Origin of the sequence: Achromobacter sp. AONIH1, assembly GCF_002902905.1 — a bacterium.
Classification (GTDB): domain Bacteria; phylum Pseudomonadota; class Gammaproteobacteria; order Burkholderiales; family Burkholderiaceae_B; genus Achromobacter.
This window is the reverse complement of the sequence record NZ_CP026124.1, coordinates 3,444,737-3,501,506: the sequence shown is the minus strand read 5'-3', so window position 1 is coordinate 3,501,506 and position 56,770 is coordinate 3,444,737. Positions and strand designations below refer to the sequence as shown.

Here is a 56,770-nt window from a genome sequence, read left to right as displayed (position 1 = left end):
GCTCGGCGGGGAACTCGCGGATGTCGGCGCCGGCGGCGAAGTTGCCGCCCTCGCCGCGCACGATCACGCAGCGCAGCGCATTGTCGGCCGCCAGCTGGTCGAACACCGCGCGCAGCTCGCCCCACATGCCCACGGTGATGGCGTTGAGCCGCCCCGGATGGGACAGCGTGACCCAGGCCAGATGGCCGTCGATTTCCAGCCGCACGCGGCCGCCCTGCCCTGCGCTCATGTCCGTCCGCCCCTCATGTCCGCTCCGTCCTGGAGCTTGCCTCTTGTTCTTGCACGGTCGTGCTTGCCTGGTCGCCCCGGCGTCACCGCTGTCGCCGCGCCGCCTCAGCCCGCGCGGCTGACGCCCCGGCTGACCTGCGGCTTGCCCTCGCCCAGCCGCGCCAGGTTGTCATCCAGCTCGTCCAGCTCGTACAGGTAGTTCACCATCAGCCCGCAGGACTGCTTCAGGCCCTTGGCCGAGGTGTCCGCGGCCCAGTTCAGGCGCTCGATGCGAGCGCCATTGCCCAGGTGGAAACGCGCCACCGCGTCCAGCGGCGCGCCGTTCTTCATGGATTGCAGGTAGTGCGCCGCCAGTCGGAAGCCGGCGCGCCGCAGCGCCTCCGGCGCCTTGCCCGCGGCCGCGCGCGACAGGTGCGCGACCCAGCGCTGGCCGTCATGGCCGCCGTCGCGCTCGCGTCCCTTGCCATCGCGCAGGATGCCCTGCACCGCCTTGGCGTCCAGCTTGCCCAGCCAGTCCGAGAAACCGGGGATCGGCGACAGCGTGGCGAAGGACTTGAGCTTGGGCAATTCCTGCAGCAGTTGCTCGACCACGCGCTTGAGCAGGAAATTGCCGAAGCTGATGCCTTTCAGGCCGGGCTGCGTGTTGGAGATGGAATAGAAGATCGCCCAGCGCGCCTTGTCCAGGTCCTGCGGCGGCGCGGAGCTGTCCAGCAGCGCCTGCACATTGCCGGCCATCTGCCCGGCGAAGGCCACTTCGACGAAGATCAGCGGCACGCCCGGCATCTGCGGATGGAAATAGGCATAGCAGCGGCGGTCGGGCGCGACGCGGTGGCGCAGGTCGTCCCACGAGGTGATCTCGTGGACGGCTTCGTAAAGAATCAGTTTCTCCAGCAGCGAGGCGGGCGAGTCCCAGGTCAGCGGACGCAACTCCAGCAGGCCCACGTCGAACCAGGCCGACAGCAGCCCTTCCAGTTCCTTGTCCAGCCCCTGCAGGCCCGCCACCTGCTTGCGCCAGCGCAGCATGTCAGCGCGCAGGTCCACCAGGAAGCGCAAGCCCTGCGACTGGGCGTTCAGGCGCTTGAAGAAGCGCACGCCCTCACCGCCGTCGCCGGCATAGGTGGCGCGCACCTGGGCCAGCGCCGACAGCATCAGGCGGCGTTCCTTGCCGGCCGCGGCGGTGTAAAGCTCGACCCAGCGCCGCGCCAGCTTGTTGGCCGCCACGTCGGTGAGCCGCGCCTCGAACAGGCGGCGGACTTCGGATTCGCTGGGCAACCGGCCGCGTTCCCACAGGCGGCCCAGGCGCGCGATCAGGCCATCGGCGGCGTCATTGGCGGCCTCTTCGTGCAATCCGGTATCGGACTCAGGCGTGCGCGCGACGCGCGCGAGCGATTCGGGTGCGGACATGGGCAGGTTCCTCCATGACGATGGGGCCGGACGGATCGGAGGCGCCGGCGGTCTCGGCCAGCGCCAGGGCGCGCAGCACTTCCAGCTGGCGCATCAAATGATTGCGGGCAAGCGCCTCGGCGCCCTGGGCATCGCGCGCCTTGAGCGCCGCGTAGATGGCCAGGTGCTCGGCGCAGGATTCCTCGATGCGCCCCGGCCAGGACAGGCTGCGATGGCGCGACAGGCTCAGCACCTTGCGCAGTTGTCCCACCATGTCCACCAGCCATTGATTGCCGGCCAGGGCCTGCACGGCTTCGTGGATCAGGTAGTTGGTGTGGTAGTACTCGTCGATGCGGCCGGCCTTGGCATGTCCGGCCAGATCGTCGTGCAAGGGCTGCAACGCGGCCAGTTCGGCATCGTCGGCCTTGCGCGCGGCCTCGAAGGCGCAGCGCCCTTCCAGCATGGCCATGAGCGGGAAGATGTCTTCCAGGTCTTGCGCCGACAGCTCGTTGACGAAGCAGCCCCGGCGCGGCTCCAGCCGCACCAGCCCTTCGGTGGCCAGCACCTTGAGGGCCTCGCGCAGCGGCGTGCGGGAAATGCCCATTTCGCCGGCCAGCCGAAGCTCGTCGATCCATTCGCCGTTGCGCAGGGCGCGCACGCGGATCATGTCGCGCAGGCGATCCGCGACTTCCAGGTACAAGGCTTGCCGGACGATGGGAGCGGTCATGGTCGGACGGCCTGGACTGCGCCGTAATTCATAATTATGAACACGGACATAGTAGACCCCGACGCGGGACCGGTAAAGCCCCGCCCGCCCCCGGGACTACCCTGAATGAACGGAAACGATGTGCCCTCGCGGCCTGGCCCGAGGCGCGCGCCGCGCCGGCCAGACCGGGGCCGGCAGGATGCCGACTCGGACGCGTCCTACAGGTGCAGAACCCCGTCCACGGCGTGCGCCGTCAACGCCCGCGCCCAGCGGCGCGCCGGCAGGCCGTAGCGCGCCTCGACGATGGCCGCGCGGCCCAGCAGCTCGGCCGGAGTGACGGCCAGGCGCGGCCCCGAGAAGGCCAGCACGATCTGGTTGCCCGCGTCGATCTCGGGCAGCAGTATCACGCGGTCGTCGAAGGCCTTGGACAGGTTGTCGATGTTCTTGCCGAAACTCTCGTGGCGGCCGAACAGGTTGACCGCCAGCACGCCGACCTCGCCCAGCACACGCCGGCAGTCGCGGTAAAACTTGACGCTGTCACGCACCGGCCCCTGGGCCTGGGCGTCGTACAGGTCCACCATCAGCACCGGGCAGCGCCCGGCGTTCAGCGGATCGGCCACCCAGGCGCCGGCGTCGGCATGCTCGACCTGCAGCCGGTTCTGGCCGGGCAGGCGGAAGAACATGTGGCCGGCGGCGGTGACGGCCGGGTTCCATTCCACCGCCAGCAGCGGGCTGCGCGTGTGCTTGGCGCAGAAGCGCGCCAGCGAGCCGGCGCCCAGGCCCAGCATGCCGATGGCATCTTCCTTGGGCGGTTCCAGGAACAGCAGCCAGGCCATCATCTGGCCGGTGTATTCCAGCACCAGCTCGGCCGGGTTCTTGACGCGCATGGCGCCCTGCACCCATTCGGTATTGAAATGGAGGTAGCGCACGCCATCCGATTCGGAAAGCGTGGGCTGGTCGAATTCTGAGGGAGAAGAAGATCTGCGCATGGCCGCGATTGTAGAGGGTGGAGCCCCCCCGAAGCGCTGCGCGCCTCCCCCAGGGGCATGCCTACGGACCGGAGAGATGGCCCACCCCCGAGGCGCTTGCGCGCCTCCCCCTCAAGGGGGCACGCCTGCGGACCGGCGGAGCCGGATCCGCGGCGTCCCGATGAGGGGCACCCGTTTTCATAGGGGCCCTCCGCTTGTCGGACGCGTTCCTTTCCCGCCTGGTGGGCCGCGTCCGTTCAACGGTTGGTGCGCAGTGGGGGGCTCAGATGCGTTCGAAGATCGCGGCGATGCCCTGGCCGCCGCCGATGCACATGGTCACCAGCGCGTAGCGGCCGCCCACGCGTTGCAGTTCGTGCAGCGCCTTGACGGTGATGATGGCGCCGGTGGCGCCGATAGGGTGGCCCAGGCCGATGCCGCTGCCGTTGGGGTTGACCTTGGCCGGGTCCAGCTTCAGCTCGCGCGACACGGCGCAGGCCTGAGCCGCGAAGGCCTCGTTGGCCTCGATCACGTCCAGCTGGTCCACCGTCAGGCCGGCGCGCTTGAGCGCGGCCTGCGTGGCCGGCACGGGGCCGATGCCCATGATGTTGGGATCGACGCCGGCATGGGCGTAGGCCACCAGCCGGGCCAGCGGCTTGACGCCGCGCTTGGCGGCGACCGAGGCGTTCATCAGGATGACCGCGCCGGCGCCGTCGTTCAGGCCCGAGGCGTTGCCGGCCGTGACGGTGCCGTTTTCCTTCTGGAACACCGGCTTCAGGCCGGCCAGACTGTCGGCCGTGACGTCGCGGCGCACGTGTTCGTCGGTGTCGAAGACGATGTCGCCCTTGCGCGACTTCAGCGTCACCGGCACGATCTGGTCGCGGAAATGGCCGGCCTCGATCGCGGCGGCCGCGCGGCGGTGCGATTCGGCGGCCAGTGCATCCTGGTCCTGGCGGCTGATGCCGAACTTGGCCGCCACGTTCTCGGCGGTGACGCCCATGTGCATGCGGCCGAAGGGATCGGACAGCGCGCCGGTCATCATGTCCAGCATGACGCTGTCGCCCATGCGCGCGCCCCAGCGCTGCGCCGGCGCGATGTACGGCGCGCGGCTCATGCTCTCGGCGCCGGCGCCCACCGCGATCTCGGCGTCGCCCAGCATGATGGTCTGCGCCGCCGAGACGATGGCCTGCAGGCCCGAGCCGCACAGGCGGTTGACGTTGAAGGCCGGGGTTTCCTTGGCGATGCCGGCGTTGATGGCGGCCACGCGCGACAGATACATGTCGCGCGGCTCGGTATTGATGACGTGGCCCACGGCCACATGGCCGACTTCGTCGCCCTTGACCGCCGCGCGCTCCAGCGCGGCCTTGATGACGGTGGCGCCCAGGTCGCAGGGCGGCACGTCCTTGAGCGCGCCGCCGAAATCGCCGATGGCGGTGCGGACGGCGGACGCGACGATGACTTCATTCATGGTGATTCCTCCTGGTTGTTCCGGCCATCATACCCGCGCGGCCGGCTCGCTTGCCGACGCGCCGGCGGCCGATATCCGTTCCAGATCAAGGGACGGAAAGAATGCCGGCCGGCCCGCGCCAGGCGGGCCGGGACAGCCCCACACGCTAGCGGCCGGCCGCCTTGGCGGAAAGGCCGTTGGCCACGCCCATGTCGGTCTTGGGCACGTCGCGGATCAGCACCCGCACGTCTTCGCCGGAAATGCCGATGGCGCCGCACACCGCCTGGTTCAGCGCCGCGATCAGCGCCGCCTTCTTGGCCTCGTCGCGGCCCTCGATCAGCGCCACGTCCACCTGCGCCATGCGCTTGCCGATCTCGCCGGCCACGATCACGTGCCCGGCGGGCACCTCATGCAGCACGATACGCACGCTGGACAGCGGCGCGGCGATGCTCTGGACGACGGCCTCGGAGGCCGCGCGCAGCAGCCCGGATTTTTCGGCGGCCGCGTGGCCTTGCAGGATCTGAATGTTCAGGATGGGCATGACGAAGTTCCACAGCGGACGGGATGAATGAGAAGGTGGTCGCCGCGCGTCGCTGGGTTGCGCGGCGACAGCCATCATAGCCATGGCGCGCCCGCATGCAAAAGGCCCTGGCCCATCATGGATGGAGCCAGGGCCTTGCCCGGACTGACCGTCGCGCCGGCTCGCGCAGCGTGGAAGGCTGGCCGGATGGCGCGCCGGAGGGGCGTCAGGCAGCCTCGTCGCGCCGCTCCGGGCCGGCCTGGACCTCTGCGCCGCCCTCCGGCTGCGGCAGGTCCGGCGCGGCCTCGGCGCCTTCCGCCGGCGCCGTCTCGGACAGGGCCGGCGTCACCAGCTCCACCACCTTCTTGCGCGACAGCATGCCGATGAACTCGTCGTCCTCGCCGGTCACGGCCACCGGCTGGTCGCTGTGCACCAGCTGCGCCAGCACCTCGCCCAGGCCCGCGGTCGCGGGCACCGACGCCAGTTCCTCGACGTAGCGCGACACGTCGCGCGCGCCCTCCTGGCCCGCGCGCAACGCCGCCTCGGCGGTCAGCACGCCGGCCAGGCGCTTGCCGTCCAGCACCGGCGCGTATTCATAGTTCATGGCGCGCATCCGTTCCAGCGCGTGCGCCGGACGCGAACGCATGGTCAAGGTCAGCCGGGCCGGGTTGACCGCGTGCGTGGCGTTGAGCACCTTGGTGCGGTTCACGTCCTGCAGGAAGGACTGCACATAGTCGTTGGCCGGGTTCAGCAGGATGTCTTCCGGCGTGCCCTCCTGCACCAGCTCGCCGTCCTTGAGGATGGCGATGCGATTGCCCAGGCGCAGCGCCTCGTCCAGGTCATGCGTGATGAACACGATGGTCTTGTTCAGCTTGGCCTGCAATTGCAGCAGCTGGTCCTGCATCTCGCGGCGGATCAACGGATCCAGCGCGGAAAAGGCCTCGTCCATCAGCAGGATCTCGGCGTCGGTGGCCAGCGCGCGCGCCAGGCCCACGCGCTGCTGCATGCCGCCGGACAGCTGGTGCGGATACTGCTGTTCGAAACCCGACAGGCCAACCTGTTCCAGCCAGTCGCGCGCCCGGCGCTCGCGCTCGGCGCGGCCCACGCCCTGCACCGCCAGGCCATAGGCGGCGTTCTCCAGCACCGTGCGGTGCGGGAACAGGCCGAAGCGCTGGAACACCATGCTCATCTTCTTCTGACGGAAGGTCTCCAGGTCGCGCTTGTTCAGGCTGACCACGTCCACGCCGTCGACCAGGATCTGGCCGGCGCTGGGCTCGATCAGGCGGTTGAAGTGGCGGATCAGCGTGGATTTACCCGAGCCGGACAGGCCCATGATGACGTAGATGCTGCCTTCGTCGATGGACAGGCTGATGTCGCGCAGGCCCAGCGTGTGGCCGCTCTTGGCCAGCAGCTCCTCCTTGCTCATGCCGCCCTGGGCGGCCTGCAGCCATTTAGCGGGATGCGGCCCGAATACCTTGTAGATGCTCTTGACTTCGATCTTGCTCATCGCTGGCCTCCCTTGCGCATGCGCTGTCCATAGGATTGGGTGATGCGGTCGAACAGCACGGCCAGCACCACGATGCCCAGACCGGCCAGCAGGCCACGGCCGACTTCCAGGCGGTTGATGCCGAGCAGCACCTCATAGCCCAGCCCGCGCGCGCCGATCATCGACGCGATGACCACCATCGACAGGGCCATCATCGTGGTCTGGTTGATGCCGGCCATGATGTTGGGCAAGGCCAGCGGCAATTGCACGCCGAAGAGCTGCTGGCGCGGATTGGCGCCGAAGGCGCGCGAGGCTTCCAGCACCTCGCGGTCGACCAGGCGGATGCCCAGGTCGGTCAGGCGGATCAGCGGCGGCACGGCGTAGATGACGGTGGCGATGATGGCGGGGATCTTGCCCAGGCCGAACAGCATCACCACGGGAATCAGGTAGACGAAGCTGGGCATGGTCTGCATCACGTCCAGCACCGGCAGCATGACCGAGCGCAGCCAGTTCACGCGCGCCATCAGCACGCCCAGCGGAATGCCGATCAGCACCGACAGGCCGGCGGCCATGATCATCAGCGCCAGCGTCTGCATGCCGGCGTCCCACATGCCCAGCACGCCGATCACGCACAGCAGCGCGCCCATGGCCAGGCTCAGCCCGATGAGGCGGCTGACCAACCAGGCAAGGACCACCGTCGCCGCCACCACCGCCCACCAGGGCGAATTGCGCAGCAGTTGCTCCAGCCACACCAGCGCGTGCAGCACGGGTTGCGCCAGGCTTTCCAGCGTATCGGCGTAATTGGTCACCAGGTGATCGACAAAACCGTCGATCGCCGCCCGCACCTGTCGGGCGGGAATGATTTCAGGAAACATGTTCTAGGCTCCGTTTCGGCGCTTGCGCCTCGGGCGCGGCCTGGCGGACCAGACCGCGCCGCAGGCGGCGATGCGCGTACAGCTTGGCGCGGGACAGGCCCGCGCCCTGCCCGCGTTGCGGGCCGGGATCTGCCGGCGGGGCCTTTTCCCCTTGGGGACGTCCCAAGGGGAAAAAGTCCGACCGGGCTGGCCGTCCGGCCGGGGCAGCGCCCGGGAACGGCATTGAGGGGACAACACAAAGCGCGGCGGCGCCGCCATGGACGCCGCCGCGATCGCGGGATGGCTAGAGCGCGCTCTGCACGCGTCCGGCGACGTCGGCGGGGACCCACTTGGCCCAGACGTCGCGATGGTTCTTCAGGAACCACTTGGCCACGGCGGCGGATTCGTCGCCGGATTCTTCCATGTGGGCCAGGGTTTCATTCATGACCGGCAGCGGCACCGACACCTTCGACAGGAACTCGGTCAGCGTGGGCGCCTGCTCCGCGAACTTGGCGTTCACGGCGGTGAAGACGGGATTGTCGGGATAGGCGCTGGGCTCGGGCTTGGCGCACTTGGGCGACGTCAGGCACTTGTGCTTTTCCGCGTCGTAAGGCGGCATGTCGAGCTTGACCAGGTCCATCGCGCCGACCAGCGGCGTGGGCGACCAGTAGTAGAAGACCACGTTCTGCTTGCGCTTGTAGGCCGACATCAGGGCCGCCTTCTGCGCCGCGCCCGTGCCGGGCGAGTACAGAGTGTAGGAATCATCCAGCTTGAGCGCGTGGAACAGGTTGGTGCTGGTCACTTCGCAGCCCCAGCCCGCCGGGCAGCCGTAGAAGCGGCCCTTGCCGGGCTCTTCGGGATCCTTGAACTGGTCCTTGAACTTGGGCAGGTCGGCCGCCGACTTCAGCTCGGGCAGGCGCTCGGCCGTGTAACGCGGGATATACCAGGCTTCGCCGCCCATGTAGAGCTCGCCCACGCGCTTGACCTTGCCGGTCTTTTCGGCGCGCTCCCAGGGATCGGCCACGCTGTTCAGCCAGATCTCGGTGTTGATGTCGAGGTCGCCGCGCTCCAGCGCGGCCAGGGCGGGCAGGGTTTCGGTGGGCAGGGTCTCGGTCTTGCAACCGTAGCCCTTTTCCATGATGAATCGTTCGACATCGACCAGGACCAGATTGGATTCCCAGTTCATGGCGCCGAAATTGACAGGACGCTTGAGTTCGCACTGCGGCGCATCGGCGGCTTGGGCCGTGCCGGCGAAGGCGCACAAGACGGCCACGGCGGCCAGGGTCTTGACGGGGGTGAAACGCATTGGCTTTTGCCTCCATAGGTTCAGGGACACGCGCCGGGCTTGCGGCCTGACGATGCCGTGTAGCTAAGGGGGTTGTGCGGAAGACGGGCAGAACCGCCAATACAAACCGACACTAGCGGCAAGACGGTCCGCAGGGGCGCGGCGTCTTGCAAGACAGGGGGCTCGAACAAGGATTCGAGAACCCGCAGAAAGAGAACAAACTGAATGAAGAAGCCAGCATCTTAAACGAAATAGACGCTTGACCCAAGCCTGATTCGGAAAAATGCCGAAACATTTCCGAGAAAAATACTCCGGGATAACCCGGAATTCTCAGAAGAAAATTGCCGCGTTGCCCAGGGAAATCGGTGTTCCATTTTTTAGAAATATTTAGTTAATATTTTTCTTGCATGCGTACAAAACTGCCCCCGATCCGGCCGCTGCGCCGCGTCTTCGGATCGTATTTTCCGCAGGCCAAATTGGGAATTTTGGGTAAAATAGCCCCAGATATTCCCGTGCAATCAAGGAGCACACCATGTCCGCCCCCGCCCGGCTCGCCGCCCCCCTGGACCAACTGCCCGTGGCGCCCGCCTCGTCCGTCAAGAAGGACGGCTGGCGCGGCATGATGCGCGCCCTCTCGGCCGAAGGCAGGCTGCTGATCACCAACCACAACCAGCCCGAGGCTGTGATCCTGTCCACCGCCGAATACGCCCGCCTGCTGGAGGCCGCCCGGGCCGCCAACCAGGCCATGCCCGACCCGCTGGCCGAATTGCGCCGCCGCTTCGACGAACGGCTGGCGGCGCTGGACGATGAACAGGCCGGCGACCGCCTGCGCGACCTGATGCGCTCGCCCGGCCGGCTGGACGGCAAGGTCAAGGCGGGATCCACCTACTGATGGCGGGGCCCGGCGACGTCCAGGCTGAAGCAGCCCGAGCTGACGCGGCGCGGCCTGACGCGGCCCGCCCCGTGCTCTTCGTCCTGGCGGGCGTGAACGGCGCGGGCAAGAGCTCCATCGGCGGCCATCTGCTCACCCAGGCGGGCCTGGCCTGGTTCAATCCCGACACCTGCGCGCGCGAGCTGGTCCGGGAACACGGCTATGGACAGGAAGACGCGAACATCGCGGCCTGGAACGAAGGCGTGCGGCGCCTGGACCTGGCCGTGCGGACGCGCAAGACCTACGCCTTCGAAACCACGCTGGGCGGCGACACCATCACGCAGAAGCTGATGGCCGCGTCGGCTTCGCATGACGTGCTGGTCTGGTTCTGCGGCCTGCGCGATGCCGCGCAGCATATCCAGCGGGTGCGCCTGCGCGTGGCGCGCGGCGGACACGACATCCCCGAGGACCGCATCCGCCAGCGCTGCCGCACCTCGCTGCTCAACCTCATCATCCTGATGCCGCGCCTGGCGCAGCTGCGCGCCTACGACAACAGCGTCGACGTGGCCGTGGGCACGGCGGTGCCGGAGCCGCGCCTGGTGCTGGGAATGGACCAGGGCCGGCTGACGTTCCCGATCACGCCCGACGACATCCGCGCCACGCCCGACTGGGCCAAGGCGCTGGTCGCGGCCGCCGGATAAGTCCCCCCTGACGCTGCGCGACCCGATGAATCGGAAAACACGCACCAACTTCCTGTAAGGCCACGCGTGATACATTTGCCCGCTTGGCGCCAGACACGCAACGGTCGGCAACCGCGCCCTCATGTCCCGCGACCGTTGCTCTCCGTATACCTTCATGTCCCCTACGCACACCTCCCGCGGCCTGCCCGGCTGGCTCATCCTCATGGGCGCGCTGACGGCGATCGGCCCCTTCGCCATCGACATGTACCTGCCGGCGTTCCCGACGATCGCGGCCAATCTGGGCGTGCCGCGCGGCGACGTGGAGCGCACGCTGGCGTCCTACCTGATCGGGCTGGCGCTGGCGCAGGTGTTCTACGGCCCGATGGCAGACCGCTACGGCCGCAAGCCGCCGCTGCTGGTGGGCCTGGCGCTGTTCATGCTGGGTTCGCTGGGTTGCGCGCTGGCCGGCTCGGCGCAGGCCCTGACCGGCTGGCGCGTGCTGCAGGCCATGGGCGGGGCGGCCGGCATCGTGATCCCGCGCGCCGTCATCCGCGACCACTACGAAACCCAGGAAGCGGCGCGCGCCATGTCGCTGCTGATGCTGATCATGGGACTGGCGCCGATCCTGGCTCCGCTGGCCGGCGGGCAGTTGCTGACGATCGCCAGCTGGCGCAGCCTGTTCTGGGTGATGGTGGCCGGCGGCGCCATGCTGATGACCGCCGTGATCCTGATCATGAAGGAATCGCTGGCGCCCGAGCGCGTAGTGCCGCTGCGCTGGCAGACCATCCTGCACAATTACCGCGCCCTGTTCGCCCATCGCGGCTTCATGGCGCACAGCCTGGCCGGCGGCTTTGGCCAGGCCGGCATGTTCGCGTACATCATCGGTTCGCCGCGCGTGTTCATCGAACTCTACGGCGTGCCGCCGCAGTATTTCGGCCTGCTGTTCGGCGCCAACGCGCTGTCGCTGATCGTGTGCTCGCAGATCAGCGCGCGCCTGCTGCGTACCCATCCGCCGCGCCTGTTGCAGCGCCGCGCGCTGACCGCGCTGGCCTGCGCCAGCCTGGCCGCCGTGGCGCTGACCGTGGCCGGCTGGATGAGCCTGCCGCTGCTGATGCTCTGCCTGATCGGCTACATGGGCAGCCAGGGCTTCGTGAATCCCAACTCGGCGGCGCTGGCGCTGGCCGAGCAAGGAAAGCGCCTGGGCGCCGCCTCGGCCTTGCTGGGGACGGTTCAACTGTCCTGCGGCGCGCTGGCCGGATTCGCCGTCAGCGCCTGGCAGACCGGCAGCGCCCTGCCCCTGACGACCACGCTGGCGACCTGCGCCTGCCTGTCCTGGATCTCTGGCCGCGTGGCGCAATCGCACACTCGATAGCGCTTTCGCTTGATTTACTTGGCTTTTTCGTATTAGAATCGCAGTCTTCACATGAAGTTTCCCGTGCAGGACTACTATGCTTTGTAGTTCGGCACTCTGACCCCCAACCGCGCATAGCGGGTTTTTCTTGGCTCAGAGTCCTTTGAAAAGGCCTTTGGCTCATGAAAACTCCGGCGGATCCGGCAGGTCTGGCGAAATCCCTGGCACCAGCGTCCCTGGCGCCAGCCTGGACGAGCCGGCATGCAGAATCAGCCAGCGGGCGGCAGGCAGCGGGTATAAGCACTGGGCGGATACGCTTGGGCGCCGTTGAAAAGCGGCACTGAACGCGTAGCCCCCTCATCCACTAAGACTGGGTGGCCGGCATGAACGGCGCAAGGCTGGAACATCCAGCAGATGCGCAGGTTCCACAGCCCGGCGGCTGACACCCTGTCCACCTCCCGGCGATGCGCGCAAGAACGACACAAAGAGGTGCATCCATGGCACGCGTATGCCAAGTGACCGGCAAAGGCCCGATGGTGGGCAACAATGTTTCGCACGCGAACAACAAGACCAAGCGTCGCTTCCTGCCCAACCTGCAATCGCGCCGGTTCTGGGTTGAAAGCGAAAACCGCTGGGTCCGCCTGCGTGTTTCGGCCAAGGCCATCCGCACGATCGACAAGAACGGCATCGACGCCGTGCTGGCCGACATGCGTGCCCGCGGCGAACTGGCCTAATCGGCCTCCCGCCAATCTGACATACTAGGAGCACGACATGGCCAAAGGTATCCGCGAAAAGATCAAGCTCGAGTCGACCGCCGGCACGGGTCATTTCTACACGACCACCAAGAACAAGCGCAACATGCCCGAGAAGATGCTGATCAAGAAGTTTGATCCCGTCGCTCGCAAGCACGTTGACTACAAGGAAACCAAGCTGAAGTAATTCAGCCGGATTTCCCGAAAATAGCCCCGCCCGCGCGGGGCTATTTTTTTGCCGTGAATTTTTGCCGTGAATGATGGCGCATCGCGCCCGGCGCGCGCCCGCGCAGGCCACGGGACGGCATTTGCTTTGCCTGGACGCCGGCCCCATGTTTCAATTGGGCCGCCAGCGACGGGCGACAGGCGCCCGCCGTCCGCTTGAATCCCACACGATCCCGATTCCCGCCATGCTACGTCCCTGCCTTTCCCTGCTGCGCCGCGCGCTCGCGCCCACGCTCCTGGCCCTGGCGCTGACCCCGGCCGCCCAGGCCAAGGACAAGGAACCGCCGATCCGCATCGGCGAGATCAACAGCTACAAGGCCATCCCCGCCTTCCTGGGACCGTACAAGAAAGGCTGGCAGCTGGCGCTGGAGCAGGTCAACGCCGAAGGCGGCGTGCTCGGCCGCAAGCTGGAGGTGATCTCGCGCGACGACAACGGCAACCCCGGCGACTCGGTGCGCGCCGCGCAGGAGCTGCTGGCGCGCGAAAAGGTCGAGCTGCTGTTCGGCGGCTTCCTGTCCAACACCGGGCTGGCGCTGACCGACTTCGCCAAGCAGCAGCAGGTGTTCTTCCTGGCCGCCGAGCCGTTGACGGACAAGATCACCTGGCAGGAAGGCAACCGCTACACCTACCGGCTGCGTCCGTCCACCTGGATGCACGTGGCCGCGCTGGCGCCCAAGGCGCTGGCCCTGCGCAAGAAGCGCTGGGCCATCGTCTACCCCAACTATGAATACGGCCAATCGGCGGTGGCGACCTTCAAGGCCATGATGAAGTCGTTCCAGTCGGACGTGGAGTTCGTCGCCGAGCAGGCCGTGCCGCTGGGCAAGGTCGACGCCGGCGCCGTGGTCCAGGCCCTGGCCGACGCCAAGCCTGACGCCATCTTCAACGTGCTGTTCGCCGCCGACCTGACGCGCTTCGTGCGCGAAGGTAACACGCGCGGCCTGTTCGAGAACATGCCGGTGGTGTCGGTGCTGTCCGGCGAGCCCGAATACCTGGAACCGCTGGGCGCCGACGCGCCCACGGGATGGATCGTCACCGGCTACCCCTGGTATGCCATCGACACGCCCGCGAACAAGAACTTCGTCGAGGCCTACCGCAAGCGCTACAACGAGACGCCCAAGGTCGGCTCGGTGGTGGGCTACGCCTCGCTAATGTCCATCGCCCAGGGCCTGAAGGCCGCCGGCGCGGTCGACACCGAGAAACTCGTCGACGCCTTCGCCGGGCTGAAGGTCGATACGCCCTACGGCCAGATCCAGTACCGCAAGATCGACCATCAATCCACCATGGGCGTGTACGTGGGCGTGACCGCGGTCGAGGACGGCAAGGGCATCATGAAGGACTTCGCCTACATGGACGGCGCCCGCCTGCAGCCGCCGGACGAGCAAGTGCGCAAGATGCGTCCGGCCCAGTGATGAGCGGTTCCGGGCTGCTGTTGCAGCTGCTCAACGGCCTGGCGGACGCCAGCGCGCTGTTCCTGGTGGCCGCGGGCCTGTCGCTGATCTTCGGCGTCACGCGCGTGGTCAACTTCGCGCACGGCTCGTTCTACATGCTGGGCATCTACCTGGCCTGGACCTTCACCGGCTATTTTGGCGGCGGCGCCGGCTATTGGGCCGGCCTGCTGCTGGCGGCGCTGGCCACCGGCCTCATCGGCGCGACGGCCGAGCGCCTGGTGCTCAGCCGCCTCTACGGCGCGCCCGAGCTGTTCCAGCTGCTGGCCACCTTCGCGCTGCTGCTCATCATCGGCGACGCCACGCTGGCCCTGTGGGGCCCGGAAGACCTGTTCTCCGCCCGCGCCCCCGGCCTCGCGGGCGCGGTCGAGATCCTGGGCCGACGCTACCCGCAATACGACCTGCTGCTCATCGCCGCCGGCCCGAGCGTGCTGGGCCTGCTGTGGCTGCTGCTGATGCGCACGCGCTGGGGCCGGCTGCTGCGCGCCGCCTCGGAGAACCGCAGCATGCTGGCCGCGCTGGGCGTGAACCAGGCCTGGCTATTCACGTCGGCCTTCACGCTGGGCGCCTTCCTGGCGGGCCTGGGCGGCGCGCTGGCCGCGCCGCGCACGCCGGCCACGCTGGGGCTGGACCTGGAAGTCATCGCCAGCGCCTTCGTGGTGGTGGTGGTGGGCGGCCTGGGTTCGATCCCCGGCGCCTTCCTGGCCGCGCTGCTGATCAGCCTGGCCAAGTCCCTGTTCGTGTTCCTGGGCCAGGTGCAGATCGGCCCCTGGGTCTTCAATCTGTCCAAGCTGACGCTGCTGGCCGAATTCGCGGTCATGGCCGTGGTGCTGGTGGCGCGGCCCTGGGGCCTGATGGGCAAGCCGCCCGCGCCGGCCGGCCACGCGACCAAGCCGGAACGCCCGATAGCCCCCGCCGGCAAGCGCCTGCGGCTGGCATATGGCGCGCTGCTGGCGCTGTTGATCGCGGCGCCGCTGTTGGGCCAGCAATGGCCGTACCTGGCCATCCTGCTGACCGAGATCCTGATTGCCGCGCTGTTCGCGGCCAGCCTGCATTTCCTGACCGGGCTGGCCGGCATGACCAGTTTCGGCCACGCCGCCTGGTTCGGCCTGGGCGCCTACGGCGCGGCGCTGCTGCTCAAGCTCGGCGCGCTGCCGATGGAGGCCGCGCTGCTGCTGGGGCCGCTGGCCGCGGCGCTGGGCGCGCTGGTGTTCGGCTGGTTCTGCGTGCGCCTGTCCGGCGTCTACCTGGCCATGCTGACGCTGGCCGTGGCGCAGATCCTGTGGGCCACCGCCTTCCAGTGGGACGACGTCACCGGCGGCAGCAACGGACTCACCGGCCTGTGGCCCGCCGCCTGGCTGAGCAGCGGTCCCGGCTACTACTACCTGACGCTGGCGCTGTGCGCGCTGGGCGTCTGGTGGCTGCGACGGCTCGCGTTCGCGCCGCTGGGCTACGCGCTGCGCGGCGTGCGCGACTCGGCCCTGCGCGCCGAAGCGCTGGGCATGGACACGCGCCGCGTGCAATGGGCGGGCTTCGTGGCCGCCTCGCTGGCCGCCGGCATGGCCGGTTCGCTGTACGCCTTTTCCAAGGGCAGCATCGCGCCCGACGCGATGGCCGTCGGCCGCTCGGTCGACGGGCTGGTCATGGTGCTGCTCGGCGGGCTGCAATCGCTGGCCGGTCCGCTGGCCGGCGCGGCGGCCTATACCTGGCTGCAGGACGCGGCCGCGCGCAGCACCGAATACTGGCACGCGCTGCTGGGGCTGGCCATCCTGGCCCTGGTCATGGCGTTTCCCGACGGGCTCGCCGGCGCGGCGGCGCGCTGGACCCGCCGGCTGTCGCTTCGGAGCGCCGCGAAATGAGCGCCCCCGCCCTGCTCCTGGTCCGCGACCTGCGCAAGTCCTTCGGCGGCATCGACGCGCTGGCCGGCGTGTCGTTCACGCTCCAGGCCGGACAGATGCTGGCCCTGATCGGACCTAACGGCGCCGGCAAATCCACCTGCTTCAACGCGCTGGGCGGGCAGGTCCGGCCCGACACGGGTTCGGTGCGCCTGGACGGCCGCGAACTGGTCGGCCTGTCCGCCGCGCGTATCTGCCGCCTCGGCGTGGGCCGCACGTTCCAGACCGCCGCCGTGTTCCGCTCCATGACCGTAATGGAGAACGTGCAGACCGCGCTGCTGTCGCGCGACCGCCTGGTCTTCCATCCCTGGCGCCGGGCTGGCCGCCACGCGGTGGACGAAGCGATGGCGCTGCTGGAACAGACACAGATGGCCGGCAAGGCCGGGCAGGCCTGCGGCGAGCTGGCCTATGGCGACGTCAAGCGCGTGGAGCTGGCCATGGCGCTGGCGCACCGCCCGCGCCTCTTGCTGATGGACGAACCCACGGCGGGCATGGCCACCAATGAACGCCACGCGCTGATGCAGCTGACGCGGCAATTGGCCGACACGCGCGGCATCGCGGTGCTGTTCACCGAGCACAGCCTGGACGTGGTCTTCAAGCACGCCGACCGCATCGCCGTGCTGGTGCGCGGCAGTCTGCTGGCGGAAGGCGAACCGGCCGCGATCGCCGCCGATCCGCGAGTCCAGGCGGCCTATCTGGGCACGGAAGCGCCCGCCGCGTGATCGACCCGGCACAGCCCTCGGTCGGGGCCCGGCTGGGCGGGCAGCGCTCTTGCTGAGCCCTGTTCCTCAGCCCTGTTCCAGCCTCACTCTCCAACGCCCTTTTGCGGCTCCCGCTTCCGCCCGCCCCCATCCTGCACGCGCGTCCTCTTCAGCCGCCCGCTTGCGGGCTGTCCGGCTGACACTCCCAGAAGATCCGGGCCTGACAGCCCGCGCACACCGCGCGGTCCAACCTGGCGTAGATCGCGTGCAGCGCTGTCGCCTTGTCGGGAAAGATGTGGTCTTCGCCCAGCCGTTGCAGGAATCCGGTGCGCCGCCACATCGCCATGACCTCGGGACGGGGCCGGTGGAAATACAGATCGCCGCCCATCGCGCGCCGCGCGGCCAGCTCATCTTCCCAGACCTCGGCGCCGGCCAGGTCAATGAAGTTCATGCTCTTGGCCATGACCAGCAGATGACGCGGCGCGTCCGGCGCGGCGCGCAGTTCGTGCAGCCGCTGCGCCACGTGCGCGGCCGCGCCGAAATACACCGAGCCCTCCATGCGCAGCAGCTTGAGCTGCGGGCATTCGGGCAGGGCCTCGGGCTGCGGCGGCTGCGCCATCACGACGAAGCGGCGGTCCAGCCCGCGCCCATCGAAGCCCATGATGCGCATGGCGGGCCGCGACGTGCGGTGCAGATAGGCCATCAGCGACAGCACCGTGCCCAGCAGGATCGCCACTTCCATCCGTATCGTCACGGTGGCCGCCAGGGTCGCCGCCGCGATCGCCGCCTCGCCGCGCTGCGTGGCCAGCAGGCGTCGCCAGCGGGGCGCATCCAGCAGCGTCCAGGCTACCAGCAGCAGCAGGCCCGCGATGGCGGCATGCGGAATCAACGCCAGCAGCGGCGCCGACAGAGCCACCAGCGCCACCAGCAGCAAGGCCGAGAACACCGCCGCCAGCGGCGTCCTGGCGCCGGCCTCGAAGTTGGGCACGGAGCGGTTCAGCGAACCGCAGGACAGGTAGCACGAGAAGAAGCCGCCGACGATGTTGGACAGGCCCTGCCCCATGAATTCGCGGTTCGCGTCGATGCGCTGGCCCGAGCGCGCCGCCACGGCCTTGGCGATGGAGATGGACTGCGCCAGCGCCACGATGGTCAGCGCGAAGGCCAGGCTGAGCAGGTCGGGCAGCGCGCGCCAGTCCACGCTGGGCACGTGGAACGGCGGCCAGGGCTGGGCGATGGCGCCCAGCACCGGCACGCCGGCGCCGCCCCACGCATTCCAGGCCGCCGCCGCCATCGTGCCGGCGGCCAGGCCGGCCAGCATATAGGGCTTGCGCTTGTCCAGCCGGCGCACCAGCAGCGCCGCGCCCAGCGTCGCCAGCGTCACGATGATGGAACCGGCCTGCGCCTGGCCGGCATGCGAGGCCAGATTGAGCAGCAACGAGCCCGCGCCATGCGAATCCGGGGCGGGCAGGCCCAGCGCATCCTTCAGCGCATGCACGGCGATCAGCACCGCCGCGCCGCTGGTGAAGCCGAACAGCGCCGACGGCGAAATGAAATGCGCCAGCGAACCCAACCGCAGCGCGCCCACCAGCCACTGCATCAGGCCGACCAGCACGGTCACGGCCAGCGCCAGCTGGATATAGGCGGGACTGCCGGCCGCGGCCAGCGGCGCCAGCACGGCGAACAGCGCCAGCGAATTGGCGTTGGTCGGCCCCGACATCACATGGCGGCTGGACCCGGCCAGGGCCGCCACCGCACAGGGAATGATGGCCGAGTACAGGCCGTACTCCGGCGGCAGGCCCGCCAGCGTGGCGAAAGCCACGCCCTGCGGCAGCACCAGCAGCGCCCCCAGCAGCCCGGCCGCCAGATCGGCGCGCAGCGTGGCCGGACCGACATCCGCCACCCAATCGCCAAACAGCCGGCCAAGCCAGGCCCGCCCTTGAAACGCCATGCTTCCCCCGGTCTTTCTTGTCTTGCGGCCTGCCGACAGGCGCCGGCGGCCCGCGCCCCAAAGGCGCTAGCGCAGGAACCTGCGCTCCAGTTCTCGCATGGCAGCATCGCCCTGCAGCGCCATGATATCGCCTACGGTCGGCAACATCGCATTCACTTCGTGAACGCCGCCGTCGCGCCGGATGCGGGCGAACACGTCGCGCATGGCGCCCACGGCCGCGCGGATGGCATGGTTGCCATAGATCACCAGCCCGACCTTGCCCAGCGCCTGGATATCGCGCTCGCGCAGCTGCGGATAGGCGGTGGGCACCAGCACCAGCGGCGCGCGGCCCTGCCAGGCGGCGACGAAAGCCAGTACCTCGTCTGGCGCGGTCTGCTTGGAATGAATCAGGATGGCGTCGGCGCCCGCTTCTTCATACGCCGCCGCGCGCGCCAGCGCCTCGGCCTGCCCCAGCCCGGCGATCAGCGCCTCGCAGCGGGCGATGACACAGAAGTCCGGATCGCGCCGCGCGGCCAGCGCGGCCTCGATCTTGCCCTGGAATTCAGGCACACGCGCCAGTTCCTGGCGGCCGCCGGCGCGCAGGCTGGTGTCCTTGGGGAAGGTCTTGTCTTCCATCACCACCGCCGACACGCCCGCGGCCTCGTACTGCGGCAGCAGGTAGGCGACGTTGATGGCGTTGCCGAAACCCGTGTCGATATCCGCGATCACCGGCGCCGGCGAGGCGGCGGCCATGGCCCGCATCATGTCCAGGTGCTGCACCGGCGACAGGATGCTCGCGTCCGGCACCGCATGGCTGGCCGACAGTTCGAAACCGCTGCCCCAGACCGCGTCGAAGCCGGCCTCGGCGGCCAACAGGGCCGACAGCGGGTTGTGCGCCGACATGGCATGAGCCAGCACGGGGTCGGTCAGCAGACGACGGAAACGGGCGTTGCGGCTGGGAACGGGATCGGTCATGGCGCGGATAGCCTCCGTGATCCGGCGCGGTGCGCGCCGGCTGTCCCGCATCGTAGCGCCTGGCGACTGGCGGCGCAGCGGCTCAGGCGGCGCCGCCGCCTCGGCGCGCGCGCATGGCCCGGCCGATATCGGCCAGCACATCATCGGCGATGAGCCGCGCCGCCAGCGGCAGCAGCTCGTCTTCCTCGCGGCGGATATGGCCGGCATAGGCCTCGGCGAATTCCCGCGCCTGCGCGGGCGTCAGGCTGGCGGGCATGCCCGCCGCGATCTCGGCCAGCGCGCCGCGCAGCGGCTCCCACAGCGCGGCCAGCCGGCGGTGGTCGGCCTTCAGTCCCTGCACCAACGCGTGCAGGCAGACCGCGTCGGAACCGGCCATGGCCTCGATCAGCGCCGGGAACAGGTCATCTTCCTCGTCCTCGTGGTGATGGACTGCAGCCGTCTCGAAATAGCGCAGCAGGCTGGCCGCCGCGCTCTGCGCGCTGGCGTCGCTGCCATGCTCGGGCAGATGCCCGGCCAGCCGGCTGAGCGTGGCGCACTGACGGGCGATGCGGCCATGACAGGCCGACAGCAGGGCCAGGGGCTGGTCGGGTCCGGGCGCGGGCGCCGGCCCGCCGGGAAAACTCACGGCCATGGCGATCTCACAATCATGCGGGCCTCCTTTGCTCAGCCCGTGGTTTCACGCCACCACAGGCGGATCGAATCCCAGGCGCGGCCGGCGAATCCGGCCTGTTCGACGGGTTCCAGCGCCAGCACCGGAAACTGCCGCGCCGGCTTGCCGTCCACCATGACGCGCAACTCGCCGACTTCGGCCTGCGCCGCGATCGGCGCGACCAGCGGCTCGCGCGGCGCCCACACCGGTTCGACCTTGGCGCCGGCCGGCACGGTCACATACAGATCGCGCGCGAAGCCGGCCTTCAGGCTGTCGGCCTGGCCTTTCCAGACTTCGGGCATGGCCACGGGCTGGCCCTTGGCGTAGAGCTTGACGGTATTGAACCCCTGGAAGCCCCATTCCAGCAACTCGCGGCTTTCCTTGGTGCGCTGTTTTTCCGATTCCACGCCCACCACCACCGTGATCAGGCGACGCTGGTCGGCGCCATTGGGCCGGCGCGCGGTGGCCACCAGGCAGTAGCCGGCGGCATCGGTATGGCCGGTCTTCAGGCCGTCCACGCTCGGATCCAGCCACAGCAGGCGATTGCGGTTGGACTGGGTGATGTTGTTGTAGGTGAACTGCTTGGCCGAATCGTAGGTCCGGTACAGCTCGGGGTAATCGCGGATGAAGCGCGTGGCCAGCACCGACAGATCGCTGACGGTGGAGTACGTGGCCGGATCGGACAGGCCGTGCGGACTGGCGAAATGCGTGCCGTGCAGCCCCAGCGCCACGGCGGTCTGATTCATGCGCTCGACGAAGGCCTCCACGCTGCCGGACACGGCTTCGGCCAGCGCCACGGCGGCGTCATTGCCCGACTGCACCATCAGCCCGCGCAACAGATTGTCCACCGTGACCAGCGAGCCGGGCTCCAGGAACATCTTCGAGCTGCCCGCCGGCACCTTCCAGGCCCGCGTGGACACGCGCACCTTCTGCTCCGGTTTCAGCGTACCGTCCTGCAGCGCGCCGAACACGATATAGGCCGTCATGATCTTGGTCAGCGAAGCCGGCTCGATGCGCGCGGTGGCGGCGTGCGAGGCGATCACCTGGCCGCTGGTTTCGTCCAGCAGCAGCCACGCCTTGGCCGACAGCTCCGGCGCCGGCAACGCCTGCGCCCATGCGCCGGACGCGAAGGCCGAGGCGGCCAGCATGGCGACCGCAAACTTTTGCACGACCCGGCCGCCTCGCTGGAAAAGGCTTGAAAGACGCCCCCGCCGGGCCCGCGGGTTCACGTCCCGATCATGCCGCGGGGGAACATACTTATTCATCGACAACATAGACAGCTCTGCTTCCTTGCATGCTTGCGTGAGTGCCGGCGCAACGCGCGGCGCAGGCATTTGAACATGCTCGCGGCGCTTGGTTCAGCGCGCCGCATCCCGTCATTCACGCTGCTTGCGACGCCGGGCAAATGTCACGACATCTTGCAAGACCCCTTGTTTTAAGAGGTTTGCTGCGTGGAAAACAACAAAGATTGATCGAAACCCCTTCGGAAAGCCGCATAAACAGCGACTCTTCCGCTATCATCGGGCGCGTGGCGTTCGTTGCCGATACCCGGCTCGCGCTGCTCTAGTCCTCAACATACGGATTTTGACCATGGCCACGAAAGCTAAAGCTCCTGCCAAGAAAGTCACCAAGCCCGCCGCCAAGGCGCCCGCGAAGAAGGCTACCGCCGCCAAGCCCGCTGTGAAGCCCGCAGCGAAGAAGGTCGTCGCCGCCAAGAAGGTCGCTGCCGCCCCCAAGGCCATCAAGGCCGCCCTGAACAAGACCCAGCTCATCGCCTATCTGGTCGAGCAATCGGGCGTTGAAGCCAAGTCGGTCAAGGCCGTCCTGGCCAGCCTGGAAACCTCGGTGCTGGGCTCGGTGGACAAGAAGGGCGCCGGCGAATTCACGCTGCCCGGCCTGTTCAAGGTCTCCGTGCAGAAGGTTCCCGCCAAGGCCAAGCGCTTCGGCAAGGATCCGTTCACCGGTGAAGAGCGCTGGTTCCCCGCCAAGCCGGCTTCGGTGAAGGTGAAGGTTCGCCCGCTCAAGAAGCTGAAGGACGCCGCGCAGTAATTTCCGCGCAGTATCCGGTCAAGCCGGGAAAGGCCCGCCTCGCAAGAGGCGGGCCTTTCTCTTTTGCGCGACGGCCTTTGCATGAAGCCCGCCGGCTTGTTAGAATTTATCTTCATATAAAGATACTTTACTTGAAGACAAGTCGGGCGCATCATTCATCGCCCGCCGAACCACGGCCCAGCCCGGCGCGAACCGCCGCGCCGACCGGCCGCAAGGAGCCTCGCCAACCATGCCGCAAACCGATTTCGTCGATCTCGTGCTGTCCCAATGGACCGCCGAATGCCCCGGCCAGGACTTCTCGTCCATGGCGGTGATCACCCGTCTGTTCCGGCTCAATGCCTTCGCCACGCGCAACGTCAACTGCGGCTTCCGCCAGCATCAGCTGAACCAGGGCGAGTTCGACGTGCTGGCCACGCTGTACCGCTGCGGCCCGCCGTATGCGATGAATCCGCAGAAGCTGGTGGCGGCCCTGTTGCTGACCTCGGGCGCCATGACCAACCGGCTCGACCGTCTGGAACAGGCCGGCCTGCTGGCCCGCAACCCCAACCCCGAAGACCGGCGCGGCACCATCGTGTCGCTCACGGCCGACGGCCTGCGCACGATCCGGGCCGTGCTCAAGGACTACCTGAAGAACCTCGAACAGCTGCTCGAGCCGCTGGGCGCGGCGGAACGCCGCCAGCTCGCCGGCCTGCTGAAGAAACTGCTGATCAACCACGACCTGGAAGCGCCCGGCGGCGTGGACGCCTGAGCGCCGCCGCCCGCGACCGATCCGATTTTTCCCCTGCCGCACTCCGCCATGACCTCCCCTGCTTCGCACACGCCGCCGCTGACCGCCCCGATGATCCTGCTGATGTCCCTGGCCACCGGCCTGGCCGTCGCCAGCAACTACTACGCCCAGCCGCTGCTGCACACCATCGGCGAGCAGTTCTCGCTGTCCAACGCCGCCGCTGGCGGCATCGTCACGACCGCCCAGCTGAGCTATGCCGCCGGGCTGATGCTGCTGGTGCCCCTGGGCGATATGTACGAACGGCGCGGCCTGATCGTGCTGATGACGCTGCTGTCCTCGGCCAGCCTGCTGGTTTCCGCCTTCGCGCCCAACATCACGGTGCTGATGCTGGGCACGGCGCTGACCGGCATGCTGTCGGTGGTCGCCCAGATCCTGGTGCCCTTCGCCGCCACGCTGGCCCTGCCTCATGAGCGCGGCAAGGCGGTGGGCACGGTCATGAGCGGCCTGCTGCTGGGCATCCTGCTGGCGCGGACCTTCGCCGGCGTGCTGGCCGACCTGGGCAGCTGGCGCACCGTCTATTGGGTGGCGTCCCTGCTGATGCTGGCCATGTCCGCCGTGCTGTGGCGCGTGCTGCCGCGCCACCAGAGCCAGGCGGGACTGAGCTATCCGCGCCTGCTGGGCTCTATCCTGCGCATGTTCGTCGATGAGCCGCTGTTCCGGGCCCGCTCGATCCTGGGCGCCTTGCTGTTCGCCGCATTCAGCATGCTGTGGACGCCGCTGACCTTCCTGCTGTCCAGCCCGCCCTATTCCTACAACACCACCACGATCGGCCTGTTCGGCCTGGCCGGCGCGGCCGGCGCCTTCGCCGCCAACCGCTTCGGCCGGCTGGCGGACCGCGGACTGGCCAACCTCGCGACCCGCGTCGGGCTGCTCCTCCTGCTGGGTTCCTGGGGCCTGATGGCCTTCGGCCAGGCATCGGTGCTGGCGCTGCTGGCCGGCATCCTGTTGCAGGACCTGGCCATCCAGGGCGTGCATGTCACCAATACCAGCTGCATCTATCCGCTGCGGCCGGAAGCCCGCAGCCGCCTGACGGCCGGCTACATGACCAGCTATTTCATTGGCGGCGCGTCCGGCTCGCTGGTATCGTCCTGGCTCTATTCGCATTTCGGCTGGACCGGCGTGGTGGCCGCCGGGGCGGCGCTGGGCGTGATCACGCTGGCCTACGGGACCCTGTCCCCCAGCGCGCGCGTGCCGGAAACCGCCCTGTCCCCTATCCGCGCCTAGCACCTCCTATAATCAGGGGTTTTGACCGCCACCGAACCGGGCCGCGCCAGCGCCGCCAGGTCGGGGCGGCCTTCCCTTTTTCGCCAACGCGCACGAGCTCATGCAGGAACGTTACCTTCCCACTACCGTCGAAGCGGCCGCCCAGCAAGACTGGCAGGCCCGCGACGCCTATCTGGTCCACGAACACGCGAAGAACGCCGACGGCTCCGAAAAGCCCAAGTTCTACGCCTGCTCCATGCTGCCCTACCCCAGCGGCAAGCTGCACATGGGTCACGTGCGCAACTACACCATCAACGACATGATGGCGCGCCAGCTGCGCATGCGCGGCTACAACGTGCTGATGCCCATGGGCTGGGACGCCTTCGGCATGCCGGCCGAGAACGCCGCCATCAAGTCCAAGGTGCCGCCGGCTAAGTGGACCTACGACAACATCGCCTATATGAAGAAGCAGATGAAGGCGATGGGTCTGGCGATCGACTGGTCGCGCGAAATGTGCGCCTGCGATCCGCAGTACTACAAATGGAACCAGTGGCTGTTCCTGAAGATGCTCGAAAAGGGCGTGGCCTACCGCAAGACCCAGATCGTCAACTGGGACCCGGTGGACCAGACCGTGCTGGCCAACGAACAGGTCATCGACGGCCGCGGCTGGCGTTCCGGCGCGCCCGTTGAAAAGCGCGAGATCCCGGGCTACTACCTGCGCATCACCGACTACGCCGACGAACTGCTGGGCGCGGTGCAGAACGACCTGCCCGGCTGGCCCGAGCGCGTGCGCCTGATGCAGGAAAACTGGATCGGCAAGTCCGAGGGCCTGCGCTTCGCCTTCCCGCACAAGATCGCGCGCGCCGACGGCCAGCTGATCCAGGACGGCAAACTGTACGTCTTCACCACCCGCGCCGACACCATCATGGGCGTCACCTTCTGCGCGGTCGCCCCCGAGCACCCGCTGGCCACGCACGCCGCTGCTTCCAATCCGCGGCTGGCCGCCTTCATCGAGCAATGCAAGCTCGGCGGCACGACCGAGGCCGAAATGGCCACGCGCGAGAAGGAAGGCATGCCCACCGGCCTGTACGTCACGCACCCGATCACGGGCGCCGAGGTCGAGGTCTGGGTCGGCAACTACGTGCTCATGACCTACGGCGACGGCGCCGTGATGGGCGTGCCGGCGCACGACGAGCGCGATTTCGCCTTCGCGCGCAAGTACCAGCTGCCGATCCGCCAGGTCGTGGCGGTGGCCGGCAAGGAATACTCCGACCAGGCCTGGCAGGAATGGTACGGCGACAAGCAGTCCGGCCTGACGATCAATTCCGGCAAGTACGACGGCCTGTCGCACAAGGAAGCCGTGGACGCCATCGCCGCCGACCTGGGCGCGCAAGGCCTGGGCGAGAAGCAGACCACCTGGCGCCTGCGCGACTGGGGCATCTCGCGCCAGCGCTACTGGGGCACCCCGATCCCCATCATCCACTGCCCGGATTGCGGCCCGGTGCCGGTCCCCGAGAAGGACCTGCCGGTGGTGCTGCCCGACGACCTGATCCCCGACGGCAGCGGCAACCCGCTGGCCAAGAACGAAGCCTTCCTGTCCTGCGCCTGCCCCAGCTGCGGCAAGCCGGCGCGCCGTGAAACCGACACCATGGACACCTTCGTGGACTCGTCCTGGTACTTCATGCGCTACACCTCGCCGGGCAACGACCAGGCCATGGTGGACGGACGCAACGACTACTGGATGCCGATGGACCAGTACATCGGCGGGATCGAGCACGCGGTGCTGCACCTGCTGTACGCCCGGTTCTGGACCAAGGTCATGCGCGACATGGGCATGCTCAACTTCGACGAGCCCTTCACCAAGCTGCTGTGCCAGGGCATGGTGCTGAACCACATCTACTCGCGCAAGAACGCCCAGGGCGGCATCGAATACTTCTGGCCCGAGGAAGTCGAGAACGTCTACGACGCGCGCGGCGCCATCACCGGCGCCAAGCTCAAGTCCGACGGCTCCGACATCACCTACGGCGGCGTGGGCACCATGTCCAAGTCGAAGAACAACGGCGTCGACCCGCAATCGCTGATCGATACGCTGGGCGCCGACACCGCGCGCCTGTTCGTCATGTTCGCCAGCCCGCCCGAGCAGACGCTGGAATGGTCGGATTCGGGCGTGGAAGGCTCGAACCGCTTCCTGCGCCGCCTGTGGTCCATCAGCTACGCGCAGCGCGAAGCCGTGGCGCGCGGCCTGGCCCAGGGCGCCGACTGGGCCGGCGCGCCGGCCCCGGTCAAGGACCTGCGTCGCGAGGTCTACGGCCTGCTCAAGCAAGCCGACTACGACTATCAGCGCATTCAGTACAACACCGTGGTGTCGGCCTGCATGAAGATGCTGAACGCCATCGACGACGCCAAGCTGCCGGACGGCCCGCACGCCGACGCCGCCCGCGCCGAGACGCTGGGCGTCCTGCTGCGCGTGCTGTATCCGGTGGTGCCGCACGTCACCTGGCATCTGTGGCAGGACCTGGGCTACGCCAAGGAGCTGGGCGACCTGCTCGACGCCCCCTGGCCGCACGTGGACGAAGCCGCGCTGATCGCCGACGAGATCGAGCTGATGCTGCAGGTCAACGGCAAGCTGCGCGGCTCGATCCGCGTCGCCGCGCAGGCGGCCCGCGAGGACATCGAGAAGCTCGCGGCCGAACAGGAAGAGGTCGCCCGCTACCTGGAGGGCCGCCCGCCCAAGCGCGTCATCGTGGTTCCGGGCAAACTGGTCAACGTCGTAGGCTGATGAGGTCAAGCATGCACTTCGCCGGGCAACACACGCACTCCCCCCGCCAATCCTGGCTGCTGCGCGGCGCCTGCCTGGCGCTGTTCATGCTGCTCTCCGCCTGCGGCTTCGCGCTGCGGGGCGTCACGCCGATGCCGTTCGAAACGCTGTATGTGGGTATTCCCGACACCACGCAGTTCGGCGCCGACGTGCGCCGCTCGCTGCGTGCGGCTTCGCCCAATACCAAGCTCGTCAACACGCCCAAGGAAGCGCAGGCCATCCTTCAACAGGTCGGCGACGTCCGCAGCTTGCGCGAAGTCTCGCTCAACGCTCAGGGCCGCGTCGAATCGTATGAACTCGGCATCAACTTCACCTTCCGCCTGATCGATGCCAAGGGCAACGCGCTGATCCCGGACACCACGCTGTCGATCTACCGCGAAATGCCGTATGACGACCAGATCGTGCAGGCCAAGCAAGGCCAGATCGAAACGCTGTACAAGGCCATGCAACGCGACCTGGTGTCGCGCCTGCTGCGCCGCATGACCGCGCCCGACGTGCGCAAGGCGTTCGAGAATCCTGGCAAGAACGAGGACGGCGTGGACGCGCCGGTGTACGACCCGAACGCGGCCCAGCCGGTCAACACTCCCGCCCCCTGGCAGACGCCGTCCACCACCGACGCGCCGCTGTCGCGCTAGGCGTCCATGGCACAACCCCTGGACGCGGATCGCCTGGCGGAACACCTGCAGCGGGCCGGCAACCGGCTCGCGCCGATGTATACGGTGTCCGGCGACGAACCGCTGCTCGTCACCGAGGCCGTGGACGCGCTGCGCGCTTCGGCGCGCGGCGCCGGCTACACCGAGCGGCTGTCCATGGTGATGGACGCCCGCAGCGACTGGAGTTCGGTGCTGGCGGCCACGCAAAGCGTGTCGCTGTTCGGCGACCGCCGCATCCTCGAAATCAAGATCCCCACGGGCAAGCCCGGCAAGGCGGGCGCCGACACGCTGGCCCGCCTGGCCGAGCAGGCCGAGGGCCAGTCCGATGCCGACACGCTGGTGCTGATTTCCCTGCCACGGCTGGACAAGGCCACGCGCGAAAGCCGCTGGGTCCAGGCGCTGGCCCGGGGCGGCATGATGGTGGACATCGCCAGCATCGAGCGCGGGCGGCTGCCCGCCTGGGTGGGCATGCGGCTGGCGCGCCAGAACCAGCGCGCCGACAACGCCACCCTGCAATGGATGGCCGACAAGGTCGAGGGCAACCTGCTGGCCGCCCACCAGGAAATCCAGAAGCTGGGCCTGCTCTATCCCGAAGGCCAGCTGGCCGCCGAGGACGTGGAGCGCGCCGTGCTGAACGTGGCCCGCTACGATGTCTTCGGCCTGCGCGACGCCATGCTGGCCGGCGATATTGCCCGCACCATCCGCATGATCGACGGCCTGCGCGCCGAGGGCGAAGCGCTGCCCCTGGTGCTGTGGGCGGTCGGCGAGGAAATCCGCCTGCTCGCGCGCATCGCCGAGGCCCGCGCGCTGGGCCAGGACGCCAACGGCCTGATGCGCCGGCTGCGCATCTTCGGCGCCCACGAACGCCTGGCGCTGCAGGCGCTGTCGCGCGTGCAGCCCGCGGTCTGGCCGGCCGCCGTGCAGCATGCGCATGAAGTCGACCGGCTCATCAAGGGCCTGTCCGTGCCCGGACGCCTGTCCGATCCCTGGGAAGAAATGACGCGGCTGGCGCTGCGCGTGGCCGCCGCCGGCGCCCGACCGTGAAGGCGGCACGGCCGCCTGTCCCTTCCCTGCCCCCGATTTCGCCCGGCCCCTGCCGGCTACACTAACGCCATCCCCCGGCCGCGCCCGCGCCGCCCTATTTCATGATCGACGCCGCCATGTCCTCGTCCACCATCGAACACGCCATGCTCACCCTGGGCGAAAATGCCCGCCGCGCCTCGCGCGCCATGATGCGCGCCAACGGCGCCGCCAAGAACCGGGCGCTGCACGCCATGGCCGACGCACTGGCCGCCAGCCGCGACGAACTCAAGGCCGCCAATGAAAAAGACCTGGCCGCGGCCCGGGCCAATGGCCTGGAACCGGCGCTGCTGGACCGCCTGGCCTTGTCCGACAAGACGCTGGGACTGATGGCCGAGGGCCTGCGCCAGATCGCCGCCCTGCCCGACCCCGTCGGCAGCGTCACCGCCACTTCGCTGCGCCCCAACGGCATGCGCGTCGCGCAGATGCGCGTGCCGCTGGGCGTGATCGGCATCATCTACGAATCGCGCCCCAACGTGACCATCGACGCGGCCGCGCTGTGCCTGAAGTCCGGCAACGCCGCCATCCTGCGCGGCGGCAGCGAGGCGCTGCACTCGAACATCGCGCTGGGCCGCGTGGTCCAGGCCGGCCTGGCGGCCGCCGGACTGCCGCAGGACGCGGTGCAGGTGGTGGCCACGGCCGATCGGGCCGCGGTCGGCAAGCTGATCACCATGACCGAGCACATCGACGTCATCGTGCCGCGCGGCGGCAAGGGCCTGATCGCGCGCCTGGCCCAGGAAGCGCGCGTGCCGCTGATCAAGCACCTGGACGGCAACTGCCACGTCTACATCGACGCGGCCGCCGATCCCGACAAGGGCCACGCCATCGCCATCAACGCCAAGACCTACCGCTACGGCATCTGCGGCGCCATGGAAACGCTGCTGGTGGACGCGGTCGCGGCCGTGTCGATCCTGCCCAGCCTGGCGGCGGACTTCGCCGAGCGCGGCGTCGAACTGCGCGGCTGCCCGCGCACGCTGGCGCTGCTGCCCCATCTCAAGCCCGCCACGGAAGAAGACTGGGGCACCGAGTACCTGGGCCCGGTCCTGGCGGTGCGCATCGTCGACACGCTGGACGATGCCATCGAACACATCGCCCGCTGGGGTTCCGGCCACACCGACGCCATCGTCACCGAGGACCTGTCCGCGGCCCAGCGCTTCCAGCGCGAGGTCGATTCCAGCTCGGTCTACGTGAACCTGCCCACCTGCTTCGCCGACGGCTTCGAGTACGGGCTGGGCGCCGAGATCGGCATTTCGACCAACCGCCTGCACGCGCGCGGCCCGGTCGGACTGGAAGGCCTGACCACGCTGAAATGGGTGCTCAACGGCGAAGGCCAGTTGCGCGGCTGACGCCGCACCTCACGGCAGACACTCATCGCGGCCTGCGCGCCGCGCAACCCCGGAATTCTCGTCATGCATACCCCCGCGCTGGCCTTGGCCTTCAGCCTGTTCGTGCTGTGCTTCGTCACCTGCTCGATCAGCGGCATCGTGCTGTTCTTCTTCAAGGCCAAACAGATCAACGCCCGGCTCAAGCATCCCTACCTGGAGCACCGGGCCTTCAACCAGTATCCGCTGGCCATCCAGGCGGCGATCATGCTCGATTATTTCTTCCGGCTGATGTTCCCCGGCACGCGTTTCTGGCTCGTCGGCAACGCCAACCGCCTGCTGGCCCATGTGGATCCGAAGCAGGTGCCGCTGTCGCTCAAGTGGCCGGTAGTGGGCTTCTGGGGCGCCTGCTGGCTCGGGCTGATCGCCATGATCGCCCTGTGGACCCTGCTGTTCCTGGGAATGTGACGCCATGCGAATCCTGATCGAAGAGTATCCCGGCAGCGTCGACGCCGCCCGTTTCCTGATCGCCGCCCGCGACGCCGGCGTGCCCGGCCCGCGCCTGCCCGCCGATTGCCGGCCGCAGACGCAGGGCCAGGCCTTCGCCGTGCAACGCAGCACCGCCCGCCTGCTGCGCGAAACGCGGCGCGACGACATCGCCGCCTGGAAGAGCGCGCTACCCACGCCCGAAAAATCCGTGGTGGCTCCCATCTACACATCCACCGTCCATTTCAGCGCCGCCTCGCCAGTACCCGCGCAGGGCGCCGTCGTGCGCGTCGAACCCGAGATCGCCTTCGAACTGGCGCGCGATCTGCCGGCGCGAGCACAGCCCTACAGCGAAGCCGAGATCGATGCCGCCGTCGGCGGCGCCCGGCTGGCGCTGGAAGTGCTGGGGTGCCGCTATGCGCTGCCGGAGCACGCCAGCCTGCCCGAGCTGCTGGCCGACCACATGTTCAACCAGGGCCTGGTGCTGGGACCGCGCATCGCGTCCGCCGACGACGCGCCCGCCAGCATGACCATCACGCTGTCCGTGGACGGCCAGGATGCCGAGCAGCACGCGGGCATCCATCCCAACGGCCGGCCCAAGGCCGGTCTGTACTGGCTGGCGAACTTCCTGCGTGAACAAGGCGCCGGCCTGCGCGCCGGCCAGCATGTCATCACCGGCTCGTATGCCGGCTTCCTGGACGTGCCGGCGGGCCGCGATCTCGAGATCGCCTACGGCGACCTGGGCGTGCTGCGCCTGCGCTTCGAAGCACGCGGCTGAACGGCGCGGCCGGCGCCCGCCTATACTGTGGCGCCGGTCCGCGCGCATGCCGCGCGCGGCGTCACCTGGCGCATACGCGCCCCCGCCACCATGCTGACCCTGCGCCCGCTCACGGCAGAAGACCATTCCCTCCTTGCCGGCTGGTTCTCCAGCCTTGCCGATGTCGTCCAATGGGGCGGCTCGCAGCTCTCCTATCCGCTCACGCCGCTGCACGTGGAAACCATGCTGGCCGAAGGCCGGAGCACGCCGCCCGCGCGCCGCTGCTGGATGGTTTGCCGCAATGGCGCGCCGGTCGGACATGCGCAGCTCGCCTATGAATGGCATGACGGCAACGCGCGCCTGGGCCGCGTCGCCGTCGCGCCCGCCATGCGCGGCCAGGGACTGGCCCGCCCGCTGACGGCGCTGATGATCCAGGAAGCGTTCAGCACGCCGGGCATCGAGCGGCTGGAGCTGAACGTCTACATGTTCAACCAGCCCGCCCTGCGCACCTATGAAGCGCTGGGATTCAAGCTCGAAGGCGTGCGTCGCGCGTCGACGCGGGTCGGCGAGCAGCGATGGGATACCGGCATCATGGGGCTGCTGCGCCACGAGTGGCAGGCCGGCGCCGGCCAGCATGGCGTGCCATCCCTGACGGGTTGAGGCGCGCCGCGCGCGCCCGCCAGCAGTTTGATATCCGACGCAGAATCCCCGCTGGATCAAACCTCGAGGCTGGCTGCGGCATCCGCGTCCGGCTTCGACGCCGACCTCAGGCTTCGGGTTCGGCGATGTCGATCGGCTGGCCCGCCGCCTCGATCACCTCGCCCGCGGCCAGGCACAGGTCCTCGCGGTAACGGCCCGCCATGAGCTGCACGCCCACCGGGATCGTCCCCTTCGCGCCCGGCACGCTGCCCATGGCCACGGACAGGGCCGGCAAGCCCATGAACGGCACGCCGATCTGCGGCATCTGCGCGCGCCAGACGCGCGCATAGGCTTCGTCGCCGGCCAGATCGAGCTGGTCCGGGAAAGGCAGCTCGGCCGACACCGGCAAGAGCAGCACCGGGTACTCGGCGAAGAACAGTTCCCACTGCCGCGTCAGCGTGGCGCGCCGCGTGAGCAGGGCGGAGTACCTGGCTAGGTCCATGCCGGCGGCGCGTTCGCGCTGCCCGGCCAGCGCGACCTGGGCGCCCCGGTCACCTTCCTTGCGCGCGGCCTCGACCATGGCGTCGTAGCCATCGGCCAGCCACATGCGGATCTGCAGATCGGCGGCTTCCTTCAGCGGCGGGATCGCGTCCAGCGTATCGACGCGCCAGCCGGCCTCGCCCAGGCGTCGGGCCGCGTCCTGCAGCGCCTTGACCACCGCGGGCTCGGTCTCCAGGCCATCGGGATAGAAACACAGCGCCACGCGCTTCGGCACGGCCGGCCCCTCCAGCGGCGCGGGCGCCCACCACGGATCGCGCGGATCGGGCGCGGCCATCGCGGCCAGCCCCAGGCGCAAGTCGGCGATGCTGCGCGCCAAGGGACCGGACACGGCGGTGATCTGCCCGCCCAGCGAGCGCTCGGGCAAGGCCGCGTTAAAGGCCGCCACGCGGCCCAGCGTGGGCCGCAGGCCATGCACGCCGCAAGCATAGGCCGGATAGCGGATCGAGCCGGCGATATCGGTGCCGTGCGCGATATGACCGATGCCGGCGGCCACGGCCGCGGCGGCGCCGCCAGACGAGCCGCCAGGCGTGAGCGCGGCATTGCGCGGATTGCGCGTATCGCCGTGCAGCTGGTTGCTGGTGAACCAGCGCAGCGAAAACGCCGGCGTGTTGGTGCGACCGAGCACCACCGCGCCGGCGCGCAGCAGGTTGTCGACGACCGGGTTGTTGGCCTGGGCGATCACGTCCTTCTGCAGCGTCACGCCATTGGTGGTGGCATAGCCGGCCTGGTCCACATTGACCTTCACCGTGACCGGCACGCCGGCCAGCGGGCCCGGGTCTTCGCCGCGCGCCAGCCGCTGGTCCAGGGCGGCGGCCTGCGACAGCGCATCCTCGGGTCGATGATCGACCACGGCGTTGATGCGGGAATTGACGGCATCGAGCCGCGCCAGCGCGCTTTGCGCGGCCTGCACGGCGGACACTTCACGTTTGCGGATCAGGCTGGCAAGCTCAGCGGCGGACAGACGCCAAAGTTCGGACACGCGCGACTCCTGGTGGATGGGATCATCGGACAAGACGGGAGCGTCAACCTTAGCGCCGCTTGCGCGCGGCCACAAGCGGCGCAGCCAGCAGGCCCGCGCGCGGTCCGGTCCTATTCCTGCTCGAACACCTCGACGATGGCATCGGCCACGGCGCGCACCCGCGCGGTCCGGTTCAGGTCGCCGTGCATCACCAGCCACAGGTCATAGGAACCGGCCCGCTGCGGCCAGATGCGGACCAGTTCCGGATGGCGCGCCGCCATATGCACGGGCAGCTCGCCGATGCCCAGCCCGGCCCGCACGGCATCGATGATCATCATGGCGGAGTTCAGCTCGATGGCGACGTGGCCATTGCCGGTGGGCTCGCCGCAGAAGGCATCGGACCAGCCCGGCAACGCCGACTGCTGATAGGTCACCAGCGCGTGCCCGGCGAAGGCCGTGCCCGGCTTGGGTTCGCCGCGCTGGAGCAGATAGGACGGCGCGGCATACAGCCCGGTGTCCTTGCGCGCGAGATGACGATGGATCAGGTCGGGACTGTCGGGCCGGACGTTGCGGATCGCCAGATCGGCTTCGCGCCGCGTCAGGTTGCTCAGCTTGATCGAGGTCGACAGCGATATCGTGATGTCCGGGTGCCGCGCATGCAGGCGCTTGACCGCGTCCATCACGAAGTAGCTGCCGATGGCTTCCGAGGAGGCCATGCGCACGACGCCCGACAGGCGATGATCCAGCCCCTGCATCTGGCGCTGCAGCTGGTCTGCCGCCTGCTCCATGCGTTCAGCGGCCGCGAAAGCCAGCTCCCCGGCGGCGGTCGGCACATAGCCGGCCGGCGTGCGCAGGAACAGGCGCGCGTCCAGCGACCGTTCCAGCGCGGCCAGGCGCCGGCCCGCCGTGGCCTGGTCGATCTGCAGCAGCGCGGCCGCGCCGCGCAGCGTGCCGTTGCGATAGATGGCGAGGAATACCCGCGCGTTGTCCCAATCCATATCGCTCCCCCAAAGGACGCGGTGCATCCGCCATCGATGCAAATTTGCATCATGGAGACGCATTTATACGGCTTTTTTGCATTTCATGCAGCGCCTACATTGGCAGCCCCGGCCTCGAAAAACGCAATGCCCCATGAATACCGCCTGCACTCACCCCCCTGTTCGCGCCACACCCGCCGCGCCCGCGGCAACCGCCAGCCTCATGCCGCTGGCCACGCTGGCGATCGGCTTCATCATGGCCATGCTCGACGTCACCGTGGTCAATGTCGCCCTGCCCGGCATCGCCGCGCAATTCGGCGTCCCCCTGACCGACCTGGTGTGGATCGCCGACGCCTACACCCTGGCTTTCGCGGCGCTGCTGCTCGCGGCCGGCGCGCTGGCCGACCGCTACGGGGCCAAGACCATCTACCAGGCGGGACTGGCCGTGTTCACACTGGCCTCGTTGCTGTGCGGCATGGCGCCCGACGGCCCCGCGTTGATCGCCGCGCGCATGCTGCAGGGCGTGGGCGCGGCGCTGTTCATGCCCAGTTCGCTCAGCCTGCTGACGCACGCCTATACGGAAGAACGCACCCGCAACCGCATGCTGGGCACCTGGTCCGCCATCGTGGCCGTGGCCGGCGCATCGGGCCCCTTGCTGGGCGGCGTGCTGATCCATCAGTTCGGCTGGCGCGGCATCTTTCTCATCAATCTGCCGTTGGGGCTGGCGGGTCTGTGGCTGGCCAGCCGCCGCATCCAGCCGGCGCCGCGCCGCCCGCGCGCGCTCAACGCATCCAGTCACCTGCTCGGCATGGCCGCGCTGGCGACCGCCAGCTACGCGCTGATCGAAGGCAATGCCTATGGCTGGTCCTCGCCCCGCATCGCGACGGCCATCGCGCTGGCGCTGGCGGCGGCGATCCTGCTGGTGCGGCGCGAGCGCCGCCACGCCGATCCCATCCTGCCGCGCGCGCTGTTCGAAACGCCGCGCTTCGCGGCCGCGAACGGCGTGGGATTCCTGATCAATCTGGGCGGCTACGGCCAGCTGTTCCTGATCAGCCTGTTCCTGCAGCAGGCGCGCGGCGCGGACGCATTGCAGACCGGCATCCAGATGGTGCCCATGCTGGCGATATTTTCGATCGGCAACCTGGCCTCGGGCCGCATCGCGGCGCGCTGGAATGTGTCGGCCGCGCTGCTGGGCGGCCTGTCCATCGCCACGGTACTGAGCGCGGCCAGCATCGTCGCCATGTCGCCCGGCATGCCTTACTGGTGCTTCGCGCTGCTGGCGACCGGCGCCAATCTGGGCCTGGGCCTCGTGGTGCCGGCCATGACCAGCCTGGTGATGCAGGTATCGGGCACCGCCCACGCCAACAGCGGCGCGGCCGCGTTGAACGCCAACCGTCAGTCCGGCACGCTGGTGGGCGTGGCGCTGATGGGCACCATCCTGCACCGGGCGCCCGACTGGAACGACAGCCTGCCCCTGGCCTACGCCGTCATCGCGGCCAGCTATCTGTGCGCCGGCCTGCTGGCCGCGCGCTATCTCCGCCGTGCACGCAATCGTTGACGCGACGCGCGGCCCTCTTCAGCCGCGCAGGATGGCCACGCCGCGGCCCGCAAAATAGCGGTCGAACACGGCGGGCGCCAAGCGCGCGTCCGCCTGTGTGCCAGGCCGGCCGTCGACCGCCGGTTCGCCTGAGGGATTGTGGAACACGATCTCGTCCGCGCTGGCGCGCGTCACCAGCACCAGATGCCCGCCCTTCTTCGGCGGCGGCTGGTCGGGCCAGCGGATCGACGGATGCACCGACGCCATGAAGAACTCGGCCTCGTCCAGCAAGGCCGGTAGCGCGGCCGTTGCAAGGTCCACATGCACGCGCGCGCGCAGGCCGTGTACCTCTTCCACATAGCGCACGAAGGGCGCGTAGATCATGCCCTTGATCTCGTCGCCGTCCACCGTATAGGCGCCATAAGGCAGGCTGGCTCGCGCAAGCGCCAGCGTGGGATGGACGCGTCCGGTGCGCGCGGCCAGCACCATCTTCAGGCAGGCCATGCCGCAGACATGGCTGGCCCAGCGCGCGTACTCGTCGACGTCGGCCGCGCCGGAATCGGCCCAGGCCGGATCGTCCTTCAGGTCCAGTTCGCCGCGGATGATGGCCCCGGCCAGGTGGGCGGATTCCCATTGGCAGAAATAGGGCACGGCGGCGCCCGCGTTCGACGCCGCGCGGGCATGAGGTCCGTCCTGGATGCTGTCCATCTTCTCTCCTGGCATGGGTTGGGCCGGACGTATCTTGCCGTCTGCGCCGCGTCATGGCAACGGTCCCCGCTTTGCTTCACAATGCTGGCGTTACACAACCGACCAGGAGTCTTCCCATGCCGCATCCGTCCACGCATCCCGCCATCCGCCGTGTCGCCATCGTCGGCGCCGGCACCATCGGCGCGAGTTGGGCCGCGCTGTTCCTGGCGCATGGCCTGGAAGTGGTGGTCAGCGACCCGGCCCCCGACGCCGAGCCGCTGACCCGCGAACGGGTGCGCGCCGCCTGGCCGGTGCTGGCCGAGTTGGGTCACGTGGCCGCCGGCGCCAATCCCGACGCGCTGCGCTTCGAGCCCGACCTGGAGGCCGCCCTGAAGGACGCAGACTTCGTGCAGGAAAACGCGCCGGAACGCGAGGACTTCAAGACCGCGCTATTCGCGCGCATGGACGCCGCGCTGCCCGCGCACGCCATCGTCGCGTCCAGCTCGTCCGGCCTGATCATGAGCCGCCTGCAATCCGGCTGTGCGCGGCCCGAGCGCTTCGTGATCGGCCATCCCTTCAATCCCCCGCACCTGATCCCGCTGGTCGAAGTGGTGGGCGGCAAGCAGACCTCCGAGGAAACGATCGAACGCGCCATCGCCTTCTATCGCGAGCTTGGCAAGTACCCGATCCGCCTGAACAAGGAAGTGCCGGGCCATATCGCCAACCGCCTGCAGGCGGCGGTCTGGCGCGAAGCCATCCATCTGGCGGCCGAGAACGTCGCCAGCGTGGCGGATATCGATGCCGCCGTCTCTCAGGGCCCGGGCCTGCGCTGGGCGCTGTTCGGCCCGCACATGACCTTCAACCTGGGCGGCGGCGCGGGCGGACTGAGTCATTTCATGGACCATCTGCTGGGACCGGTGCAGACCTGGTGGGACGACCTGGGCGCGCCCGAGGTCACGCCCGAGCTGCGCCAGCGGCTGATCGCAGGCGTCAACGCCGAAGCCGGCGGCCGCAGCATCGCCGAGCTGGCGCAGGCGCGCGACGCGGATCTCACGGCCCTGCTGAAGACGCTGCGCCGCTGAGCGACCGGCGGACCGGCAAGCCAAGGCCCGCCGCGCGCGTCGCGCCGGCGGGCTGGTATCCTGGCATGATCCGCCGCCTTTCCCGACCATCACAGGATTCTGCGCCCATGACGACGCTCCCGATTTCCGTTACGCACGACGCCGGGCATTCACGCTTCATCGCAACCGTCGACGGCGTGCCATGCGTGCTCGACTATCAGTTGCAGGACGGCATCATGTCCATCGTGCACACCGGCGTTCCGTCCGAAGTCGGCGGGCGCGGCATTGCCGCCGAGCTGACCCGCCATGCGCTGGAGACGGCGCGCGCGCAGGGCTGGCGCGTGCGCCCGCTGTGCTCCTACGCGGCGGTGTACATGCGGCGTCACCCTGAATACAACGACCTGCTGGCCTGAGCGCCCTTACTCACGTGACCCGCAAAGCCGACGCCGCCACGCAACCCTGTCCCTGTGAAAGCGGCAAGCGCTACGCCGAATGCTGCGGCCGCTGGCATGCCGGCCCGCAGTTCCTGCAGGCGCCCGACGCCGAGGCCCTGATGCGCTCGCGCTACAGCGCCTTCGTGCTGGATCGACTGGACTATCTGCTCGCGACCTGGCATCCGGATACGCGCCCCACTGCGCTGGAACCCAACCCGGCCGATCTCAAATGGCTGGGACTGTCGATCAAGCGCGCACAGACGCAAGACGCCGATCACGCAACCGTGGAATTCGTCGCGCGCAGCCGCCAGGCAGGCCGCGCGCACCGCATGCATGAGCTCAGCCGCTTCGTGCGTGAGCAGGGTCAGTGGTTCTACGTCGACGGCGACGTGGACTGAATCGGCCGGTCCGGCATCACGCGGATTGGCCGGACACCCGCCGCCGACGCGTGTCGCGGCTCCCCAGGGCATGAGCACGTGGCGAGCGAGCCCCGGTCTTGCTCGGCGTCCCGGCCTGACAACGCGCCGAGGCGTTGGCCGCATCAGACGGCACACGAGCCACCGATGGCCTGTTCCAGGGCGCCGATCAGATCCCGATGCGCCATGGACAAGCCCCGATGCTCGCCAACAATGGCCAGTTCGGTCGCCGGCGCGGCCTCGAAACCGTGCTTCCTGCCCAACACGGCCTGACCCGGCAGGCGCGCGTAGGCCGGCAGCAGGCTGACGCCCAATCCTGCGGCCACGGCCGCCTGCACCCCGGCCAGGCTATGGCTGTGGTACGCCGCATGCCAGGCGCGCCCGGCGCTTTCCAGCGCGTAGATCATGCGCTTGCGATAGATGCAGCCCTGCGGGAACAGCACCAGCGGCACGGACGCCGCCTCGCGGACGATGCGCGGCTCTCCCACCCATACCAAGGCTTCCGGCCATGCTGCCAGGCAAGGACCATCGCCCGGTTCGCGCTTGACCAGCGCCAGATCCAGCGCGCCCGCCGCCAGGCGCTCGCGTAGCCCCGCGCTCATGCCGCTGACGGTCTCCAGGCGCAGGTCCGGATGACGGGCGCTAAACTTCGCCAGCAGCACGGTCAGGCGCGCAACGTCGAAATCTTCCGGCACACCCAGCCGCAGCACTCGCGCCGAGCGCGGCGCCGACAGTACTTGCTGCGCCTCATCAGCGATCGCCAGCAGGCGGCGCGCATACGCCAGCATCAGCTCGCCGTCTTCGGTCGCGGACACGTTGCTGCCCGTCCGGTCGCGCAGCAACAGGGTCTTGCCGACGGCCTGCTCCAACTTGCGCACCTGCTGGCTGACCGTGGACTGGGTCCGGTGCACGCGGCTGGCCGCGCGCGTGAAGCTGCCTTCGTCGACCACGCACACCAGCGTCCTGAGCAATTCCAGATCGAGCATGGCTTATAGATATCCAATAAATAACTGACTTCAGTTTTTTTATTAATTTTACTACTCACAAGCGCGGCACTACGCTGGCGATGGGCCTCGCGCCTGCCAACAGCTGTATCCGCAAACATGAGGACGCTCCATGCCGCTCACCGCTCTTCCCCGGCCTCAATGGCTGACCTTCGATTGCTATGGCACCCTGATTCAATGGGATGAAGGCCTGCAAGCCGCCGTCGCCCGCATCCTGGGCCCGTCCGCGCAGAGCGGCCCGCTGCCGTCGCCGGAACAGTTCCTGCACGTCTACGATGGTCATGAACATCGGCTCGAACGCACGCCGCCGCACCAGCGCTTCGCCGACATCACGCGGGAATCGTTGCACCTGACGATGCGCGAGCTGGGCATGGCGTATCGCCCCGAGGACGCCGATACGCTGATCGGCGGCATCTCGGCCATGCCGCCCTTCCCCGAAGTCGTGGACACGCTGGGCGCGCTGAAGCAGGCCGGCTTCCGTCTGTGCATCATCTCGAATACCGACGACGCCATCATCGCCGGCAATGTCTCGCAGATGGGCGGCCACATCGATCGCGTCATTACGGCCGAGCAGGCCGGCGCCTACAAACCTTCGCGCCAGATCTTCGCCCACGCGCACGCCAGCCTGGGCGTCACGCCCGACCAGGTCGTCCATATCTGCGCCAGCCCTCATCTCGATCACGCCGCTGCGCGCGACATCGGCTTTCGCTGTGTCTGGATCGACCGGGGCACAGGCCGCCAATGCTTGCCTGACTACCGTCCCGACGCTACCGTATCCACCTTGGATCAGGTCATCGGCCTGTTCCGCCAAGCGGGCTGGATCTGACCAGCGCTTTCCTCTTACCAGCAAAGGCTGTCATGAACCACGATTCCAAGGTCACTGAAGCGCTGTTTCATTCAGAGCCCATCCATGCGCTGCGTGCCGATCTGGCGCTGGCCTTGAGAGCGGCCGCGGCGCATGGTCTGGGCGAAGGCGTCTGCAATCATTTCAGTGTGGCCTTGCCAGGCGATTCGGACCTCTTCCTGCTCAATCCACGCGGGCTGATGTGGCACGAGGTTCAAGCCGAGGACATCGTGCTCATCGATGCCCAGGGCAACAAGCTGGCGGGTCGACATGCCGTGGAACCGACCGCCATGTTCATTCATGCAGCCATCCATCGCATTGCCGGCAAGGCCTGTGTGCTGCATACCCACATGCCCCACGCCACGGCATTGACGCTGACCTCGGACCGGGCGCTGGACACCACTCTGTCGCAGAACGCCATGCGCTTTCACGGCAGGCTCGCGATCGACCGCGACTATAACGGGCTGGCGCTGGATGTCAGCGAAGGCGAACGCATCGCGCACGCCATGCAGGGCGCGGATATCGTGTTCCTGGCCAATCACGGTGTGGTGGTATGCGGCGAGCGGCTGGACTACGCTTACGACGATCTGTTCTATCTGGAGCGCGCCTGCCAGGCGCAGGTGCTCGCGCAATCGACGGGGCGTCCGCTGGCGCCGGTGAATCCGGAGCTGGCCGGCAAAGTGGCGGCGCAGGTGCAATCCGAGCGCTTGCAGTCGGCGCTGTTCTTCGAGGCGTTGCGGCGGCAACTGAGCTAGAAGCGTTCTTGCGGCAGGCGGTGGAACGGATCAGCGAGTTTCTGGCTGCCAGCCCGGGCATGCCGTGCCGTAGTCAGAAGCAGACCTTGCCACGCTCAAGGGCAGCAGTCCTGCGGAAGTAGCTGGCGTTAAAGCCTCTCTGCAAATCCGAGGCGCTTATAGCGTCCGCATCCCGGATAGACCGGTGCGGCCCGCATTCCCGCCAGAGCCTCGCGGACGGGGCGTGTGGTCACCAGCAGGCGACCCGCATGCGGCCGCGATGGCAGGCGCCCGGTTCGCGCGCACAGCGATGCAACGTAAAAGGCCCCGCGGCGCGAGCCGCGGGGCCTTTCTTGTGTTCATGTCTTGCGCGAGCCATGGCTGTAGCGGGCCTGTGCCTGGCGCTGGTCTGTCCGCCCTCGAGGCGCCACAGCATTTGCGTGCGCACAAAAACAAAACCCCGCAGCGGTGAGCTGCGGGGTTCTGAGCAATAAAAGCCTGACGATGACCTACTTTCACAGACGTCCGTCCACTATCATCGGCGCAAAGTCGTTTCACTGTCCTGTTCGGGATGGGAAGGAGTGGGACCAACTCGCTATGGTCGTCAGGCGTAACCGGTTGAGCGCGCGCCTAGGGCATGCGCTCCAATCTTGGAAGAAACACAACAGGCGCATCAGAGAGTTCTCTCGATGATCGCGCACTCGGGTTGTAATCGATGTTGGCTGGCTGCTGACGGGGCAGCCAGATTTTGTATTGAACGACACTTGTATACGCTATACACCAGGTCATAACCATCAGTGTTATAGGATCAAGCCTCACGAGCAATTAGTATCGGTTAGCTTAACGCATTACTGCGCTTCCACACCCGACCTATCAACGTCCTGGTCTCGAACGACTCTTTAGGGGGATCAAGTCCCCGGGATACCTAATCTTCAGACGAGTTTCCCGCTTAGATGCCTTCAGCGGTTATCTCTTCCGTACTTAGCTACCCGGCAATGCCATTGGCATGACAACCGGTACACCAGAGGTACGTCCACTCCGGTCCTCTCGTACTAGGAGCAGGCTCCGTCAAGTATCCAACGCCCACGGCAGATAGGGACCAAACTGTCTCACGACGTTTTAAACCCAGCTCACGTACCTCTTTAAATGGCGAACAGCCATACCCTTGGGACCGGCTACAGCCCCAGGATGAGATGAGCCGACATCGAGGTGCCAAACACCGCCGTCGATATGAACTCTTGGGCGGTATCAGCCTGTTATCCCCAGAGTACCTTTTATCCGTTGAGCGATGGCCCTTCCATTCAGAACCACCGGATCACTATGTCCTGCTTTCGCACCTGTTCGACTTGTCAGTCTCACAGTCAAGCACGCTTATGCCATTGCACTATCAGCACGATTTCCGACCGTACCTAGCGTACCTTCGAACTCCTCCGTTACACTTTGGGAGGAGACCGCCCCAGTCAAACTGCCCACCATGCACTGTCCCCGATCCGGATAACGGACCAAGGTTAGAACCGCAAACAAACCAGGGTGGTATTTCAAGGATGGCTCCACGTGATCTAGCGACCACGCTTCAAAGCCTCCCACCTATCCTACACAGGCCGGTTCACAGTCCAATGCAAAGCTACAGTAAAGGTTCATGGGGTCTTTCCGTCTAGCCGCGGGTAGATTGCATCATCACAAACACTTCAACTTCGCTGAGTCTCAGGAGGAGACAGTGTGGCCATCGTTACGCCATTCGTGCAGGTCGGAACTTACCCGACAAGGAATTTCGCTACCTTAGGACCGTTATAGTTACGGCCGCCGTTTACCGGGGCTTCGATCAAGAGCTTGCACCCCATCACTTAACCTTCCGGCACCGGGCAGGCGTCACACCCTATACGTCGACTTTCGTCTTTGCAGAGTGCTGTGTTTTTAATAAACAGTCGCAGCCACCGATTCTCTGCGACCCCATCATGCTAAGCGCGCAGGCGCTTCACACTACCGGGGTATACCTTCTCCCGAAGTTACGGTATCAATTTGCCGAGTTCCTTCTCCTGAGTTCTCTCAAGCGCCTTGGAATATTCATCCCGTCCACCTGTGTCGGTTTGCGGTACGGTCTCGTACAGCTGAAGCTTAGAGGCTTTTCTTGGAACCACTTCCAATCACTTCGCAAGCTATGCTCGCTCGTGCCATACCCTTGATTTACGCGCCCGGATTTGCCTAAGCGCCATCTTCGATACAGCAACAGGGACATCCAACACCCTGATGATCTTCCGCGATCCGTCCCCCCATCGCACTGTACGACGGTGCTGGAATATTAACCAGCTTCCCATCAGCTACGCATCTCTGCCTCGCCTTAGGGGCCGACTCACCCTGCGCCGATGAACGTTGCGCAGGAAACCTTGGACTTACGGCGAGGGGGCTTTTCACCCCCTTTATCGCTACTCATGTCAGCATTCGCACTTCTGATACCTCCAGCAGCCTTTACAAGCCACCTTCGCAGGCTTACAGAACGCTCTCCTACCGCGTGCACAAAGTGCACACCCGCAGCTTCGGTTTATCGCTTAGCCCCGTTACATCTTCCGCGCAGGACGACTCGATCAGTGAGCTATTACGCTTTCTTTAAAGGATGGCTGCTTCTAAGCCAACCTCCTGACTGTCTATGCCTTCCCACTTCGTTTCCCACTTAGCGATAATTCGGGACCTTAGCTGGCGGTCTGGGTTGTTTCCCTCTTGAGTCCGGACGTTAGCACCCGGTGCTCTGTCTCCCAAGCTGTACTTGCAGGTATTCGGAGTTTGCCATAGTTTGGTAAGTCGCCATGACCCCCTAGCTATAACAGTGCTCTACCCCCTGCAGTAATACTTGAGGCACTACCTAAATAGTTTTCGGAGAGAACCAGCTATTTCCAGATTTGTTTAGCCTTTCACCCCTATCCACAGCTCATCCCCTAATTTTTCAACATTAGTGGGTTCGGTCCTCCAGCACGTGTTACCGTGCCTTCAACCTGGCCATGGATAGATCATCTGGTTTCGGGTCTACACCCAGCGACTGAATCGCCCTATTCGGACTCGCTTTCGCTACGGCTTCCCTATTCGGTTAACCTTGCCACTGAATGTAAGTCGCTGACCCATTATACAAAAGGTACGCAGTCACCCCTTACGAGGCTCCTACTGTTTGTATGCATACGGTTTCAGGATCTATTTCACTCCCCTTCCGGGGTTCTTTTCGCCTTTCCCTCACGGTACTGGTTCACTATCGGTCGATCACGAGTATTTAGCCTTGGAGGATGGTCCCCCCATCTTCAAACAGGATTTCACGTGTCCCGCCCTACTTTTCTTACGCTTAGTTCCACACTCAAGATTTCATCTACAGGGCTATCACCTGCTACGGCCGGGCTTTCCATCCCGTTCGATTATCCTGAATGCTAAAACGTAAAGGCTCTTCCGATTTCGCTCGCCACTACTTTCGGAATCTCGGTTGATTTCTTTTCCTCGAGCTACTGAGATGTTTCAGTTCACCCGGTTCGCTTCCACTGACCTATGTATTCAGTCAGGGATACTCCTTGCGGAGTGGGTTTCCCCATTCGGATATCTGCGGATCAAAGCTTGTTTGCCAGCTCCCCGCAGCTTTTCGCAGGCTACTACGTCCTTCATCGCCTGTGATCGCCAAGGCATCCACCATATGCACTTAGTCGCTTGATCCTATAACGCTGTAGGCTATAGGACCTGAGTATTAGCGTTTGTGCCGTTCATAAGTTTCAAAGCAGTCTGAAGTTATTCACTTCAGTCTTGAGAACTTGGAACAAAATTAATGCAATCACAACCCGTACCCATCTTCATCAGCCAAGCTGACTACTCGATGAGCACATTTTGTTGTGCTTCTTCCAGATTGTTAAAGAACAAATATAGCTGTCAGGTAAAACCTAACTCATAAAACCGTCTGCAATCTGCACACGACGCTATGAGTTAGCCTCTACTTCTCACCAGGCGATCAACCTTCGTCAATCAGTGGTGGAGGTGAACGGGATCGAACCGATGACATCCTGCTTGCAAAGCAGGCGCTCTCCCAGCTGAGCTACACCCCCATATCCCACGACGCTTACCGCGCCCTGCGAATACCTGGTGGGTCTGGTTGGATTCGAACCAACGACCCCCGCCTTATCAAGACGGTGCTCTAACCGACTGAGCTACAGACCCAAAACCTTCTCGGATCAGTAGTCAGAAGTCATGGACACAGGGAGGAATCCCTCTACCCAAGCCCACAACCGATCCCAGCTATATCAAACAACCGATAAGAGTGGACGCTTAACACGAGCACTAAGCTCTGAAAGGAGGTGATCCAGCCGCACCTTCCGATACGGCTACCTTGTTACGACTTCACCCCAGTCATGAATCCTACCGTGGTAATCGCCCCCCTTGCGGTTAGGCTAACTACTTCTGGTAAAACCCACTCCCATGGTGTGACGGGCGGTGTGTACAAGACCCGGGAACGTATTCACCGCGACATGCTGATCCGCGATTACTAGCGATTCCGACTTCACGCAGTCGAGTTGCAGACTGCGATCCGGACTACGATCGGGTTTCTGGGATTGGCTCCCCCTCGCGGGTTGGCGACCCTCTGTCCCGACCATTGTATGACGTGTGAAGCCCTACCCATAAGGGCCATGAGGACTTGACGTCATCCCCACCTTCCTCCGGTTTGTCACCGGCAGTCTCATTAGAGTGCCCTTTCGTAGCAACTAATGACAAGGGTTGCGCTCGTTGCGGGACTTAACCCAACATCTCACGACACGAGCTGACGACAGCCATGCAGCACCTGTGTTCCGGTTCTCTTGCGAGCACTCCTAAATCTCTTCAGGATTCCAGACATGTCAAGGGTAGGTAAGGTTTTTCGCGTTGCATCGAATTAATCCACATCATCCACCGCTTGTGCGGGTCCCCGTCAATTCCTTTGAGTTTTAATCTTGCGACCGTACTCCCCAGGCGGTCAACTTCACGCGTTAGCTGCGCTACCAAGGCCCGAAGGCCCCAACAGCTAGTTGACATCGTTTAGGGCGTGGACTACCAGGGTATCTAATCCTGTTTGCTCCCCACGCTTTCGTGCATGAGCGTCAGTGTTATCCCAGGAGGCTGCCTTCGCCATCGGTGTTCCTCCGCATATCTACGCATTTCACTGCTACACGCGGAATTCCACCTCCCTCTGACACACTCTAGCTCGGTAGTTAAAAATGCAGTTCCAAAGTTAAGCTCTGGGATTTCACATCTTTCTTTCCGAACCGCCTGCGCACGCTTTACGCCCAGTAATTCCGATTAACGCTTGCACCCTACGTATTACCGCGGCTGCTGGCACGTAGTTAGCCGGTGCTTATTCTGCAGGTACCGTCAGTTCCACGGGGTATTAGCCCGCGACGTTTCTTTCCTGCCAAAAGTGCTTTACAACCCGAAGGCCTTCATCGCACACGCGGGATGGCTGGATCAGGGTTGCCCCCATTGTCCAAAATTCCCCACTGCTGCCTCCCGTAGGAGTCTGGGCCGTGTCTCAGTCCCAGTGTGGCTGGTCGTCCTCTCAAACCAGCTACGGATCGTCGCCTTGGTGAGCCGTTACCTCACCAACTAGCTAATCCGATATCGGCCGCTCCAATAGTGCAAGGTCTTACGATCCCCTGCTTTCCCCCGTAGGGCGTATGCGGTATTAGCTACGCTTTCGCGTAGTTATCCCCCGCTACTGGGCACGTTCCGATACATTACTCACCCGTTCGCCACTCGCCGCCAGACCGAAGTCCGCGCTGCCGTTCGACTTGCATGTGTAAAGCATCCCGCTAGCGTTCAATCTGAGCCAGGATCAAACTCTTCAGTTTAATCTCTGTATAAATTCGTATTTCTTAGTTCCGAAGAACCGAGTCATACGTCGCTACTCAAAGGAAGTGAGGTATGTTCTTAGACTTGACATCTAAGGCACTTCACTTCTAGTGAGCACTTGATTTCTTGTGCTTGCGATCAAACCAGGTAAACCCGGCCCGATCACTGCGCACTCGCATCAAGCGCCCACACTTATCGGTTGTTTAATTGTTAAAGAGCGGTACTGCCAAATTCTGTACTACTTCGCCTCAACTGCCGTTAACTTCAGCGACTTTCGAAGAATCAGGTCTTTCAACCCGCTTTCGCGTCGCTGCTGTCTCAGCAGCAGAGAAACGAGATTATGAAGAAGTTTTTATCGCTTGTCAAGTCAGCGTCGCGTTTAATTTCGCTTCACCCACTTGACGGCGACCCCTTCAGGTCTCGCCGGAAAACCCTTTCGGATCTCCCTCTTAGCAGCTATCGAAACATCAGGGTATTCCCTAACCTTTCGGCAACCGCCAAGCCCGAAACTATAACACAACTTTTGCAGATTATGCAACCGGCTTTTGCCTAATTTGCATCCTATCTTGCAACCCTGCTTTCTGGTCGCCTGTGCTTTCGCTCAAACTTCCTATCCGCAGCTTCGATTCAATTTGCATCGCATCGAAGGTTGGCTACACCTCGGTTGGCTTGCCATCTTGTTCAGACTGCCCACCCGGGTTAACCCTGAATCAACATCACCAGCCAAGCCCAAAACTATAACACACTATTGCAGTCTGTGCAACTGGCTTCTGCCTGATTTGCACCGAACCTTGCAATAACCGCTTGGCGCTCAACGCCCCGAAGGACCTCGTTTGCCGCTGCGGCAGATCGCTGGAAAAACCAACAACCCGTTGCGTCCTGCTTGGCTTCGCGGTTCAGAAAACTGCTTGAACTGCGAAGGAGCGAGACTATAGCACAGAAATTTCGCTTGTCACACGGCGGTCGTAAAAAAGATGTTGGCTGCCGAGCGCAGGACGCAATCTGTGGCGAGATCGCTCCGGCTTCGCTGGTGTGTTGCGGCCAGCCTATATAGAGATGGCCCTGGTCTTGCCTCGCTCCTAACCCATTGCCTGAGGACTCCGACGCCGGCTCCGCTTCTGACGCCGCGAAGCCCCGAGTGCGACGGACTTATTCGCCGCGATCTGGCAGCCGCACTGGCGCCACCTCTTTATCCCTATATGTATAGGATGCGACGACACACCATATATATATATAGAAGGCCGCGCCACCCGCTCAGGGCACCCGGATCAGAACGAACCGATCAGCCCTGTCTTCCGAGCGGCAGCACAGTACGACCTGGTTCAAACGGACACCTGCAACCGTCACCCGCCCACACCCGCCCACACCCGTCGACGTCCCTTTTCCGACGCCCCTTTTCCGAGGACCGTGAATCAGGGCGCCCCTTCTCCCTTCTCCCTTCTCCCTTCTCCCTTCTCCCTTCTCCCTTCTCCCTTCTCCCTTCTCCCTTCTCCCTTCTCCCTTCTCCCTTCTCCCTTCTCCCTTCTCCCTTCTCCCTTCTCCCCTCTCCCGCCAACGCGCCCCTCTGTGCAAAACAGGATTCGAACACCTGCCCCCAGCCACCATTCCGTGCCACCCGCCCCCAGCTTCGTCAACGAGAACGCCCCGTCTCGACTTGCCTGCCCCGGCGGTACGTTTACTATTCGCCTTGTAAGCCGCCCACCCAACTCAATGGAGACGACCGCCCCATGCCCACTGCCACCGCAATGAGCGAAGACATCCTGATCAATGTCACCCCGTTCGAGACTCGCGTCGCGCTGGTCGAGCAGGGAGCGGTGCAGGAACTGCATGTCGAGCGCAGCATCCAGCGCGGCCATGTAGGCAATATTTACCTGGGCCGTGTGGTCCGCGTGCTGCCGGGCATGCAAAGCGCATTCATCGACATCGGGCTGGAACGCGCGGCATTCATCCATATCGCGGACCTGCGGGAGAACCGGGGCGAGCGCAGCCAGGGGCTGCCGCCCACGCCGATCGAAAAACTGCTGTTCGAAGGACAGACCATCATGGTCCAGGTGGTCAAGGACCCCCTGGGCACCAAGGGCGCGCGGCTGTCCACGCAGATCAGCATGGCCGGCCGCATGCTGGTCTATCTGCCGCATGATCCGCATATCGGCATCTCCCAGAAGATCGATTCCGAGACCGAGCGCACGCAGCTGCGCGAACGCTTGCAGGCGTTGATGCCCGAAGGGGAGAAAGGCGGCTTCATCGTCCGCACCCAGGCCGAAGGCGCCAACGACGACGAACTGAACGCGGACGTGGCCTATCTGCGCAAGCTGTGGACCAGCGTGCAGGCACTGGCGCGCACGCAACCCGCCCCCGCCCTGCTGCACCAGGACCTGACGCTGGCGCAGCGCGTGCTGCGCGACATGGTCGGTCCGAACACCGGCACCATCCTGGTGGACTCTCGCACCACCACCGCGTCCATGCTGGAATGGGCGCGCACCTATACGCCGTCGGTGGTGGAGCGGGTGCGTCACTACAGCGGCGAACGCCCGCTGTTCGATACCGCGAACGTAGACGAGGAAATCGCGCGCGCGCTGTCGCGGCGCGTGGACCTGAAGTCCGGCGGCTACCTGATCATCGACCAGACCGAGGCGCTGACCACGGTCGACGTGAACACGGGCGGATTCGTCGGCGGCCGGAATTTCGACGACACCATCTTCAAGACGAACCTGGAGGCCGCGCAAGCCATCGCGCGCCAGCTGCGGCTGCGCAACCTGGGCGGCATCGTGATCCTGGACTTCATCGACATGGAAGAGCAGGAGCACCGCGACACCGTGCTGGCCGAGCTGAAGAAGGCGCTTTCACGCGACCGCACCCGCATGACCGTCAACGGCTTCACACAGCTGGGCCTGGTGGAGATGACTCGCAAGCGGACCCGCGATTCGCTGGCGCACCAGCTCTGCGAACCCTGCCCCATGTGCGAGGCGCGCGGCAACGTGCGCACGCCGCGCACGGTCTGCTATGAGATCCTGCGCGAAATCCTGCGCGAGGCGCGGCAGTTCAATCCCAAGGAGTTCCGCATCCTCGCCTCGCAGGAAGTGGTGGATCTCTTCCTGGAAGAGGAAAGCCAGCACCTGGCCATGCTGGGAGATTTCGTGGGCAAGCGCGTGTCGCTGGAAGTGGAAAGCACGTATACGCAAGAGAAGTACGACATCATCCTGGTTTGACATATGGCCCGACGGGTCGCCCGGCTCCGCCTACCGAATCCGGAACCCGGTTGCTGTCCGCACAGCGTCGGCCGGCAGGGCAAGACACCGCACGCCGCACGCCGACGAACCGGCATCTGCCTCAAGCACCGAGCACATGCCCCACCCGCGAACACCACCACAGGAATCACCGATGAACCTACCCTCGCCCGTTATCGCCGCCCATCCGCCGTCCCGCCCGCGCGCGCGCTGGCACGGCGTCCTGGCCCTGTGCTTCGGCGCGGTCGCCGCCGGCGTCTTCTACTATTTCCTGCGCGGCACCGGCTCGCGCGCGCCGCTCGCCCTGATCCTGAACGGCAACACCGAGGCCGGCGCCGCCAAGCTCGCGGCCTATGCCTTCATCGCCGGCGGCATTCAGTCCTTCCTGATGCGGCTCAGTCCCAGGCTGGGTTTCATGGCCCTGCTCTGCAGCACGCTGACCCTGCTCGGCGTGCTGGTCGCCTGGAATCTCCTGCCGCGCATCGCCGACGGCCTGCCCTATGCCGGCGCGGCGCTCGGCTGGCTGGCGCTGGCCGGCCTCACTTATGCGGGCTGGCGTCGAGGCGCCCATCGGGCCGACCTGGGCCGCGCGGGCGCCACCGCCTCGCTGGCCATCAGCGTGCTGGCCCTGTTGCTGGCGGTCTGGGTGCTGGTGCTGCGCCCGCTGGTTTTCTGAATCCCGCACCGCCCGGCGCGCGGGTGGCCCTCCCACGACAAGGAACACAGATCCTGATGAAATTCGACGATGCATCCTGGCACTACGAGGGCGATTATCCCGCCGACCTGCCTGAATCCGCCGCCGCCACCCACATCGGCATGTTCCTGGCCTGGGCGTTGTTGCACGGCATGGCGGGCGAGGAGCTGATCGACGATTCGGCCGAGGCGCTGGCCGCTTTGCAACGCCGGGAATTGACAGGCGCCCGGTTCCTGATCACCGAGCTGGACGAAAAACTGATCGACGAAGATCTGAATGCCGAGGGCGCCGCCTTCGCCCTGGCGTACTACGTGGGCGACGATCACGACAGCCGCTACATCGACGACTACTTCGCCGCCTTCTCGGTGAACGAAGCCTCGCTCTACAGCGTGCCGGACACCTGGGAACACTACGAACGGCTGGCCCCGGCCATTGATGCGCGCTACGCCCGCTGGGTCCGTGAAGGACGGCCGCAATTCGTGGTCTAGGGCCCGTCCAGGCACCCCGCTAAGCGCGCGCCGCGCGCACGTAGCAGCAAACGACGCGCGAATCACATCGTTCTGTGACCGAGTTGTTTCATTCCACTTCGTTTGCAAACAAGTCTTAAACCTGTGGCAGGCGCCGGGAGCAGTCGATAAGCTCCCGGCGCTTGGCGTTGCTGCCCGGCGGCTCGCCCGATATCCCGCAACACAGGAGCTTTTCCATGAAATTCCTTTTCCGCCCGATCGTCGCCCTGGCCCTGGCGCTGCCCTTGCTGCTCGCCGCCTGCGGCGACAAGGAACCCGAGCAACGCGCCGCGTTCACGCAATTCCTGCAGACCCGTATCATCGACAAACCCGGCGTGCGCGTGCCGCAGCTGACGGCGGAAGAAAAGAAGTCCTTCGGCGACTACGCCGCGCACTACGCCGTGATCACGGATTTCAACTCGGGCATGGACGCATCGGTCAAGCCGCTGAACAGCCTGATGCAAAAGGGCGGCATGCGTACACTGAGCGACATCGTCGCTCGCCGCGACGACCTGAAGACGGTGCAGACGGCGCTCAATGACATGGGCACGGCGCTGAAGGAGCAGCAAGGCAAGGCCGACGCCGCCCGCGCGCAGCTCAAGCAGCCCGACGACCTGAAGGCCGTCTATGCCAAGGCCTATGAAAAGACCGTGACGCTGCCGGCCGACACCTTCCGCAGCGTGCTGCCGCAGATCAACGCCACTTTCGACAGCAGCCTGAAGATCGCCGACTACGTCGCCCAGCACCAGAAGGAAATCCAGATCTCCGGCTCGACCGTCCAGGTCAGCGATCCGGCCGTTCAGAAGGAATTGAACACGATGCTGCAAGACCTGAACACCCAGGCGCGCAACGTGCAGCAGGCCCACACCCGCCTGCAGGCCGTGATGCTGGGCCGCTGAGCCCTTGCCTGAAGCGCGCCGCCTTGCGGGCGGCGCGCGCTACCGGCACGCCGGCGCCTTACCGTCCGGCCATGAACACGCGGTTGCGGCCGGCTTCCTTGGCGCGATAGACCGCCGCGTCCGCGGCTTCGACCAGGCTGGCCGCCGCCTGCCCTGGCTCGGGCAGCGCCGACGCCACCCCGATGCTCAGCGTGACGATGCCCCCGCCATTGTCCTGGTGCGGCAGCCGCAAGGCGGCGACCGACTTGCGCAGGCGTTCAGCGATGGCGAGGGCCTGCCGCCCTTCCGTGCGCGGCAGCAACAGCACGAACTCTTCCCCGCCATAGCGCGCCGCCAGGTCGCGCGGCCGCCGGGCCTTCTGGCGGATGGCCTGGGCCAGCCGCCGCAACAGCGCGTCACCTTCCTGATGCCCATAGCGGTCGTTGTAGCGCTTGAAATGGTCCGCATCCACGAACAGCAGGGACAGCGGCGCGCGCTCGCGCAGCGCGCTTTGCCACTCGCGCTCAAGCACCTCGTCGAACAGCCTGCGATTGGATATGCCCGTCAGGCCATCGGTATGCGCCTGCGCCTCCAGCCTGCGCTCGACCTCGCCGCGCCGCGCCATTTCCCGGCGATACAGCAGCATCAGCGCCAGCATCGCCGCCGACAGGGCGATGGTGACGGGTACGATCAGCATCGCCCGGCGCACCCAGGGCTGCAGCACCTCGTCCACGGCCAACGCCACGGCGACCACCACGGGCGTGCCTTCCACACTGTCGAATGTATAGAGGCGACGCACGCCGTCTGGCGACAGCATGCCGACAAAGGCGCCCTCCCGCCGGATCAGGAACTGCTGGAAGGCCGGCGACATGGCAAGGTCGTCGCCCAGGTCGCTCATGGAATACGGGTCGCGCGCCAGCACCGCGCCGTCGTTGCGGAACACGGTGATGACGTCGCGCTCGCCGATCGACAGGCCCGCAAAGCGATCGCGAAAATACGCCAGGCGCAGCGTGCCCACGACCACGCCGGCGAAGCTGCCATCGGGATTGGACAGCCGCCGGCTGACCGCCAGGCTCTCGTCGCCGCCGCGCAGGCGGCTGCGGTAGGGGCGGCTGAGGTACATGCCCACGTCGTCGGCATCGCGATGGACCCGGAAGAAATCGCGATCGGCGAAGCTGGTAAGCGGCGGTGCGATGGAGGCGGAGTCGTAGCGGACCAGGCCGTCGCTGTCCAGCACCAGGATGGTGCCCAGGTACTCGGCCGAGGCGGAACGATCGAACAGGAAGCGATGCAGCGTCTGCGGCGCCAGCAAGGCCACGCCCGGCTCGTGCAACCGTTCGATCACGCCCTGCAAGGACAGGTCGTAGACGTGGAGCGTGCGGCCGATGGCGCCGGCCAGCCCGTCGGCCAGATTGCGCGACGCGACATAGGCCGCGTCCCAGGTGCCGCGCCGGTCGACCCACAGCAAGGCCGCCGCGGCCACGCAGATGCCCACCGCGACCAGCGCGGCCAAGGTGTACAAGGCGCGGTGCACATAGCCGTGGGGCATCAAGACGGCGCTCCTTCGCGGCGGCCGAGGGCCGGATTCATATCCTGTAAAGCAGCAGCCAGATAATGCCGGGCCATGTGCAGCCGCGCAAGCAGCGGCGGCATACGGTGTAAACACACCGTGAATACATGACGCGGGCACTTGCCGTATGATGCGCCCGCGGCCGTCCCCGGCTACCATGGCGCAATCCGGCCGCGCGCGTGGACCGAGCCGAATTGAACCGGACCCGCGGCCGCCTCCGAAACACCATGGAAAAAAAGGATCGGATCTACAGCTTGCCGGCATGGCGCCTGACGAAATGGCTGGTCAAGCCCGGCCGCAACGTGCCCGCCGATATCCAGATCGCTCTGCTGGGCGGCCTGTTCGGCTCCCTGCCGATCTTCTTCGGCGGCATCATCAATACGCTGATGGTCGCCGCGCTGATAACCTTGCGCCGCCCCGAGCCGCCCTTCCTGCTGTGGCTGGCGCTGGAAACGCTGGTCTGCGCCTCGCGCATCGTGGTGTTGACCTCGGCCCGCCGGGCGGCGCTCGCCGGCAAGCCCACGCACACGGACCTGTACGTGGTGCTGGCGCTCTGCTGGGCGCTGAGCGTGGGCTACGGCACCTTCATCAGCCTGCTCAGCGGCGACTGGATCGCCGCCACGCTCGCATGCCTGTCGGCCGCGTCGATGGTCGGCGGCATCTGCGTGCGCAACTTCGGCGCGCCGCGCCTGTCGGCGGCGATGGTCGCACTGAGCATCGGCCCCTGCGCGCTGGGCGCGCTGTTCACCCACGAGTCCATCCTGTGGCTGGTGCTGGTGCAGGTGCCCTTGTACATGACGTCCATGTCCATGGCCTCGTACCGGCTGAACGACATGCTGGTGTCCACCATGCTCGCCCGGCGCGAGAACGAGCTGCATGCCCGCCAGGATTCGCTGACCGGCCTGCTCAACCGTCACGGCCTGTTCGGCGCGCTGGACATCGCCGTCCGCAACGCCGGCCACGGACAGGCGGAATATGCGGTGCTGTATCTGGACCTGGACGGCTTCAAGGCCGTCAACGACACCTACGGCCACGCGGCGGGCGATACGTTGCTGACCCAGGTATCCGCACGCCTGGTCGCGCTCAAGCCGGCGGACGCGGTGGCCGCGCGCATCGGCGGCGACGAATTCGTGCTGCTGGCCGGCCGCTTGTCCGAGGCCGAAGCGCGCGAACTGGGCGAACGCATCATTGCCTCGGTTTCCCTGCCCTACGATCTGGACCAGGACAAGCCGGTGAGCATCGGCGGCAGCGTCGGCATCGCCTTGATTCCGCGCCACGGCGCCGACAGGGCCTCGGTGCTGCACGCGGCCGACCGGGCCCTGTACCTGGCGAAGTCGGCCGGCAAGAGCCGCACGGCGATGGCCCAGCCCTGACGCCGGCCGGCCGCCGAATCAGGACACGGCGGCGGCGATGCGGAACGGAAAGCCCTTGGCGCCACGCGCCTTGTCCGTTTCACGGTGGGCGCCGATGGCCCAGGCCGGCCCGCCCGCCCCCGAGTGCGATACCAGCTCGCGCATCGCCTGCGCTGAAAATCCGCAGCGCAGCACGGCGGCCTGTCGGCGGGCAAGCTCGAAACCGATGGCTTGCGGCGGCGTGGTGATGCGATCTGATTGCAGCATGGCGGCCTCCTGGCGGCGGGCTCTTCGGAATGAAGAACCGACCGGCCCAATCTAACTCAGCAGGCGCGGCTTGCGCGTGAAATGAAGCGAAAATAAATGCAAAGATCGCTTTACATAGATGCCGCGAATGCTTGTCACACGGACGTGCTGCGCGCGGCCTCGTGACTGTCCGGCGCCTCCCGGTCCGGCTGGTCGTTCCGGCCGTCGGCCGGGCTGCTCATATTGCCGTACAGCAGGGAACGGCCGGCGAACAGGCCGCCGGCCACTTCCAGCTCGAAGCGCTCGGCGTCGCGCCGACGCACGTCGGCCATCGCTTCCTCGGCCTCGTCCGCCGGCACCCCGGCCTCGCGCAGGGCGGCTTCACCGAAGGCCAGGGCCGACTCCAGGGTTTCACGCACCTGGAAGTCCACGCCCTCCTTCACCAGCGCCAGCGCATGAATGCGGTCGTAGGCGCGCACCACCAGCTTGACCAGGGGGAATTCCGACTTGATCAGCTTGACCGCATGGTTGACGGCCTTGGGATCGTCGATGCAGACCAGGATCAGCTTGGCGGTCCCGGCGCCGGCGGTGCGCAGCATGTCCACGCGGGTTCCGTCCCCGTAATAGACTTTCACGCCCCATTTGGCGGCGGCCCGGATGGCGTCCGTGTCGGTGTCAAGGATGGACACCTTGATGCCGCGCGCCAGCATGGCCTGGGTGACGATCTGGCCGAACCGCCCGAAACCGATGATGAGCGCGCAGCCGTCCAGGTCGCGCGCCACGTCCACCCCGTCCATGGACGGCGCCGGCTTGGGCAGCAACCAGCGCAGCGCCAGCACGCACAGCGGGGTCAGCGCCATGGAAATGATGACCACGGCGGTCAGCACGGCCGCGAGATGGGCGTCGAAAATGCCGACCGCGGCGGCCGCGCCGTACAGCACGAAGGCGAACTCGCCGCCCTGGGCCAACAGCGCGGCGCGGGTCAGCGCCTCGCCATGGGAGGCGCGCAACGCGCGGGCGACGGCATAGACGCCGATGGACTTGACCGCCATGAAGATCAGCACCGCCGCCAGGATCAACGGCCATTCGCGCGCCACCGCGGAC

General features: G+C 66.5%; 49 protein-coding genes, 2 tRNA genes and 3 rRNA genes (2 of these 54 cut by a window edge). 29 read left to right on the top strand and 25 right to left on the bottom strand.

Annotated elements, in window-relative coordinates; all coding sequences use genetic code 11:
• The 9 genes from C2U31_RS16080 to C2U31_RS16040 all read right to left on the bottom strand — a co-directional run.
• On the bottom strand, positions 1-229 hold the start of the coding sequence (locus C2U31_RS16080; RefSeq protein WP_103273673.1) for an enoyl-CoA hydratase/isomerase family protein. The gene continues 563 nt to the left of window position 1, outside the view; only the first 229 of its 792 coding nucleotides appear in the window; it begins with the start codon at positions 227-229; its stop codon lies beyond the left edge, outside the window.
• A gap of 104 nt (positions 230-333) precedes the next feature.
• Positions 334-1,632, bottom strand: a complete 1,299-nt coding sequence (locus C2U31_RS16075) for a malonyl-CoA decarboxylase domain-containing protein (protein WP_199770829.1) — start codon at positions 1,630-1,632, stop codon at positions 334-336.
• Positions 1,589-2,338, bottom strand: a complete 750-nt coding sequence (locus C2U31_RS16070; RefSeq protein WP_103273672.1) for a GntR family transcriptional regulator — start codon at positions 2,336-2,338, stop codon at positions 1,589-1,591. Before C2U31_RS16070 ends, C2U31_RS16075 begins: the two co-directional genes overlap by 44 nt.
• A 197-nt stretch (positions 2,339-2,535) precedes the next feature.
• The gene (locus tag C2U31_RS16065) at positions 2,536-3,306 is read right to left on the bottom strand and encodes a spermidine synthase (protein ID WP_103273671.1); all 771 of its coding nucleotides are present in this window, start codon (positions 3,304-3,306) and stop codon (positions 2,536-2,538) included.
• A gap of 262 nt (positions 3,307-3,568) precedes the next feature.
• Entirely contained in the window at positions 3,569-4,750 is a 1,182-nt protein-coding gene (bktB, locus tag C2U31_RS16060; protein ID WP_103273670.1) for a beta-ketothiolase BktB, read from the bottom strand.
• A gap of 145 nt (positions 4,751-4,895) precedes the next feature.
• Positions 4,896-5,270: a tautomerase family protein gene (locus tag C2U31_RS16055; RefSeq protein ID WP_103273669.1), complete on the bottom strand. Its 375-nt coding sequence runs from the start codon at positions 5,268-5,270 to the stop codon at positions 4,896-4,898.
• A gap of 205 nt (positions 5,271-5,475) precedes the next feature.
• Positions 5,476-6,756, bottom strand: a complete 1,281-nt coding sequence (locus C2U31_RS16050; RefSeq protein ID WP_103273668.1) for a glycine betaine/L-proline ABC transporter ATP-binding protein — start codon at positions 6,754-6,756, stop codon at positions 5,476-5,478.
• Complete coding sequence (locus tag C2U31_RS16045; RefSeq protein WP_103273667.1) at positions 6,753-7,610, bottom strand: proline/glycine betaine ABC transporter permease; 858 nt, start codon at positions 7,608-7,610, stop codon at positions 6,753-6,755. Before C2U31_RS16045 ends, C2U31_RS16050 begins: the two co-directional genes overlap by 4 nt.
• Before the next feature lie 283 nt (positions 7,611-7,893).
• Positions 7,894-8,895, bottom strand: a complete 1,002-nt coding sequence (locus C2U31_RS16040; RefSeq protein ID WP_103273666.1) for an ABC transporter substrate-binding protein — start codon at positions 8,893-8,895, stop codon at positions 7,894-7,896.
• Positions 8,896-9,406: 511 nt separating this feature from the next.
• Here C2U31_RS16040 and C2U31_RS16035 point away from each other — a divergent pair.
• From C2U31_RS16035 to C2U31_RS16000, 8 genes are all read left to right on the top strand, one after another.
• Complete coding sequence (locus C2U31_RS16035; protein WP_103273665.1) at positions 9,407-9,766, top strand: type II toxin-antitoxin system prevent-host-death family antitoxin; 360 nt, start codon at positions 9,407-9,409, stop codon at positions 9,764-9,766.
• A gap of 71 nt (positions 9,767-9,837) precedes the next feature.
• On the top strand, positions 9,838-10,446 hold the full coding sequence (locus C2U31_RS16030) for a hypothetical protein (protein WP_233772398.1): 609 nt from the start codon (positions 9,838-9,840) through the stop codon (positions 10,444-10,446).
• A gap of 202 nt (positions 10,447-10,648) precedes the next feature.
• Complete coding sequence (locus C2U31_RS16025; protein ID WP_103273663.1) at positions 10,649-11,797, top strand: Bcr/CflA family multidrug efflux MFS transporter; 1,149 nt, start codon at positions 10,649-10,651, stop codon at positions 11,795-11,797.
• A 476-nt stretch (positions 11,798-12,273) separates the two neighbouring features.
• Complete coding sequence (rpmB, locus tag C2U31_RS16020) at positions 12,274-12,510, top strand: 50S ribosomal protein L28 (RefSeq protein ID WP_006390601.1); 237 nt, start codon at positions 12,274-12,276, stop codon at positions 12,508-12,510.
• A gap of 37 nt (positions 12,511-12,547) precedes the next feature.
• Complete coding sequence (gene rpmG, locus C2U31_RS16015; RefSeq protein ID WP_003810296.1) at positions 12,548-12,715, top strand: 50S ribosomal protein L33; 168 nt, start codon at positions 12,548-12,550, stop codon at positions 12,713-12,715.
• 223 nt (positions 12,716-12,938) lie between these two features.
• The gene (locus C2U31_RS16010) at positions 12,939-14,162 is read left to right on the top strand and encodes an ABC transporter substrate-binding protein (RefSeq protein WP_103273662.1); all 1,224 of its coding nucleotides are present in this window, start codon (positions 12,939-12,941) and stop codon (positions 14,160-14,162) included.
• Positions 14,162-16,057, top strand: coding sequence for an ABC transporter permease (locus tag C2U31_RS16005; RefSeq protein WP_103273661.1), 1,896 nt, complete (start codon positions 14,162-14,164; stop codon positions 16,055-16,057). The genes C2U31_RS16010 and C2U31_RS16005 overlap by 1 nt, the downstream gene beginning before the upstream one ends.
• Positions 16,054-16,815: an ABC transporter ATP-binding protein gene (locus tag C2U31_RS16000; protein WP_103273660.1), complete on the top strand. Its 762-nt coding sequence runs from the start codon at positions 16,054-16,056 to the stop codon at positions 16,813-16,815. The genes C2U31_RS16005 and C2U31_RS16000 overlap by 4 nt, the downstream gene beginning before the upstream one ends.
• 148 nt (positions 16,816-16,963) lie before the next feature.
• On the opposite strand, the gene C2U31_RS15995 is transcribed toward C2U31_RS16000, so the two are convergent.
• From C2U31_RS15995 to C2U31_RS15980, 4 genes are all read right to left on the bottom strand, one after another.
• Complete coding sequence (locus C2U31_RS15995; RefSeq protein ID WP_103273659.1) at positions 16,964-18,742, bottom strand: SulP family inorganic anion transporter; 1,779 nt, start codon at positions 18,740-18,742, stop codon at positions 16,964-16,966.
• A gap of 66 nt (positions 18,743-18,808) precedes the next feature.
• A complete protein-coding gene (locus C2U31_RS15990) occupies positions 18,809-19,696 on the bottom strand; it encodes a phosphonopyruvate hydrolase (protein ID WP_103273658.1) in 888 nt (295 codons plus the stop codon).
• An 82-nt stretch (positions 19,697-19,778) separates the two neighbouring features.
• On the bottom strand, positions 19,779-20,327 hold the full coding sequence (locus C2U31_RS15985) for a hemerythrin domain-containing protein (protein WP_103273657.1): 549 nt from the start codon (positions 20,325-20,327) through the stop codon (positions 19,779-19,781).
• 32 nt (positions 20,328-20,359) lie between these two features.
• Positions 20,360-21,493 (bottom strand): D-alanyl-D-alanine carboxypeptidase family protein, encoded by a 1,134-nt coding sequence (locus tag C2U31_RS15980; protein ID WP_103273656.1) that lies wholly within the window; start codon positions 21,491-21,493, stop codon positions 20,360-20,362.
• A gap of 442 nt (positions 21,494-21,935) precedes the next feature.
• On the opposite strand from C2U31_RS15980, the gene C2U31_RS15975 reads away from it, so the two are divergent.
• The 10 genes from C2U31_RS15975 (at position 21,936) to C2U31_RS15930 (ending at position 32,160) form a co-directional block, all read left to right on the top strand.
• Positions 21,936-22,394, top strand: a complete 459-nt coding sequence (locus C2U31_RS15975) for an HU family DNA-binding protein (RefSeq protein WP_103273655.1) — start codon at positions 21,936-21,938, stop codon at positions 22,392-22,394.
• A 229-nt stretch (positions 22,395-22,623) separates the two neighbouring features.
• A complete protein-coding gene (locus tag C2U31_RS15970; RefSeq protein ID WP_233772397.1) occupies positions 22,624-23,142 on the top strand; it encodes a MarR family winged helix-turn-helix transcriptional regulator in 519 nt (172 codons plus the stop codon).
• A 48-nt stretch (positions 23,143-23,190) separates the two neighbouring features.
• Positions 23,191-24,405 (top strand): MFS transporter, encoded by a 1,215-nt coding sequence (locus C2U31_RS15965; RefSeq protein ID WP_103273654.1) that lies wholly within the window; start codon positions 23,191-23,193, stop codon positions 24,403-24,405.
• 100 nt (positions 24,406-24,505) lie between these two features.
• On the top strand, positions 24,506-27,163 hold the full coding sequence (gene leuS, locus C2U31_RS15960; RefSeq protein ID WP_103273653.1) for a leucine--tRNA ligase: 2,658 nt from the start codon (positions 24,506-24,508) through the stop codon (positions 27,161-27,163).
• Positions 27,164-27,174: 11 nt separating this feature from the next.
• Complete coding sequence (lptE, locus tag C2U31_RS15955) at positions 27,175-27,837, top strand: LPS assembly lipoprotein LptE (RefSeq protein ID WP_103273652.1); 663 nt, start codon at positions 27,175-27,177, stop codon at positions 27,835-27,837.
• A gap of 6 nt (positions 27,838-27,843) precedes the next feature.
• Entirely contained in the window at positions 27,844-28,899 is a 1,056-nt protein-coding gene (holA, locus tag C2U31_RS15950) for a DNA polymerase III subunit delta (RefSeq protein WP_103273651.1), read from the top strand.
• Positions 28,900-29,000: 101 nt separating this feature from the next.
• Positions 29,001-30,281, top strand: coding sequence for a glutamate-5-semialdehyde dehydrogenase (locus C2U31_RS15945; RefSeq protein WP_103273650.1), 1,281 nt, complete (start codon positions 29,001-29,003; stop codon positions 30,279-30,281).
• 63 nt (positions 30,282-30,344) lie between these two features.
• Positions 30,345-30,725 carry a hypothetical protein gene (locus tag C2U31_RS15940; protein ID WP_199770828.1) on the top strand — a complete coding sequence of 127 codons (381 nt, stop codon included), beginning with the start codon at positions 30,345-30,347 and terminating at the stop codon, positions 30,723-30,725.
• 4 nt (positions 30,726-30,729) lie between these two features.
• Positions 30,730-31,521: a 2-keto-4-pentenoate hydratase gene (locus C2U31_RS15935; RefSeq protein ID WP_103273649.1), complete on the top strand. Its 792-nt coding sequence runs from the start codon at positions 30,730-30,732 to the stop codon at positions 31,519-31,521.
• 90 nt (positions 31,522-31,611) lie between these two features.
• Entirely contained in the window at positions 31,612-32,160 is a 549-nt protein-coding gene (locus C2U31_RS15930) for a GNAT family N-acetyltransferase (protein WP_103276397.1), read from the top strand.
• Between the two features lie 106 nt (positions 32,161-32,266).
• Here C2U31_RS15930 and C2U31_RS15925 read toward each other — a convergent pair whose 3' ends face one another.
• Together C2U31_RS15925 and C2U31_RS15920 are read right to left on the bottom strand one after the other, a co-directional pair.
• Positions 32,267-33,679: an amidase family protein gene (locus C2U31_RS15925; protein ID WP_103276396.1), complete on the bottom strand. Its 1,413-nt coding sequence runs from the start codon at positions 33,677-33,679 to the stop codon at positions 32,267-32,269.
• Between the two features lie 110 nt (positions 33,680-33,789).
• Positions 33,790-34,656, bottom strand: coding sequence for a LysR family transcriptional regulator (locus C2U31_RS15920; protein ID WP_103273648.1), 867 nt, complete (start codon positions 34,654-34,656; stop codon positions 33,790-33,792).
• 133 nt (positions 34,657-34,789) lie between these two features.
• Between C2U31_RS15920 and C2U31_RS15915 the strand changes: the two genes are divergently transcribed.
• Positions 34,790-36,193 carry an MFS transporter gene (locus C2U31_RS15915; RefSeq protein WP_103273647.1) on the top strand — a complete coding sequence of 468 codons (1,404 nt, stop codon included), beginning with the start codon at positions 34,790-34,792 and terminating at the stop codon, positions 36,191-36,193.
• Between the two features lie 18 nt (positions 36,194-36,211).
• Here C2U31_RS15915 and C2U31_RS15910 read toward each other — a convergent pair whose 3' ends face one another.
• On the bottom strand, positions 36,212-36,880 hold the full coding sequence (locus C2U31_RS15910; protein WP_103273646.1) for a hypothetical protein: 669 nt from the start codon (positions 36,878-36,880) through the stop codon (positions 36,212-36,214).
• A 116-nt stretch (positions 36,881-36,996) separates the two neighbouring features.
• On the opposite strand from C2U31_RS15910, the gene C2U31_RS15905 reads away from it, so the two are divergent.
• From C2U31_RS15905 to C2U31_RS15895, 3 genes are all read left to right on the top strand, one after another.
• Positions 36,997-37,941: a 3-hydroxyacyl-CoA dehydrogenase NAD-binding domain-containing protein gene (locus C2U31_RS15905; RefSeq protein WP_103273645.1), complete on the top strand. Its 945-nt coding sequence runs from the start codon at positions 36,997-36,999 to the stop codon at positions 37,939-37,941.
• Positions 37,942-38,048: 107 nt separating this feature from the next.
• Positions 38,049-38,333: a GNAT family N-acetyltransferase gene (locus C2U31_RS15900; RefSeq protein ID WP_103273644.1), complete on the top strand. Its 285-nt coding sequence runs from the start codon at positions 38,049-38,051 to the stop codon at positions 38,331-38,333.
• 14 nt (positions 38,334-38,347) lie between these two features.
• On the top strand, positions 38,348-38,752 hold the full coding sequence (locus tag C2U31_RS15895; RefSeq protein ID WP_103273643.1) for a YchJ family protein: 405 nt from the start codon (positions 38,348-38,350) through the stop codon (positions 38,750-38,752).
• Positions 38,753-38,895: 143 nt separating this feature from the next.
• Here the strand turns inward: C2U31_RS15895 and C2U31_RS15890 are convergent, their stop codons facing one another.
• Positions 38,896-39,756 (bottom strand): LysR substrate-binding domain-containing protein, encoded by an 861-nt coding sequence (locus C2U31_RS15890; RefSeq protein ID WP_103273642.1) that lies wholly within the window; start codon positions 39,754-39,756, stop codon positions 38,896-38,898.
• A 130-nt stretch (positions 39,757-39,886) separates the two neighbouring features.
• Here C2U31_RS15890 and C2U31_RS15885 point away from each other — a divergent pair, with 130 nt between their 5' ends.
• Together C2U31_RS15885 and C2U31_RS15880 are read left to right on the top strand one after the other, a co-directional pair.
• The gene (locus C2U31_RS15885; protein WP_103273641.1) at positions 39,887-40,600 is read left to right on the top strand and encodes a haloacid dehalogenase type II; all 714 of its coding nucleotides are present in this window, start codon (positions 39,887-39,889) and stop codon (positions 40,598-40,600) included.
• A gap of 32 nt (positions 40,601-40,632) precedes the next feature.
• The gene (locus tag C2U31_RS15880) at positions 40,633-41,373 is read left to right on the top strand and encodes an aldolase (RefSeq protein WP_103273640.1); all 741 of its coding nucleotides are present in this window, start codon (positions 40,633-40,635) and stop codon (positions 41,371-41,373) included.
• Positions 41,374-41,848: 475 nt separating this feature from the next.
• Here the strand turns inward: C2U31_RS15880 and rrf are convergent.
• The 5 genes from rrf to C2U31_RS15855 form a co-directional block, all read right to left on the bottom strand.
• Positions 41,849-41,961, bottom strand: a 5S ribosomal RNA gene (gene rrf / locus C2U31_RS15875).
• A gap of 195 nt (positions 41,962-42,156) precedes the next feature.
• A 23S ribosomal RNA gene (locus C2U31_RS15870) occupies positions 42,157-45,036 on the bottom strand.
• 307 nt (positions 45,037-45,343) lie between these two features.
• Positions 45,344-45,419: transfer RNA gene (locus C2U31_RS15865), tRNA-Ala, on the bottom strand.
• A gap of 35 nt (positions 45,420-45,454) precedes the next feature.
• Positions 45,455-45,531 (bottom strand) — tRNA-Ile (locus C2U31_RS15860).
• Positions 45,532-45,661: 130 nt separating this feature from the next.
• Positions 45,662-47,192, bottom strand: a 16S ribosomal RNA gene (locus C2U31_RS15855).
• The 16S, 23S and 5S rRNA genes sit together here with 2 tRNA genes alongside, the layout of an rRNA operon.
• Positions 47,193-48,938: 1,746 nt before the next feature.
• Here C2U31_RS15855 and rng point away from each other — a divergent pair.
• The 4 genes from rng (at position 48,939) to C2U31_RS15830 (ending at position 52,519) form a co-directional block, all read left to right on the top strand.
• Positions 48,939-50,402, top strand: a complete 1,464-nt coding sequence (rng, locus tag C2U31_RS15845) for a ribonuclease G (protein WP_103273638.1) — start codon at positions 48,939-48,941, stop codon at positions 50,400-50,402.
• A 172-nt stretch (positions 50,403-50,574) separates the two neighbouring features.
• Positions 50,575-51,096 (top strand): hypothetical protein, encoded by a 522-nt coding sequence (locus C2U31_RS15840; RefSeq protein ID WP_103273637.1) that lies wholly within the window; start codon positions 50,575-50,577, stop codon positions 51,094-51,096.
• Positions 51,097-51,152: 56 nt separating this feature from the next.
• Positions 51,153-51,602, top strand: coding sequence for a hypothetical protein (locus C2U31_RS15835; RefSeq protein WP_103273636.1), 450 nt, complete (start codon positions 51,153-51,155; stop codon positions 51,600-51,602).
• 215 nt (positions 51,603-51,817) lie between these two features.
• Positions 51,818-52,519, top strand: a complete 702-nt coding sequence (locus C2U31_RS15830) for a DUF3053 domain-containing protein (protein ID WP_103273635.1) — start codon at positions 51,818-51,820, stop codon at positions 52,517-52,519.
• Between the two features lie 58 nt (positions 52,520-52,577).
• Here the strand turns inward: C2U31_RS15830 and C2U31_RS15825 are convergent, their stop codons facing one another.
• On the bottom strand, positions 52,578-54,047 hold the full coding sequence (locus C2U31_RS15825) for a diguanylate cyclase (protein WP_369869670.1): 1,470 nt from the start codon (positions 54,045-54,047) through the stop codon (positions 52,578-52,580).
• Between the two features lie 248 nt (positions 54,048-54,295).
• Here C2U31_RS15825 and C2U31_RS15820 point away from each other — a divergent pair, with 248 nt between their 5' ends.
• A complete protein-coding gene (locus tag C2U31_RS15820) occupies positions 54,296-55,441 on the top strand; it encodes a diguanylate cyclase (protein ID WP_103273633.1) in 1,146 nt (381 codons plus the stop codon).
• Positions 55,442-55,459: 18 nt separating this feature from the next.
• On the opposite strand, the gene C2U31_RS15815 is transcribed toward C2U31_RS15820, so the two are convergent.
• Together C2U31_RS15815 and C2U31_RS15810 are read right to left on the bottom strand one after the other, a co-directional pair.
• Positions 55,460-55,687, bottom strand: coding sequence for a hypothetical protein (locus tag C2U31_RS15815; RefSeq protein ID WP_103273632.1), 228 nt, complete (start codon positions 55,685-55,687; stop codon positions 55,460-55,462).
• Positions 55,688-55,821: 134 nt separating this feature from the next.
• On the bottom strand, positions 55,822-56,770 hold the 3' portion of the coding sequence (locus C2U31_RS15810) for a monovalent cation:proton antiporter-2 (CPA2) family protein (RefSeq protein WP_103273631.1). Its footprint extends 866 nt past the window's final position; 949 of the gene's 1,815 nt are visible here — the last part of the coding sequence; the start codon falls outside the window, past its right edge; its stop codon occupies positions 55,822-55,824.

Bases quoted from the DNA above. Each gene is read 5' to 3' on its own strand.
- C2U31_RS15825 (WP_369869670.1), bottom strand. From the start codon at position 54,047: ATGCCCCACGGCTATGTGCACCGCGCCTTGTACACCTTGGCCGCGCTG.
- C2U31_RS16040 (WP_103273666.1), bottom strand. From the start codon at position 8,895: ATGCGTTTCACCCCCGTCAAGACCCTGGCCGCCGTGGCCGTCTTGTGC.
- C2U31_RS16000 (WP_103273660.1), top strand. From the start codon at position 16,054: ATGAGCGCCCCCGCCCTGCTCCTGGTCCGCGACCTGCGCAAGTCCTTC.
- C2U31_RS15980 (WP_103273656.1), bottom strand. From the start codon at position 21,493: ATGCTGGCCGCCTCGGCCTTCGCGTCCGGCGCATGGGCGCAGGCGTTG.
- C2U31_RS15885 (WP_103273641.1), top strand. From the start codon at position 39,887: ATGCCGCTCACCGCTCTTCCCCGGCCTCAATGGCTGACCTTCGATTGC.
- C2U31_RS15890 (WP_103273642.1), bottom strand. From the start codon at position 39,756: ATGCTCGATCTGGAATTGCTCAGGACGCTGGTGTGCGTGGTCGACGAA.
- C2U31_RS15905 (WP_103273645.1), top strand. From the start codon at position 36,997: ATGCCGCATCCGTCCACGCATCCCGCCATCCGCCGTGTCGCCATCGTC.
- C2U31_RS15970 (WP_233772397.1), top strand. From the start codon at position 22,624: ATGCCGCAAACCGATTTCGTCGATCTCGTGCTGTCCCAATGGACCGCC.
- lptE (WP_103273652.1), top strand. From the start codon at position 27,175: ATGCACTTCGCCGGGCAACACACGCACTCCCCCCGCCAATCCTGGCTG.
- C2U31_RS15935 (WP_103273649.1), top strand. From the start codon at position 30,730: ATGCGAATCCTGATCGAAGAGTATCCCGGCAGCGTCGACGCCGCCCGT.
- C2U31_RS15920 (WP_103273648.1), bottom strand. From the start codon at position 34,656: ATGGATTGGGACAACGCGCGGGTATTCCTCGCCATCTATCGCAACGGC.
- C2U31_RS15910 (WP_103273646.1), bottom strand. From the start codon at position 36,880: ATGGACAGCATCCAGGACGGACCTCATGCCCGCGCGGCGTCGAACGCG.
- rng (WP_103273638.1), top strand. From the start codon at position 48,939: ATGAGCGAAGACATCCTGATCAATGTCACCCCGTTCGAGACTCGCGTC.
- C2U31_RS16035 (WP_103273665.1), top strand. From the start codon at position 9,407: ATGTCCGCCCCCGCCCGGCTCGCCGCCCCCCTGGACCAACTGCCCGTG.
- C2U31_RS15975 (WP_103273655.1), top strand. From the start codon at position 21,936: ATGGCCACGAAAGCTAAAGCTCCTGCCAAGAAAGTCACCAAGCCCGCC.
- C2U31_RS16070 (WP_103273672.1), bottom strand. From the start codon at position 2,338: ATGACCGCTCCCATCGTCCGGCAAGCCTTGTACCTGGAAGTCGCGGAT.
- C2U31_RS15940 (WP_199770828.1), top strand. From the start codon at position 30,345: ATGCATACCCCCGCGCTGGCCTTGGCCTTCAGCCTGTTCGTGCTGTGC.
- C2U31_RS15820 (WP_103273633.1), top strand. From the start codon at position 54,296: ATGGAAAAAAAGGATCGGATCTACAGCTTGCCGGCATGGCGCCTGACG.
- C2U31_RS15945 (WP_103273650.1), top strand. From the start codon at position 29,001: ATGATCGACGCCGCCATGTCCTCGTCCACCATCGAACACGCCATGCTC.
- C2U31_RS16065 (WP_103273671.1), bottom strand. From the start codon at position 3,306: ATGCGCAGATCTTCTTCTCCCTCAGAATTCGACCAGCCCACGCTTTCC.
- C2U31_RS15985 (WP_103273657.1), bottom strand. From the start codon at position 20,327: ATGGCCGTGAGTTTTCCCGGCGGGCCGGCGCCCGCGCCCGGACCCGAC.
- C2U31_RS16025 (WP_103273663.1), top strand. From the start codon at position 10,649: ATGGGCGCGCTGACGGCGATCGGCCCCTTCGCCATCGACATGTACCTG.
- C2U31_RS16075 (WP_199770829.1), bottom strand. From the start codon at position 1,632: ATGTCCGCACCCGAATCGCTCGCGCGCGTCGCGCGCACGCCTGAGTCC.
- C2U31_RS15830 (WP_103273635.1), top strand. From the start codon at position 51,818: ATGAAATTCCTTTTCCGCCCGATCGTCGCCCTGGCCCTGGCGCTGCCC.
- bktB (WP_103273670.1), bottom strand. From the start codon at position 4,750: ATGAATGAAGTCATCGTCGCGTCCGCCGTCCGCACCGCCATCGGCGAT.
- holA (WP_103273651.1), top strand. From the start codon at position 27,844: ATGGCACAACCCCTGGACGCGGATCGCCTGGCGGAACACCTGCAGCGG.
- C2U31_RS15995 (WP_103273659.1), bottom strand. From the start codon at position 18,742: ATGGCGTTTCAAGGGCGGGCCTGGCTTGGCCGGCTGTTTGGCGATTGG.
- C2U31_RS15835 (WP_103273636.1), top strand. From the start codon at position 51,153: ATGAAATTCGACGATGCATCCTGGCACTACGAGGGCGATTATCCCGCC.
- C2U31_RS16050 (WP_103273668.1), bottom strand. From the start codon at position 6,756: ATGAGCAAGATCGAAGTCAAGAGCATCTACAAGGTATTCGGGCCGCAT.
- C2U31_RS16005 (WP_103273661.1), top strand. From the start codon at position 14,162: ATGAGCGGTTCCGGGCTGCTGTTGCAGCTGCTCAACGGCCTGGCGGAC.
- rpmG (WP_003810296.1), top strand. From the start codon at position 12,548: ATGGCCAAAGGTATCCGCGAAAAGATCAAGCTCGAGTCGACCGCCGGC.
- C2U31_RS16010 (WP_103273662.1), top strand. From the start codon at position 12,939: ATGCTACGTCCCTGCCTTTCCCTGCTGCGCCGCGCGCTCGCGCCCACG.
- C2U31_RS15915 (WP_103273647.1), top strand. From the start codon at position 34,790: ATGAATACCGCCTGCACTCACCCCCCTGTTCGCGCCACACCCGCCGCG.
- C2U31_RS15990 (WP_103273658.1), bottom strand. From the start codon at position 19,696: ATGACCGATCCCGTTCCCAGCCGCAACGCCCGTTTCCGTCGTCTGCTG.
- C2U31_RS16045 (WP_103273667.1), bottom strand. From the start codon at position 7,610: ATGTTTCCTGAAATCATTCCCGCCCGACAGGTGCGGGCGGCGATCGAC.
- C2U31_RS15880 (WP_103273640.1), top strand. From the start codon at position 40,633: ATGAACCACGATTCCAAGGTCACTGAAGCGCTGTTTCATTCAGAGCCC.
- C2U31_RS15900 (WP_103273644.1), top strand. From the start codon at position 38,049: ATGACGACGCTCCCGATTTCCGTTACGCACGACGCCGGGCATTCACGC.
- C2U31_RS16055 (WP_103273669.1), bottom strand. From the start codon at position 5,270: ATGCCCATCCTGAACATTCAGATCCTGCAAGGCCACGCGGCCGCCGAA.
- C2U31_RS15840 (WP_103273637.1), top strand. From the start codon at position 50,575: ATGAACCTACCCTCGCCCGTTATCGCCGCCCATCCGCCGTCCCGCCCG.
- C2U31_RS15965 (WP_103273654.1), top strand. From the start codon at position 23,191: ATGACCTCCCCTGCTTCGCACACGCCGCCGCTGACCGCCCCGATGATC.
- leuS (WP_103273653.1), top strand. From the start codon at position 24,506: ATGCAGGAACGTTACCTTCCCACTACCGTCGAAGCGGCCGCCCAGCAA.
- C2U31_RS15930 (WP_103276397.1), top strand. From the start codon at position 31,612: ATGCTGACCCTGCGCCCGCTCACGGCAGAAGACCATTCCCTCCTTGCC.
- C2U31_RS15815 (WP_103273632.1), bottom strand. From the start codon at position 55,687: ATGCTGCAATCAGATCGCATCACCACGCCGCCGCAAGCCATCGGTTTC.
- rpmB (WP_006390601.1), top strand. From the start codon at position 12,274: ATGGCACGCGTATGCCAAGTGACCGGCAAAGGCCCGATGGTGGGCAAC.